49 protein-coding genes and 1 tRNA gene (2 of these 50 running past the window's edge) are annotated in these 57,671 nt (G+C 66.7%); 30 read left to right on the top strand and 20 right to left on the bottom strand.

The window, feature by feature from the left end; genetic code table 11:
• Positions 1–492: the final stretch of a formate-dependent phosphoribosylglycinamide formyltransferase gene (gene purT / locus HH110_RS13100; protein WP_176990069.1), read on the top strand. 699 nt of this gene lie to the left of the window's left edge; only the last 492 of its 1,191 coding nucleotides appear in the window; its start codon lies beyond the left edge, outside the window; it ends in the stop codon at positions 490–492.
• Positions 493–528: 36 nt separating this feature from the next.
• Here purT and HH110_RS13095 read toward each other — a convergent pair whose 3' ends face one another.
• From HH110_RS13095 to HH110_RS13085, 3 genes are all read right to left on the bottom strand, one after another.
• Positions 529–765, bottom strand: a complete 237-nt coding sequence (locus HH110_RS13095) for a hypothetical protein (protein WP_176990068.1) — start codon at positions 763–765, stop codon at positions 529–531.
• Between the two features lie 165 nt (positions 766–930).
• Positions 931–2,136, bottom strand: a complete 1,206-nt coding sequence (locus HH110_RS13090) for an endonuclease/exonuclease/phosphatase family protein (RefSeq protein WP_176990067.1) — start codon at positions 2,134–2,136, stop codon at positions 931–933.
• A 37-nt stretch (positions 2,137–2,173) separates the two neighbouring features.
• The gene (locus tag HH110_RS13085; RefSeq protein WP_176990066.1) at positions 2,174–2,929 is read right to left on the bottom strand and encodes an arginyltransferase; all 756 of its coding nucleotides are present in this window, start codon (positions 2,927–2,929) and stop codon (positions 2,174–2,176) included.
• A 154-nt stretch (positions 2,930–3,083) separates the two neighbouring features.
• Here HH110_RS13085 and HH110_RS13080 point away from each other — a divergent pair, with 154 nt between their 5' ends.
• A complete protein-coding gene (locus tag HH110_RS13080; RefSeq protein ID WP_176990065.1) occupies positions 3,084–3,689 on the top strand; it encodes an EF-hand domain-containing protein in 606 nt (201 codons plus the stop codon).
• A 56-nt stretch (positions 3,690–3,745) separates the two neighbouring features.
• Here HH110_RS13080 and HH110_RS13075 read toward each other — a convergent pair whose 3' ends face one another.
• The 4 genes from HH110_RS13075 to HH110_RS13060 all read right to left on the bottom strand — a co-directional run bounded on the left by HH110_RS13075 (position 3,746) and on the right by HH110_RS13060 (position 7,477).
• Complete coding sequence (locus tag HH110_RS13075) at positions 3,746–4,951, bottom strand: RNA polymerase sigma factor (RefSeq protein WP_176990064.1); 1,206 nt, start codon at positions 4,949–4,951, stop codon at positions 3,746–3,748.
• A gap of 130 nt (positions 4,952–5,081) precedes the next feature.
• Complete coding sequence (locus tag HH110_RS13070) at positions 5,082–5,591, bottom strand: DUF2007 domain-containing protein (protein ID WP_176990063.1); 510 nt, start codon at positions 5,589–5,591, stop codon at positions 5,082–5,084.
• A 1-nt stretch (position 5,592) separates the two neighbouring features.
• Positions 5,593–6,501 (bottom strand): acyl-CoA thioesterase II, encoded by a 909-nt coding sequence (gene tesB, locus HH110_RS13065; protein WP_176990062.1) that lies wholly within the window; start codon positions 6,499–6,501, stop codon positions 5,593–5,595.
• Positions 6,502–6,697: 196 nt separating this feature from the next.
• Complete coding sequence (locus HH110_RS13060) at positions 6,698–7,477, bottom strand: enoyl-CoA hydratase/isomerase family protein (protein ID WP_176990061.1); 780 nt, start codon at positions 7,475–7,477, stop codon at positions 6,698–6,700.
• A gap of 34 nt (positions 7,478–7,511) precedes the next feature.
• On the opposite strand from HH110_RS13060, the gene HH110_RS13055 reads away from it, so the two are divergent.
• Positions 7,512–7,958, top strand: coding sequence for a copper chaperone PCu(A)C (locus HH110_RS13055; protein WP_176990140.1), 447 nt, complete (start codon positions 7,512–7,514; stop codon positions 7,956–7,958).
• Positions 7,959–7,984: 26 nt separating this feature from the next.
• Here the strand turns inward: HH110_RS13055 and HH110_RS13050 are convergent, their stop codons facing one another.
• The 3 genes from HH110_RS13050 to uvrA form a co-directional block, all read right to left on the bottom strand.
• Positions 7,985–8,710 (bottom strand): enolase, encoded by a 726-nt coding sequence (locus HH110_RS13050; protein ID WP_176990060.1) that lies wholly within the window; start codon positions 8,708–8,710, stop codon positions 7,985–7,987.
• Positions 8,711–8,862: 152 nt separating this feature from the next.
• Positions 8,863–9,270 (bottom strand): thioesterase family protein, encoded by a 408-nt coding sequence (locus tag HH110_RS13045; RefSeq protein WP_176990059.1) that lies wholly within the window; start codon positions 9,268–9,270, stop codon positions 8,863–8,865.
• On the bottom strand, positions 9,270–12,284 hold the full coding sequence (uvrA, locus tag HH110_RS13040; protein ID WP_176990058.1) for an excinuclease ABC subunit UvrA: 3,015 nt from the start codon (positions 12,282–12,284) through the stop codon (positions 9,270–9,272). The genes HH110_RS13045 and uvrA overlap by 1 nt, the downstream gene beginning before the upstream one ends.
• A gap of 295 nt (positions 12,285–12,579) precedes the next feature.
• Between uvrA and rplU the strand changes: the two genes are divergently transcribed.
• The 3 genes from rplU (at position 12,580) to obgE (ending at position 14,422) form a co-directional block, all read left to right on the top strand.
• Positions 12,580–12,897, top strand: a complete 318-nt coding sequence (gene rplU, locus HH110_RS13035; protein WP_019184518.1) for a 50S ribosomal protein L21 — start codon at positions 12,580–12,582, stop codon at positions 12,895–12,897.
• 15 nt (positions 12,898–12,912) lie between these two features.
• On the top strand, positions 12,913–13,173 hold the full coding sequence (rpmA, locus tag HH110_RS13030) for a 50S ribosomal protein L27 (RefSeq protein ID WP_019184517.1): 261 nt from the start codon (positions 12,913–12,915) through the stop codon (positions 13,171–13,173).
• Positions 13,174–13,369: 196 nt separating this feature from the next.
• Positions 13,370–14,422 (top strand): GTPase ObgE, encoded by a 1,053-nt coding sequence (gene obgE / locus HH110_RS13025; RefSeq protein WP_176990057.1) that lies wholly within the window; start codon positions 13,370–13,372, stop codon positions 14,420–14,422.
• A gap of 184 nt (positions 14,423–14,606) precedes the next feature.
• On the opposite strand, the gene rpsT is transcribed toward obgE, so the two are convergent.
• Complete coding sequence (rpsT, locus tag HH110_RS13020; protein WP_019184515.1) at positions 14,607–14,876, bottom strand: 30S ribosomal protein S20; 270 nt, start codon at positions 14,874–14,876, stop codon at positions 14,607–14,609.
• 116 nt (positions 14,877–14,992) lie between these two features.
• On the opposite strand from rpsT, the gene murJ reads away from it, so the two are divergent.
• The 7 genes from murJ to HH110_RS12985 all read left to right on the top strand — a co-directional run bounded on the left by murJ (position 14,993) and on the right by HH110_RS12985 (position 27,603).
• A complete protein-coding gene (murJ, locus tag HH110_RS13015; RefSeq protein WP_176990139.1) occupies positions 14,993–16,597 on the top strand; it encodes a murein biosynthesis integral membrane protein MurJ in 1,605 nt (534 codons plus the stop codon).
• 75 nt (positions 16,598–16,672) lie between these two features.
• A complete protein-coding gene (locus HH110_RS13010) occupies positions 16,673–17,620 on the top strand; it encodes a bifunctional riboflavin kinase/FAD synthetase (protein ID WP_176990056.1) in 948 nt (315 codons plus the stop codon).
• Complete coding sequence (gene ileS, locus HH110_RS13005) at positions 17,617–20,448, top strand: isoleucine--tRNA ligase (protein WP_176990055.1); 2,832 nt, start codon at positions 17,617–17,619, stop codon at positions 20,446–20,448. The genes HH110_RS13010 and ileS overlap by 4 nt, the downstream gene beginning before the upstream one ends.
• On the top strand, positions 20,448–20,954 hold the full coding sequence (gene lspA / locus HH110_RS13000) for a signal peptidase II (protein WP_176990054.1): 507 nt from the start codon (positions 20,448–20,450) through the stop codon (positions 20,952–20,954). The genes ileS and lspA overlap by 1 nt, the downstream gene beginning before the upstream one ends.
• A 53-nt stretch (positions 20,955–21,007) precedes the next feature.
• Entirely contained in the window at positions 21,008–21,958 is a 951-nt protein-coding gene (gene ispH, locus HH110_RS12995) for a 4-hydroxy-3-methylbut-2-enyl diphosphate reductase (protein ID WP_176990053.1), read from the top strand.
• A gap of 219 nt (positions 21,959–22,177) precedes the next feature.
• Positions 22,178–24,058 (top strand): M61 family metallopeptidase, encoded by a 1,881-nt coding sequence (locus HH110_RS12990; RefSeq protein ID WP_176990052.1) that lies wholly within the window; start codon positions 22,178–22,180, stop codon positions 24,056–24,058.
• A gap of 428 nt (positions 24,059–24,486) precedes the next feature.
• Positions 24,487–27,603, top strand: a complete 3,117-nt coding sequence (locus HH110_RS12985; RefSeq protein WP_176990051.1) for a TonB-dependent receptor — start codon at positions 24,487–24,489, stop codon at positions 27,601–27,603.
• A gap of 57 nt (positions 27,604–27,660) precedes the next feature.
• On the opposite strand, the gene treA is transcribed toward HH110_RS12985, so the two are convergent.
• Entirely contained in the window at positions 27,661–29,289 is a 1,629-nt protein-coding gene (treA, locus tag HH110_RS12980) for an alpha,alpha-trehalase TreA (protein WP_176990050.1), read from the bottom strand.
• Positions 29,290–29,451: 162 nt separating this feature from the next.
• Between treA and HH110_RS12975 the strand changes: the two genes are divergently transcribed.
• Positions 29,452–29,527, top strand: a tRNA-Thr gene (locus HH110_RS12975).
• Positions 29,528–29,590: 63 nt separating this feature from the next.
• Here the strand turns inward: HH110_RS12975 and HH110_RS12970 are convergent.
• The 6 genes from HH110_RS12970 to HH110_RS12945 all read right to left on the bottom strand — a co-directional run bounded on the left by HH110_RS12970 (position 29,591) and on the right by HH110_RS12945 (position 37,029).
• Positions 29,591–32,668, bottom strand: a complete 3,078-nt coding sequence (locus HH110_RS12970; protein ID WP_176990049.1) for an efflux RND transporter permease subunit — start codon at positions 32,666–32,668, stop codon at positions 29,591–29,593.
• The gene (locus HH110_RS12965; RefSeq protein ID WP_176990048.1) at positions 32,665–33,765 is read right to left on the bottom strand and encodes an efflux RND transporter periplasmic adaptor subunit; all 1,101 of its coding nucleotides are present in this window, start codon (positions 33,763–33,765) and stop codon (positions 32,665–32,667) included. Before HH110_RS12965 ends, HH110_RS12970 begins: the two co-directional genes overlap by 4 nt.
• A 48-nt stretch (positions 33,766–33,813) precedes the next feature.
• The gene (locus HH110_RS12960; RefSeq protein ID WP_176990047.1) at positions 33,814–34,446 is read right to left on the bottom strand and encodes a TetR/AcrR family transcriptional regulator C-terminal domain-containing protein; all 633 of its coding nucleotides are present in this window, start codon (positions 34,444–34,446) and stop codon (positions 33,814–33,816) included.
• Positions 34,447–34,523: 77 nt separating this feature from the next.
• Positions 34,524–35,858 (bottom strand): diguanylate cyclase, encoded by a 1,335-nt coding sequence (locus HH110_RS12955; RefSeq protein ID WP_176990046.1) that lies wholly within the window; start codon positions 35,856–35,858, stop codon positions 34,524–34,526.
• A complete protein-coding gene (locus HH110_RS12950; RefSeq protein ID WP_176990045.1) occupies positions 35,855–36,661 on the bottom strand; it encodes an alpha/beta fold hydrolase in 807 nt (268 codons plus the stop codon). Before HH110_RS12950 ends, HH110_RS12955 begins: the two co-directional genes overlap by 4 nt.
• Positions 36,662–36,696: 35 nt before the next feature.
• Positions 36,697–37,029, bottom strand: a complete 333-nt coding sequence (locus HH110_RS12945) for a hypothetical protein (RefSeq protein WP_176990138.1) — start codon at positions 37,027–37,029, stop codon at positions 36,697–36,699.
• A 70-nt stretch (positions 37,030–37,099) separates the two neighbouring features.
• Between HH110_RS12945 and HH110_RS12940 the strand changes: the two genes are divergently transcribed.
• The 5 genes from HH110_RS12940 to cyoD all read left to right on the top strand — a co-directional run bounded on the left by HH110_RS12940 (position 37,100) and on the right by cyoD (position 42,499).
• Positions 37,100–38,104 carry a 2-hydroxyacid dehydrogenase gene (locus tag HH110_RS12940; RefSeq protein ID WP_176990044.1) on the top strand — a complete coding sequence of 335 codons (1,005 nt, stop codon included), beginning with the start codon at positions 37,100–37,102 and terminating at the stop codon, positions 38,102–38,104.
• A gap of 324 nt (positions 38,105–38,428) precedes the next feature.
• Entirely contained in the window at positions 38,429–39,505 is a 1,077-nt protein-coding gene (gene cyoA / locus HH110_RS12935) for a ubiquinol oxidase subunit II (RefSeq protein WP_176990043.1), read from the top strand.
• Between the two features lie 8 nt (positions 39,506–39,513).
• Positions 39,514–41,511 (top strand): cytochrome o ubiquinol oxidase subunit I, encoded by a 1,998-nt coding sequence (gene cyoB, locus HH110_RS12930; protein WP_176990137.1) that lies wholly within the window; start codon positions 39,514–39,516, stop codon positions 41,509–41,511.
• Positions 41,508–42,149, top strand: a complete 642-nt coding sequence (gene cyoC, locus HH110_RS12925) for a cytochrome o ubiquinol oxidase subunit III (protein WP_046272182.1) — start codon at positions 41,508–41,510, stop codon at positions 42,147–42,149. Before cyoB ends, cyoC begins: the two co-directional genes overlap by 4 nt.
• Entirely contained in the window at positions 42,149–42,499 is a 351-nt protein-coding gene (cyoD, locus tag HH110_RS12920; protein ID WP_121043457.1) for a cytochrome o ubiquinol oxidase subunit IV, read from the top strand. The genes cyoC and cyoD overlap by 1 nt, the downstream gene beginning before the upstream one ends.
• 84 nt (positions 42,500–42,583) lie before the next feature.
• On the opposite strand, the gene HH110_RS12915 is transcribed toward cyoD, so the two are convergent.
• On the bottom strand, positions 42,584–44,647 hold the full coding sequence (locus HH110_RS12915; RefSeq protein ID WP_176990042.1) for a bifunctional diguanylate cyclase/phosphodiesterase: 2,064 nt from the start codon (positions 44,645–44,647) through the stop codon (positions 42,584–42,586).
• A gap of 148 nt (positions 44,648–44,795) precedes the next feature.
• Here HH110_RS12915 and radA point away from each other — a divergent pair, with 148 nt between their 5' ends.
• The 3 genes from radA (at position 44,796) to HH110_RS12900 (ending at position 50,598) form a co-directional block, all read left to right on the top strand.
• Positions 44,796–46,175 (top strand): DNA repair protein RadA, encoded by a 1,380-nt coding sequence (gene radA, locus HH110_RS12910; RefSeq protein WP_088432155.1) that lies wholly within the window; start codon positions 44,796–44,798, stop codon positions 46,173–46,175.
• A gap of 221 nt (positions 46,176–46,396) precedes the next feature.
• Positions 46,397–48,256 carry an ATP-binding protein gene (locus HH110_RS12905; protein ID WP_176990041.1) on the top strand — a complete coding sequence of 620 codons (1,860 nt, stop codon included), beginning with the start codon at positions 46,397–46,399 and terminating at the stop codon, positions 48,254–48,256.
• 35 nt (positions 48,257–48,291) lie between these two features.
• Entirely contained in the window at positions 48,292–50,598 is a 2,307-nt protein-coding gene (locus HH110_RS12900; protein WP_176990040.1) for a hypothetical protein, read from the top strand.
• A 76-nt stretch (positions 50,599–50,674) separates the two neighbouring features.
• Here HH110_RS12900 and HH110_RS12895 read toward each other — a convergent pair whose 3' ends face one another.
• A complete protein-coding gene (locus HH110_RS12895) occupies positions 50,675–51,469 on the bottom strand; it encodes an inner membrane protein YpjD (RefSeq protein ID WP_176990039.1) in 795 nt (264 codons plus the stop codon).
• Between the two features lie 130 nt (positions 51,470–51,599).
• Here HH110_RS12895 and ffh point away from each other — a divergent pair, with 130 nt between their 5' ends.
• The 8 genes from ffh to rplS form a co-directional block, all read left to right on the top strand.
• The gene (gene ffh, locus HH110_RS12890; protein ID WP_176990038.1) at positions 51,600–52,979 is read left to right on the top strand and encodes a signal recognition particle protein; all 1,380 of its coding nucleotides are present in this window, start codon (positions 51,600–51,602) and stop codon (positions 52,977–52,979) included.
• A gap of 105 nt (positions 52,980–53,084) precedes the next feature.
• Positions 53,085–53,519 (top strand): hypothetical protein, encoded by a 435-nt coding sequence (locus tag HH110_RS12885; RefSeq protein ID WP_176990037.1) that lies wholly within the window; start codon positions 53,085–53,087, stop codon positions 53,517–53,519.
• Positions 53,520–53,595: 76 nt separating this feature from the next.
• Positions 53,596–54,672, top strand: coding sequence for a nitronate monooxygenase (locus HH110_RS12880; protein WP_176990036.1), 1,077 nt, complete (start codon positions 53,596–53,598; stop codon positions 54,670–54,672).
• Positions 54,669–55,457, top strand: a complete 789-nt coding sequence (locus HH110_RS12875) for an aminotransferase class IV (RefSeq protein WP_176990035.1) — start codon at positions 54,669–54,671, stop codon at positions 55,455–55,457. The genes HH110_RS12880 and HH110_RS12875 overlap by 4 nt, the downstream gene beginning before the upstream one ends.
• 127 nt (positions 55,458–55,584) lie before the next feature.
• A complete protein-coding gene (gene rpsP / locus HH110_RS12870) occupies positions 55,585–55,845 on the top strand; it encodes a 30S ribosomal protein S16 (protein ID WP_017356068.1) in 261 nt (86 codons plus the stop codon).
• Between the two features lie 43 nt (positions 55,846–55,888).
• A complete protein-coding gene (gene rimM / locus HH110_RS12865; RefSeq protein WP_176990034.1) occupies positions 55,889–56,401 on the top strand; it encodes a ribosome maturation factor RimM in 513 nt (170 codons plus the stop codon).
• A 5-nt stretch (positions 56,402–56,406) separates the two neighbouring features.
• Complete coding sequence (gene trmD / locus HH110_RS12860) at positions 56,407–57,165, top strand: tRNA (guanosine(37)-N1)-methyltransferase TrmD (RefSeq protein WP_176990033.1); 759 nt, start codon at positions 56,407–56,409, stop codon at positions 57,163–57,165.
• Between the two features lie 154 nt (positions 57,166–57,319).
• A protein-coding gene (rplS, locus tag HH110_RS12855) for a 50S ribosomal protein L19 (RefSeq protein WP_019184486.1) crosses the window boundary here: on the top strand, positions 57,320–57,671 show its 5' portion. The gene runs 56 nt beyond the window's last position; 352 of the gene's 408 nt are visible here — the first part of the coding sequence; it begins with the start codon at positions 57,320–57,322; the stop codon falls past the right edge of the window.

The raw sequence follows: 57,671 nt of genomic DNA, 5'->3' as shown, positions 1-57,671 counted from the left end.
AGCTGGCAGCCGCAGCCGATGTCGCCGCGTGCGCTGGCGCGGGCGGAAGAGATTTCGCAGGCGATCACCGACGAGCTCGGCGGCTGGGGCCTGTTCGGGGTTGAGTTGTTCGTGAAGGGCGACGAGGTGTGGTTCAGCGAGGTGTCGCCGCGTCCGCACGACACGGGCCTGGTGACGTTGGCATCGCAGGAGTTGAGTGAGTTCGCGCTGCATGCGCGGGCGATTCTGGGGTTGCCGATTCCGGTGATCCGCCAGAGCGGTCCGTCGGCGTCGTGCGCGATGCTGGCGCATGGCGAGGGCGTGCCGTTCTTCAGCAATGTGGCCGCGGCGCTGGTGCATCCGGATTCGGCGCTGCGGCTGTTCGGCAAGCCGAGCGTGCACGGGCATCGCCGTGTGGGCGTGACGTTGGCGCGTGGCGCGGATATCGACGAGGCGCGGAAGATTGCGCGTGAGGCGGCGGAGGCTATCGGGATCGAGTTGCGATCGTCGTGAGCGTGCGGCGCATCGCTGAGTAAGCGGAAGATCGCCTCAGCGTTGCGCCCAGGGCAGGACGGTGACGTGGATGAAGGCGATCGGCGCCAGCACCGAGCCATACAACCACCACGTCCCGAATTTTTCTCCGTACCCCTTGTACCAGGCCACGCACGCGGGAAGCAGGCCGATCATCGGAAACGCAATGACATGCAGGGCGATTCCAGGCCAGCCGATCATGAACACGGCGAGCAGCGCGGATACAGCGAGAATCATGACGAGGTTTCGATGCACCCGAGCGCTTCCTGCGGCAATGATGGTGTCCGCATTCTGTCATCAAGCGCGGCCTCCCTGCCAACGGGATGGCAATGCATCATGCCCTGCACACCTTGATGTAGAGCATTAAAAAAAACGGCGAGCCCTTGGCTCGCCGTTTTTCCGTTCAGAACGAAGCAGGCGTTACTTCACGTCCACCCACACCAGATGGTGGTCGCTGCCGTCGGCAATCTTCGCTTCCGGGCTGTCATTGGACGGCCAGAACACGCCGCTGCCGATGTAGCTGAAGCCCACCGAGGGCAGGACGTAGTCCAGGCGCATGGTGCCGGATTTGGGGCCGAAGTCGCCGGTGGCGTGGAAGGGGGCGCCTTTGCGGACGATGCCCTTCTCGGCATAGGCCAGGCTGGTCTGCTCGGCGCCGACGCTGCGCGGGGTGGGGTAGCGCAGGACGCGGGCGTTCTCGATCAGTTCGACGATGGCCTCATGGCGGCCGTCGCCGTCGACCGGGTCGTTGTTGAGGTCGCCGAGGATGACGAAGCGTGCGTCCTGCGGAAGGCCGCCGCAGTGGCCACGGTCATCGCACAGCCACGACGTGTCACGGTCCTTGAGGTAGTCCTGCCAGAGGCGCAGTTCGTCGTGGTTGCGGGCGGCGTTGCGCTTTTCCGGACCGTCGAAGACCGGCGGGGTCGGGTGCGAGACCAGGGCGTGCACGGTGCCGTTCGGGGTGTTCACCGGAACATCCCAATGCGATTTGGACGACAGCCGCAGCTGGGACCAGACGTGGTCGTTGTAGAAGGATTTCCCGGTACGCGGGTCGATCGGGCGCAGGGCGCCGGGCATCGCGCTCCACTTCAGCAACTGGAAGCTGCGGACCTTGGCGTCATCGATCGGGTAGCGCGACAGCACCAGCATGCCGTACTGGCCCGGGTGCAGGCCGTAGCCCCAGGCATCGTTGCCACGGGCGCGGCCTTCGCCGCCGATCTCGCCGTTGTTGTCCAGGTCCAGGCCGCTCTGCACGCCGGTGTTGACAGGGGCGAGGTAGCGGTAGGCGTAGTGCAGCGGCTCGCCGCCGCCCGGCTGGGCGGATTCCAGGTAGCGCTTCTGGAACAGGTCGGCGGCGCGATGGGCGTCGTCGTAATCGAACTCGTTGAGCAGCACCAGATCCGGGCGGACCTGCTGCAGGACGGCGGCGATCTTGCGCGCGTGTTCGCTGTCGCCTTCGAGCTCGGCGATCAGGCCGCCGGTCTCGTCGCTGTACAGGGAGGTGTTGTAGGTGGCGATCCGCAGCGGTGCGGAAGCGGGATCCGGCATGGCGGCGGTCTTGGCAGGGGTCTGTGCGCAGGCGCCGCAGAGCAGGGCCAGGGCAAGGATCAGGGGATGGGCTTTCATCCGCCTATTCTGCACCCGTCGCGGTGTCAGTGATGCGTCAGCGGCCGTCCGATTCGTCGTCGAACACGTGCCAGCGGCGACCGTCATAGGCCTCCAGCGGGCGGAACCGGCGCTTGTAGTCCATCTTGCGGTGGCCGCGGATCCAGTAGCCCAGGTAGAGGTGCGGCAGGTGCTCGCGCTGGGCCCAGGCGATCTGCTGCAGGATCGCGAAGGTGCCCAGGCCGCGATGGGCCTGGTCCGGATCGAAGAAGGTATAGACCGCCGAGAGCCCCTGCGGGGTCACGTCGGTCACGGCGACCCCGAGCAGCGGACCGCGATGGCCATCCTCGGCCGGCCCACGGATTTCGATGAAACGGCCCTGCGACCAGCGCCCGATCAGGAACTGGTCGAACTCGTGCGGGCCGTGCTCGTCCATGCCGCCCTGCGCGTGGCGGTGGGTGAGGTAGCGGTGGTACAGCGCGAACTGCTCTTCGGTCTGCTCGGCCGCGACGATCCGCACTTCCAGATCGGCATTGCGGGCCAGGCAGCGGCGCTGGCTGCGGTCCGGTGCGAAGCGGGCCACGGGGATGCGCACGGCCACGCAGGCGTGGCAGTCGGCGCAGTGCGGGCGGTAGACCAGATCGCCGGAGCGGCGGAAGCCCCAGCCGAGCGCCATCGGGTACAGCGTGCCCAGGCGCGGATCGTTGGGATCGAGCACCAGATCGCGCGCGGCCCGTTCCGGCCAGTAGCCACAGGGGTGGTCGCCGGTCTGGAACAGTCGCAGCTCGTCGTCGCGGTCGCCGTGTATTGCCATGCCCACAGCATAGCCCCGTGCCGTCGCAGCCGCCGCGACTGTCTGCCAAATGAACACGGCCGGCCGGGCTGTCAACGGTGCTGGCGCCCACGCGTTGTTACCGGTGTGGGTGCCACGCACCGCACACAGTTTCCCTCACGAACCGGAGTTACCCATGCGCAACCGCACATCCCTCCTGCTGCTGGCCCTGCTGCTGTCCACCGGTGCTGCCGGCCTGGCGGTCGCTGCCGACACCCCCGCCGCCGGCGACAAGCCCGCCCGCGCCAAGCTGGACACCAATGGCGATGGCTTCATCGACCGCACCGAAGCGGCGAAGGCGCCGCGACTGGCCGCGCAGTTCGACACCCTGGACGCCAACAAGGATGGCAAGCTCTCCCGTGAGGAACTGCCGCGCTGGCACGGCAAGCGCCACGGGCGTGGCCCGGGCGGTCATGGCGACTGGATGGCCAAGCTGGACACCAACAAGGATGGCCGCATCAGCCGTGAGGAAGCCAAGGCCGATCCTCGCCTTGCCGCGCGCTTCGATGCGATGGACGTCAACAAGGATGGCTACCTGGACAAGGCCGATCGCGAGCTGCGCATGAAGCAGCATCGCGATGCCTGGTTCGCCGCGGCCGACACCAACAAGGATGGCCAGCTGAGCAAGGCCGAGTTCGATGCGGCCAAGGGCCCGTTCGGTGGCCCGCGTGGCGATCACCGCGATGGCAAGCACCGCGATGGCAAGCCGCCGATGCCGCCGAAGGCACCGGCCGCGAAATAAGCGGTACGAAGGTGTTGCACGAGAAAGCGCCGGTCATCGACCGGCGCTTTTCTGTTTCAGAGCCGTCCGTTCTTGTACATCGCCCAGACGATGGTGCCGACCACGAACAGGTTCATCACCCACAGCGCCTTGCGGCCGTACAGCGACTCGTATTTCCAGTTCGGCCCGGTGCGTCCATGGCGCGCCGCATCCCGCGCGATCATCGGGGCCATGATCCGCTGCAGCGGAACGAGACACTGATAGTTGATCATGGACAGGCCGACCGCCAACGCCACCACGGGCCAGTACCAGGCCAGCGGCAGGAAGCTCAAGGCGAACACGGCCACGCAGGTCACCAACGCGGTGAAGGTGCTGTAGTGCACGAACCCGCGGATGGCGTTTCGCTCGCCCTCGTTCTCGGCGTACGAGAGCAGGTAACGACCCCCGAGATAGCTGCCCAGCACGCCCCCGACCACGCCGCCGGCGATGGCGCCCCACGCGAGATCCGGCGGCAGGACATGACTCTGGCTGGCCGCTGCACTCAACGAGCCCAGGGCCGCACCGCCGGAAACGCTGGCACCGCCCAGCCCGAGCTTGCTGGTGCCCAACCCGGTGCCGAGCAGGATCGCGGCACTGGCGGTGCCGGGCGCGGCGACCAGCACCATCGAGACCACCGTCGTGGCGAACGCGGCGCTCGGGGCGCTGCTGCGCGCGAACTCGCTGAACCGGCGCATCATCTCTTCGCGTACGGTGGCGCGAGCGCGTGACAGTCGCTTGCGCACGGCGGCGTCACTGAGGCCGAGCAGGTCGGCGACCTGCTGTGAGCTCTGGCCTTCGCGGTAATACAGCAGCAGCGTCTCTCGGCTGTCTTCGGGCAGCGCCGAGATGATCTCTTCCGCCGCCAGCTCCTCTTCCACCCGCTGCAGGTGCTCCGGGGCGCTCGGGCTGGGGTCGGCGGCCATGTTGATGGCGATCTCGGCGGCCTCGCCGGACAGCGGGCGGCCGCGGTTGGCGCGCAGCCAGTCACGGGCGAGGTTGCGGGTGATCTGGCGCAGCCACGGCAGGAAGCTGGCATGGCTGTGCAGCTGGTTGAGCTGCTGCCAGGCCTTGATGAAGGCTTCCTGCGCGATGTCCTCGCTCGCATGCACGTCGCGGGTGATCGCCAGCGCGATCGCGGTGACCGTGTTCTGGCAGGCCAGTACGATGCGCCCGTAGGACTGCTGGCAGCCGCCCGCGGCGGCGGGCAGTTCGCGTTCGAGCGTAGTGGTCAGCGGATGCGTCATGGCACGTTCCCCGGCGGTGATCCGAGTATGACGATGCCTCAACCGGAATGTGACCGGGCAGTGCCGGCCGCTGGCCGGCTCCTCGTACGGTTGGAATCCTGCAGAGCCGGCCAGCGGCCGGCACTACCCGTTATTCAGTTGGCTGGATCCGGACCCGCACTTCCTCTTCTTCCGGTGGGGTGGCCGCCGGTGCGGTGGGCGACGCGGCCGGCTGTACCGCCGGGGCCGGCGCTGGTACCACGGTCGTGGCGCCGCGGTGGCGCATGACCACCACCATCGCCACGGCAGCGATCACCAGCAACAGGCCGATGCGGATGCGCCAGGCCCAGTTGCGCGGTGCGTCGTTCTGGGCGACCTCATCGCGGAACGCGAACTGCGCGGTCGGGTGATCGCGGCGGGTGGTTTCCAGCAGGCGCGCATCACGCAGGATCTCGCGGGCGCGCGGCTGGTCGTCGGCATGCACCACCCACAGGGTCGGATGGGTGGTGGCCTTTTCCTTGTCCAGATAGCTGAACTGGCTGCCGCGCTTGCTGTGGTACGAGCGCCCGTTGGTGATGCGCACTTCGATGCCGGCGTCGCGCAGCAGCTGGGCCACGCCTTCGACGGTCTCCACGCGCTGGCTGTTGAAGATCTGTCTCATGTCAGTCCTTGGCCGGCACGGCGGCGGCCGCGGCACTGTCGTCGACCACGCGGATCAGCCCTTCCTGCGCCGTGCTGGCGACTAGGATGCCGTTGCGGGTGAAGAACTGGCCACGCGCCAGGCCGCGCGAATCCTGCGCGCTGGGGCTGTCCAGCGAATACAGCAGCCAGTCGTCGGCGCGGAACGGGCGGTGGAACCAGATCGCATGGTCCAGCGAGGCCATCTGCACGTGCGGCTGGTAGTAGCTGATGCCGTGCGGGAAGGTCGCGGTGCCGAGCAGATGGAAATCCGACGCGTAGGCGAGCAGGGCCTGATGCAGCTCGGGGGCATCGCCCACGGTCTCGTTCAGACGCAGCCACACCTGGTGGTACGGCGGGCGCTTGGGCGGATGGAGTTCGTCGCGCGGGTAGACATGACGGAACTCGAACGGGCCACCCCGCGAGAGCCAGCGCTGCACCTTGATCGGCAGGCGATCGAGCACCGCCTGCGGCAACGGCTGGTTCGGCTCGATGTCTTCCGGCTGCGGCACTTCCGGCATTTTGTGCTGGTGCTCGGCGCCGGTCTCGGCCTGCTGGAACGAGGCCGCGCAGAAGAAGATCACCTTGCCGTGCTGGATCGCGGTGACCCGGCGCACGGAGAAGCTGCCGCCATCGCGGGTACGGTCCACGTCATAGACGATGGGATGGTCGATGTTGCCGGCGCGCAGGAAGTAGGCGTGCAGCGAATGCACGTGACGGCCGTTCTCGACCGTCTTCTGGGCGGCGGACAGCGCCTGGCCCAGCACCTGGCCGCCAAAGACGTACTTGGTGCCGATATCGCGGCTCTGGCCGCGGAATAGATTGTCTTCCAGGCGTTCGAGCGAGAGCAGGTCGATCAGCTCGGAAACGACGGGTTCGTGCGTGGCGGACAAAGGCGGCAACCGGCAGGGGGCGAACCGGAATTATAGGGTAGTGCCGGCCAAGAGCTGGGAATGCCGGGGCGCGTCTGGAGGGAAAGCCCCCTGAGTCAGGGGGCTGCCGCGAAGCGGCGGGGGTGTGGGGGTCGGTAAGAGGGGCCCGCGGTTTGCGCAGCGAGCCGCGGGGCGGCAGCGCGCATGCGGGGACGCTTTACCCCTTGCCCAGCCGGGCGACCAGCCCGTGCAGCGCCTGCTGGGCGTCCGGGGCGTACCAGGTGTCCACGAAGCGGTCGAGCTGGATGAGGTCGGCGTGCAGCGCCTCATGCAGGTCGGCGCGGGCGATGGCGCGGGTCAGCAGCATCGGTTGGCGCGGCAGCTTCAGCAGGCTCTGCAGCCAGGCCACGGCGCGGGCGACGACCAGGTCCGCATCGACCACCTCATCGACCAGCCCGATCTGCAGTGCACGCTCGGCCGGCACCATCTCGCCGCCGACCAGCAGGGTGGTGGCCCGATGGTGGCCGACCACGCGGCGCATCAGGCGCTGGATGCCTTCCGGCGCGACCAGCCCGACCTGCACTTCGTTCAGGCCGATCACCGTGGGATGGGCGGCATCGGGGCTGCGCGCGATGATCCGGTAGTCGCAGCACAGCGCCAGCACGCAGCCGCCGGCCGGGGCGTGCCCGGTCATGGCCGCCACCACCGGCACGCGGCATTCGGCCAGGGTGCGCACGGCGCCGAAAAAGGCCTGCCAGCTGTCCAGCAGCCTGTGCTTGTCATCGCCATGGCCGAGCAGGTGCGGCACGTCCATGCCGGCACTGAAGATGCGCTCGCTCCCGGACAGCACGATGCCGTGCACGTCCTCGGACATGGCCTGGTTGATCGCCTGGATCAGGTGCCGGCACAGCTCGGTGTCCAACGCATTGACCGGCGGGCGCGCCAGCCGCAGTTCGCGGATGGGGCCATGGTTGATCACCTCGATGAGCGTCGTCATGCTGCAGTCTCGTTGCGGACAGGGAACGAAGCCGATGATAACCAAACCATTCGTGTGCGTATTGTTGGGACTGTGTGCGATCGCAGCATCGGCGCCGACAGCGGCCGCAGAACCTTCCTGTGTGTCACTGCGCGATGGCTGGCTGCGGTTGCCGCCGGCCGGGATGCCGATGGCCGCCGGTTACGGGCGGATCCGCAACGACTGCCGCGAGGCGGTCGTGGTGATCGCCGCCGGCAGCAAGGCGTTCGGCGATGTGTCCCTGCATGAAACCACGCTGGTCGACGGGGTCAGCAGGATGCGCGCGGTGGAGCGATTGCCGATCGCGGCCGGTGCGACCGTCGAGCTGAAGCCGGGGGGCTTGCACCTGATGCTCATGCAGCCGGAGGTGCCGCTCAGCGAGGGCAAGGTGCTGCCGCTGCGGCTGAGCCTGGAAGACGGGCGCAAGGTGGATGGACAGCTGCAGGTGCGCGGCGCGCGTTGAGGGGGTGCTGGCCGGCAGGCGCGCGCTCAGCTCCAGTCGTAGGAGAACAACACGGTGCGACTGTCCGGTTCGTACAGCATCACGATGGCATCGGCACCCGCGGCGCACCAGTTGTAACCGGCTACTTCGGCGACCGCGAAGAACGGTTTGCCATCGCGGGTGATGCGCACGTTCTCGGCATCGTCAGGTCGGTCGCGGTCATACATCGCCGGATCCAGTGCGATCTCGAATGCCGGCGGGATCTCGGCGGTTTCGGTCCAGTTGCCACCGGAAATCTGCCCGCCGAGCCTGTCCAGATACGCCTGTTCGCCCGGCTCGCCATCGCCATAACGCATGTAGCTGGCCAAGGAGCCGTGGGTCTGGAAATAGGCGTGTGCCTTGGCGTGACTGTCGCGCATCTCGGCGATGTGCTCGACCGCGTCGCTGTCCTGCTCCTGGTCACCGACGAAGTAGCCCGCGGTGCCGAGGAAGCGCATGCGGTTGTCGGTGGTCAGCTCGAATGCGATCCAGTTGGTGCCGGTGAACGCGTTGTGGTGCTCTTCGGTGTCTTCGCCGATGCAGCCTTCATACGGCTCTATCGGGCACAGCATCGTGGCCACGGAGCCGGCCAGTTCCGGATGCAGGATGCCCAGGTCGATGCCGATCAGCGGCAGCAGGTGTTGGGCCAGCCACGGTTGTTCCTGGGAAAAAACGTCGGCGGGGAACGGCGTCATTCCGGGAAGAAGTGTGCGGATGTCGGTCTGGTGGAACATGGCATTCCTTTGAACGAATGGCGGTAATGCCGGCCGCTGGCCGGCATCCATGCACATCCTTCCGGCGTCATGAGGTTGCCGGCCAGCGGCCGGCAATCATGCACATCCGTCCGGGAGTCTGAGGTTGCCGGCCAGCGGCCGGCACTACCTGCTCAGGTGGACGCGGTGCGGATCGCCTCGGGCAACGGTGCGCTCTTGCCGGTCTGGGTGTCCATCCACACCACCACCACGTTGCCGTCCGAATACAGCGTGCTGTCGTTCTTCTCGTCCACGATGCGGTGGCCGATGGTCACGCTGCTGTTGCCGAGACGCTCGACGAACAGTTCCACCACGATGTCGTTGGGCCACACGATCGGCAGGCGGTAGTTGACGTTGGTCGCCGCCACCACCGGTGCGATGCGGTCGGTCATCGAAACGCCCTCCACCCCCAGCATCCAGCGCACGCGCGCTTCTTCCAGGTAGGAGATGTACTTGGCGTTGTTGACGTGGCCCATGCTGTCCATGTCGCGCCAGCGGACGCTGATCGGTACGCGGGCGAGAATCTTGTGTTCGCTGCTCATTACTTCTTCTTCGCCTTCGTGGTCTTGGCAGGGCTGGTTTTGCTGGGGGTTGCCGCGCGCGTGGCGGCCACCGCCTTCTTGGCCACCTTGGCCACCTTGGCCGGCTTTTCCGGCTTGGCCTTGCGCGGCGGGCGGGCGTCGGGCTTGTTGGCCACGGCCGCCGGCTGTTCCGGGCGCGCGCTGGTGGAGGGCAGCATCTTGGCCAGGAACTGGCCGGTGTACGAGGTCGGGCAGGCCGCCACGTCTTCCGGCGTACCGGTGACCAGGATGGTGCCACCGCGGTGGCCGCCTTCCGGACCCAGATCGACGATCCAGTCGGCGGTCTTGATCACGTCCAGGTTGTGCTCGATCACCACCACCGTGTTGCCTTCGTCACGCAGCTTGTGCAGCACGCCGAGCAGCGCCTCGATGTCGTGGAAATGCAGGCCGGTGGTCGGCTCATCCAGGATGTACAGCGTGCGCCCGGTATCGCGGCGCGACAATTCCTTGGACAGCTTCACGCGCTGCGCTTCACCACCGGACAGCGTGGTCGCGCTCTGGCCCAGCTTGATGTAGCTCAGGCCCACGTCGACCAGCGTTTCCAGCTTGCGCGCGATGCTCGGCACCGGTTCGAACAGCTTCAGCGCATCTTCGACGGTCATCTGCAGCACGTCGTTGATGTTGTAGCCCTTGTACAGGATCTCCAGCGTTTCGCGGTTGTAGCGCTTGCCGTGGCAGACATCGCAGGGCACGTACACGTCCGGCAGGAAGTGCATTTCCACCTTGATCAGGCCATCGCCCTGGCACGCTTCGCAACGGCCACCGCGCACGTTGAAGCTGAAACGCCCCGGCGAATAGCCGCGTGCACGCGCTTCGGGCACTTGCGCGTACAGCTCGCGCAGCGGCGTGAACAGACCGGTGTAGGTGGCCGGGTTCGAGCGCGGGGTGCGGCCGATCGGCGACTGGTCGATGTCCACCACCTTGTCGAACAGATCCAGGCCGTCCACTTCCTTGTACGGGGCGATCGGGTGCGAGGAGCCGTTGATCTCGTTGGCGGCCAGCGAGAACAGGGTGTCGTTGATCAGGGTCGACTTGCCCGAGCCGGACACGCCGGTGATGCAGGTCAGCAGGCCCGACGGAATGTCCAGGTCCACGCCCTTGAGGTTGTTGCCACTGGCACCGCGCAGATGCAGCGTCATCTTCGGGTTCGGCTTGTGCCGGCGCGCTGGGATCTCGATGGCGCGCTTGCCCGACAGGTACTGGCCGGTCAGCGAACGCGGCGCATCCAGGATGTCCTGCAGCGTGCCCTGGCCGACGATCTCGCCGCCATGCACGCCCGCACCCGGGCCGATGTCCAGCACGTAGTCGGCCAGGCGGATCGCGTCTTCGTCATGCTCGACCACGATCACCGTGTTGCCGAGGTCGCGCAGGCGGGTCAGGGTGCCGAGCAGGCGCTCGTTGTCGCGCTGGTGCAGGCCGATCGACGGCTCGTCCAGCACGTACATCACGCCGACCAGGCCGGCACCGATCTGCGAGGCCAGCCGGATGCGCTGGGCCTCGCCACCGGACAGGGTGTCGGCCTTGCGCTCCAGGGTCAGGTAATCCAGGCCGACGTCGACCAGGAAGCCCAGCCGTTCGCCGATCTCCTTGACGATCTTGCCGGCGATTTCGCCACGCCAGCCGGGCAGGGTCATGCTGCTGAAGAACTTCAGCGCATCGTCGATCGGCATCACCACCAGTTCCGGCAGCGCACGGTCGGCCACGAACACGTTGCGCGCGGCCTTGTTCAGGCGCTGGCCGTTGCACTCGGGGCAGTTGCGCTCGCTGATGTACTTGGCCAGCTCTTCGCGCACCGCCGAGGATTCGGTCTCCTTGTAGCGGCGCTCGAGGTTGGGAATGATGCCCTCGAAGCGATGCTTGCGCTGGGTGCGGCCACCGGCTTCGGTGAAGTAGGTGAAGGTGATCGTCTCGTCGCCGCTGCCGTACAGCACGGCCTGGCGCACGTCCTCGGGCAGGCTCTGCCACGGGGCATCGGTGTCGAACTTGTAGTGCTTGGCCAGCGAGGCGATCAGCTGGAAGTAGTAGGCGTTGCGGCGGTCCCAGCCGCGCACGGCACCGGCCGAGAGCGACAGCTCCGGGTGCACTACCACGCGCGAGGGATCGAAGAACTCGGCCATGCCGAGGCCATCGCAGCCCGGGCAGGCGCCGACCGGCGAGTTGAACGAGAACAGGCGCGGTTCCAGCTCCGGCAGCGAGTAATCGCAGACCGGGCAGCTGTACTTGGAGGAGAACAGGTGCGCAGGCGCATCCTCCACATCCAGTGACTGCACCGAGACCATGCCGTCGCCCAGCTTCAGCGCGGTTTCAAAGCTCTCGGCCAGGCGCTGCTTGATGTCCTCGCGCGGGCGGAAGCGGTCGATCACCGCCTCGATGGTGTGCTTCTGGCGCAGCGCCAGCGGCGGCACCGCATCGATTTCATGCAACTGGCCGTCCACGCGCACGCGCACATAGCCCTGCGCGCGCAGCTGGTCGAAGACCTGGGCGTGTTCGCCCTTGCGCTCGCGGATCACCGGGGCCAGCAGCATGTAGCGCTGTTCGGCATCCAGGGTCAGCACGTGGTCGACCATCTGGCTGACCGTCTGCGCTTCCAGCGGGTAGCCGTGGTCCGGGCAGCGCGGGCTGCCGACGCGGGCGTACAGCAGGCGCAGGTAGTCGTAGATCTCGGTGATCGTGCCGACGGTCGAGCGCGGGTTGTGCGAGGTCGACTTCTGTTCGATCGAGATCGCCGGGGACAGGCCCTCGATGTGGTCCAGGTCCGGCTTTTCCATCACGCTGAGGAACTGGCGGGCATAGGCCGACAGCGACTCCACGTAACGACGCTGGCCTTCCGCGTAGATGGTGTCGAACGCCAACGAGGACTTGCCCGAGCCGGACAGGCCGGTGATGACAATGAGCTTGTCGCGGGGCAGGTCGAGATCGATGTTCTTGAGATTGTGCGTCCGCGCGCCGCGGATGCGGATGAAATCCATCGCCATGGGGGATCCGTTGTGGGGCTTCGGCTCAGGGAGCCGGCAAGCGGGTGGGGCAATCGGAAACGGCAATCGGTCAGCCTACCGAGCTTGGGATTTGGGGGCAATCGCGGACTTTGCCACCCCTGGGTCTCACGCCCTGAGACCCCGCCAGCCGGTTTCCTGAACCGTATTCAGCCAAATCCGGGTCCGAGCAGGGGGTGGGTTGACCCGAAGTGGTTGAAGTCATTAAAATTCCGCTTCTGTCCGCCCTCGATGGCGGCAGTCCATAGACCACAATAACTACAGAGGAAGTCTGGTCATGTACGCAGTACTGGTAACCGGCGGTAAGCAATACCGCGTGGCGCAGGGCGAAACGCTCCGCGTTGAAAAGCTCGAAGTCGAAGTCGGCAACGAGATCAAGTTCGACAACATCCTGATGCTGGGCGACAGCGATGGCATCAAGCTGGGCGACGCGCTGAGCGGCGCTTCGGTCACTGCCAAGGTCGTGTCCCAGGGTCGTGCCGACAAGGTCCGGATCATCAAGTTCCGTCGCCGTAAGCACCACATGAAGCGCCAGGGTCACCGTCAGTACTACACCGAAATCGAGATCACCGGCATTGCCGGTGGCAGCAAGTAATAAGGAGAAGCAGTCATGGCACATAAGAAGGGCGTAGGCTCATCGCGCAACGGTCGCGACTCCAACCCGAAATACCTCGGCGTCAAGATCTTCGGTGGCCAGGCCATCGACGCCGGCAACATCATCGTGCGTCAGCGCGGCACCCAGTTCCATCCGGGTACCGGCGTTGGCCTCGGCCGTGACCACACCCTGTTCGCGCTCGTCGACGGCAAGGTGGAGTTCTCGGTCAAGGGCCCGAAGAAGCGTCGTACCGTCAGCGTCGTCGCCGAAGCCTGATCTTCAGCGGTACGCAGGCGCCCACGCCACGGCGTGGGGTCGCTGACGAAAGCCCCGCTTCGGCGGGGTTTTTCGTTGGTATCCACTACATCGGGCGGGACATTTCCCGCCGCCGGCCCTGGATCGTACCGGGGCCGTTAGACTCTGCGGTGGGGTGCACCTCGCGCCCGCCGCCTCCAGATTGGCATCCAGAATCATGAAACTTGTAGACGAAGCAGAAATCCAGGTGATCGCCGGCAACGGCGGCAACGGCTGCATCGGTTTCCGTCGCGAGAAGTTCATTCCGCTGGGCGGGCCGGACGGTGGCGACGGCGGTAATGGCGGCAGCGTGTGGATCCGCGCCGACGAGAACCTCAACACCCTGGTCGATTTCCGCCATGACCGCATCTTCAAGGCGCAGCGCGGCGAGAACGGCATGGGCCGCCAGGCCTATGGCAAGGGCGGCGAAGACCTGGTCATCACCGTGCCGATCGGCACCGTGATCATGAACGTCAGCACCGACGAGGTGATCGGCGATCTGACCGCGCATGGCGACCGCCTGCTGGTGGCCAAGGGCGGCCGCGGCGGCCTGGGCAACATGCATTTCAAGAGCTCCACCAACCGCTCGCCGCGCCAGGCGCTGCCGGGCGAAGAGGGTGAAGAGCGCCTGATCAAGCTCGAGCTGAAGCTGCTGGCCGACGTGGGCCTGCTGGGCTTCCCGAATGCCGGCAAGAGCACCCTGATCCGTGCCGTGTCCGCGGCGACCCCGAAGGTGGCCGATTACCCGTTCACCACGCTGTACCCCAATCTGGGCGTCGTGCGCGTGGAGAACTACCGCAGCTTCGTGATCGCCGACATTCCCGGCCTGATCGAGGGGGCGGCCGACGGCGCCGGGCTGGGCGCGCAGTTCCTGCGCCACCTGCAGCGCACCCGCCTGCTGCTGCACCTCGTGGATATCTCCCCGATGGAAGGCGGCGTGGAAGGTGTGTCGCCGATCGAGCAGGTCCGGGCGATCGAGCGCGAGCTGGAAAAGCACGACCCGGAGCTGCTGGACAAGCCGCGCTGGCTGGTGCTGAACAAGGCCGACCTGATGTTCGAGGACGAGGCCAAGGCCGCTGCCGAGAAGATCGTCGCCGAGCTGGGCTGGACCGAGCCGTGGTACCTGGTCTCGGCCCTCGGCCGTGAAGGCACCTGGCCGATCATGAACAACATCATGGCCTTCTTCGATCGCCAGAAGGAAGACGAGGCGCAAGCGCGCGATGCGTACTGAGCGCAGCCACGCGCCCCTGAGAAACCCGGCTCCGGCCGGGTTTTTCTGTGGTGTCGCCGTAACCGCCGACCGGGCGGGTCGCCGCAGATCGCAGGCAACAAAAAACCCGGCCAAGGCCGGGTTCTTCTCTGCGGCTGGATCGAAGCCACGCAGGGCGTGGCTCTACGACACCCGCAGCGCCGTATCAGGCGGCCTTGATGGCCTTGATGCGCGCGGTCAGGCGGCTCTTATGGCGAGCAGCCTTGTTCTTGTGGATCAGACCACGCGAGCTGAAACGGTCGAGGATCGGCTGGGCAACAGCGAAGGCTGCCTCGGCGCCGGCGGCGTCATTGGCATCCAGAGCCTTGATCACCTTCTTGACAGCGGTGCGCAGCATCGAACGCTGAGCCGTATTGCGCGCGTTGCGCACGACGGTCTGCTTGGCGCGCTTCTTGGCGGACTTGATATTGGCCACAGTGGTGGTTTCCTGAAAAATCGGTGTAATGGGAACAGCAAGCTGGAAAGTATGATGGCTCGAAAAATGTACGTCAAGTCAATTGTCAAGAGGGAACACGGGTGAGTTCACCAAGGATGTTGCGGGGCCTGCTGTCTTTCAGCAGCATGACCATGATTTCGCGGGTGTTGGGGCTGGTTCGCGACCTGGTCATCACCACCACGTTCGGCACCAATGCGGTGACCGACGCCTTCTGGGTCGCCTTCCGGGTGCCCAATTTCCTGCGCCGGCTGTTCGCCGAAGGCTCGTTCGCCACGGCGTTCGTCCCGGTGTTCACGGAAGTGAAGGAAACCCGCTCGCATGCCGAACTGCGCGAGCTGATGTCGCGGGTGGCCGGCACGCTGGGCGGGGTGCTGCTGCTGGTCACGGCGTTGGCGCTGATCTTCGCGCCGCAGCTGGCGACCCTGTTCTCCAGCGGGGTGGATACCGACCCGGCCAAGCATGGCCTGCTGGTGGACCTGTTCCGGTTGACCTTCCCGTTCCTGCTGTTCGTCTCGCTGACCGCGCTGGCCGGCGGGGCGCTCAACAGTTTCCAGAAGTTCGCGATGCCGGCGCTGACCCCGGTGATCCTCAACCTGTGCATGATCGCCGGCGCGCTGTGGCTGGCCCCGCGGCTGGGCGGCACCCCGGAGAAGCAGATCCTGGCCCTGGGCTGGGCGGTGCTGGCGGCCGGGCTGCTGCAGCTGCTGTTCCAGCTGCCTTCGCTGAAGGGCATCAACCTGCTGACCCTGCCGCGCTGGGGCTGGCGGCATCCCGGGGTGCGCAAGGTGCTGACCCTGATGGTGCCGACCCTGTTCGGTTCCTCGATCGCGCAGATCAACCTGCTGCTGGATACGGTGATCGCCGCCAAGTTGACCGATGGCTCGCAGTCCTGGCTGTCGCTGGCCGACCGCTTCCTGGAGCTCCCGCTGGGCGTGTTCGGGGTGGCGCTGGGTACCGTGATCCTGCCGGCGTTGGCCCGCCACCACGTGAGCACCGACAAGGCCGGCTTCTCCAGCGCGCTGGACTGGGGCCTGCGCACGACGCTGCTGATCGCGATCCCGGCCATGCTGGGCCTGCTGCTGCTGGCCGAGCCGCTGATCGCCACGGTGTTCCAGTACGGGCGCTTCACCGCGTTCGATACCCGCATGACCGCGCTGTCGGTCTACGGGCTGAGCTTCGCCCTGCCGGCGTTCGCGCTGCTCAAGGTGGTGCTGCCGGCCTTCTACGCCCGCCAGGACACGCGCACCCCGGTCCGCGCCGGCGTGGCCGCGCTGGTGGCCAACATGGTGTTCAACTTCATCCTGCTGGCCGTGCTGTACCACGTGATGGTGCCGGAGGCGCTCAAGGCGCAGGGCGTGTGGGTCGCGCTGGGCAAGCAGCCGGGCCTGCATCTGGCGCTGGGCATCGCCAGCGCACTGTCCAGTTACCTGAACCTGGGCCTGCTCTGGTACTGGCTGGGCAAGACCGACGTCTATCAGCCCAAGCCCGGGTGGGGTGGCTACGTGACCAAGCTGGGGCTGGCGTGTCTGGCGATGGTCGCGGTGCTGCTGGCCCTGCTGTACGGGATGCCGGCGTTCACCGGCATGGACAAATGGCACCGGATCGGGAACCTCGCGCTGCTGGTCGGCGGCGGTGGTCTGACCTATCTGGTGGCGCTGGTCGCCATGGGCTTCCGCCCGCGCCACCTGCGGGAGCATTGATAGGTGGGCAGCCCGGCTATACTTCATGGCTATCTCTTGCAAAGCATCGGCCCTGGTGGGCCGCATTCCACGTAGATGAGCAGGCTGTTTAGAAACGTCGAAGGCGGGCAGTTGTTCCCGCACGGAAGCGTGGTCTGCATCGGCGCATTCGACGGCCTGCACCTGGGTCATCGTGCGTTGGTGCGCCACGCCGTTTCGCGCGCGCGCGCGCTGGGCGTGGCCGCCGTGGCGGTGGCCTTCGAGCCGCTGCCGCGCGAGTACTTCGCGCAGGGCGAGCCGCCGCCGCGATTGACCCTGGCGCGCGACAAGGTCGCGATGCTGCGCGAACTCGGCGTGGATGCGATCGGCCTGCTGCGCTTCGATGCGCGCATGGCCGCGATGCAGGCCGAGGCGTTCGTCGAGCAGCTGCTGGTGCACCGGCTGAGTGCGCGCGAGGTGTGGATCGGGCCGGAGTTCTGCTTCGGCAACCGCCGCAAGGGCGATCTGGCCCTGCTGCAGGCGATGGGCCGCGAGCGGGGTTTCAGTGCGGGGGAGATCGAGCCGGTCGACCTGCACGGCGAGCGCATCTCCAGCACCCGCATCCGCCAACTGCTGCGTGCCGGTGATTTCAGCCATGCCGGGGATCTGCTGGGCAGGCCGTATACGATTGGGGGCAGGGTAGTGCGCGGCCGCCAGTTGGGCCGTACGCTGGGGTTCCCGACCGCCAACCTGCGCTTCCCGAAGACGCCGGCGCTGTCGGGGATCTACGCGACCTGGGTCCATGGCGTGTTCGACCAGCCGTGGCCCTCGGTCTCCAGCTTCGGCACGCGCCCCACCGTGGACGGCGTGGAGCCGCTGCTGGAAGCGCACCTGTTTGATTTCCAGGGTGACCTGTACGGTCGCCACATCGATGTCGAGTTCGTCGCCAAGCTGCGTGACGAAGAAAAGTTCCAAGATCTGGCTGCGTTGACCGACCAGATGCACCGTGACGCCGAACAGGCCCGTCACATCCTTTCCGAACACAGATTGCGAGCCACTGCGTGAGCCAGGACTACAAAGCCACCCTTCATCTGCCGGCAACCGAATTCCCGATGCGCGGCGACCTGCCCAAGCGCGAGCCGGGCATTCTGTCGCGCTGGGAGGACGAGGGCCTTTACGCCCGCCTGCGCGACAACGCGCAGGGACGCCCGCTGTTCGTGCTGCACGACGGCCCGCCCTACGCCAATGGCCAGATCCACCTGGGCCACGCGGTCAACAAGATCCTCAAGGACATCATCGTCAAGTCGCGCTACCTGGCCGGCTTCGATGCGCCCTACGTGCCTGGCTGGGATTGCCATGGCCTGCCGATCGAGATCGCGGTCGAGAAGAAGTGGGGCAAGGTCGGCGTCAAGCTCGATGCGGTCGCGTTCCGCCAGAAGTGCCGCGAGTTCGCCGAAGAGCAGATCGAACTGCAGCGCCGCGACTTCAAGCGGCTGGGCGTGATCGGCGATTGGGACAACCCGTACAAGACGCTGAGCTTCGATTTCGAAGCCAACGAGATCCGCGCGCTGTCCAAGGTCTTCGCCAACGGTCACATCGTGCGCGGCGCCAAGCCGGTGCACTGGTGCTTCGACTGTGGCTCGGCACTGGCCGAGGCCGAGATCGAATACCAGGACAAGACCTCGCCGGCGATCGACGTGGCCTACGTCTCGCGCGACGCGCAGCAGCTGGCCGAACGCTTCGGCGTGGCGCTGCCGGCCGATGTCGAGGTGGCGGTGCCGATCTGGACCACCACCCCGTGGACGCTGCCGGCCTCGCTTGCGGTGTCGCTCGGTGCGGAGATCGAGTACGTGCTGGCCGAAGGCCCGGCCCACCACGGCAAGCGCCGTTGGCTGGTGCTGGCCGCCGCGCTGGCCGAACGTTCGCTGCAGCGCTACGGCGTGGAGGGCCTGGTCGTGCACGGCCGTGCCACCGGCGCCGCGCTGGAAAACCTGCTGCTGGCCCATCCGTTCTATCCGCAGCGCGACATCCCGCTGCTCAACGGCGACCACGTCTCCGATGAAGACGGTACCGGTGCGGTGCATACCGCCCCGGGCCATGGCCAGGAAGACTTCGTGGTCAGCCAGCAGTATGGGCTGATGGACAAGTACAACGCCGGCCAGATCAACCCGGTCGACGGCCGTGGCGTGTACCTGTCCTCGACCCCGCCGGCGGGCGACGTCGAGCTGGCAGGCGTGCACCTGTGGAAGGCGCAGCCGCTGATCATCGATGTGCTGCGCGCCTCCGGTGCGCTGCTGGCCCATGTCGAGATCGTGCACAGCTACCCGCACTGCTGGCGCCACAAGACCCCGGTCGTGTTCCGTGCCACCCCGCAGTGGTTCATCTCGATGGACAAGGCCAACCTGCGCAGCGATGCGATGGCCGCGATCGACACCGTCGGCTGGTTCCCGAGCTGGGGCAAGGCGCGCATCGGCTCGATGGTCGATGGCCGCCCGGACTGGTGCATCAGCCGCCAGCGCACCTGGGGCGTGCCGATCGCGCTGTTCACCCACCGCGAAACCGGTGAGCCGCACCCGCGCACCGTCGAGCTGATGCAGCAGGTCGCCGACCGCGTGCAGGCCGAAGGCATCGACGTCTGGTATTCGCTGGACAGCGCCGAGCTGCTGGGCGAAGAAGCGTCGCAGTACGAGAAGGTCACCGACATCCTCGATGTCTGGTTCGACTCGGGCGTGACCCACGAAGGCGTGCTGCTGGCGCGTGGCTTCGGCAAGCCGGCCGATCTGTACCTGGAAGGCTCGGACCAGCACCGCGGCTGGTTCCAGTCCTCGCTGCTGACCGGCGTGGCGATCGACAGGCAGGCGCCGTACAAGCAGTGCCTCACCCACGGTTTCACCGTGGATGAGAAGGGCCGCAAGATGTCCAAGTCGATGGGCAACGGCATCGAGCCGCAGGACATCATGAAGACCCTGGGCGCGGACATCCTGCGCCTGTGGATCGCCTCGGCCGACTACAGCAATGAAATGTCGCTGTCGCAGGAGATCCTCAAGCGCAACGCGGATGCCTACCGGCGCCTGCGCAACACCGCGCGCTTCCTGCTCGGCAATCTGGACGGCTTCGACCCGGCCCAGCACCTGGTGGCCCCGGCCGACATGGTCGCGCTGGACCGCTGGATCGTGCATCGCGCGTTCGAGGTGCAGGAGAAGATCAAGGCCGCGTACACCGGCTACAACATGGCCGAGATCGTGCAGCTGCTGCTGAACTTCTGCAGCGTCGACCTGGGCTCGGTGTACCTGGACGTCACCAAGGACCGCCTGTACACCATGCCGGTGGACTCGCGCGGCCGCCGCTCGGCGCAGACCGCGATGTATCACATCGCCGAAGCGTTCACGCGCTGGATCGCGCCGATCCTGAGCTTCACCGCCGATGAGCTGTGGGGCTACCTGCCGGGCGAGCGCAAGGAGAATGTGCTGTTCGCCACCTGGTACGAAGGACTGGCTCCACTGCCGGCCGACGCGCCGCTCAACGCAGCCGATTTCGACCAGCTGCTGGCCCTGCGCGAGCAGGTCGCCAAGGTGCTCGAGCCGATGCGCGCCAATGGTGCGATCGGTGCGGCGCTGGAAGCGGAGATCACCGTCGCCGCCGATGCCGAGACCGCCGCGCGCTGGCAGCCGCTGGCCGAGGAGCTGCGCTTCCTGCTGATCAGCGGTGACGTGCAGGTGCGCCCGGCGACCACCGATGAGGTGTTCGTCAGCGCCCAGCCGACCACGAAGCAGAAGTGCGTGCGCTGCTGGCATTACCGCGCCGATGTGGGCTCGGTCGCCGCGCATCCGGAGCTGTGCGGCCGCTGCGTGACCAACATCGACGGTGCCGGCGAAGACCGGCGGTGGTTCTGATGGCCGCCGCCCGTCCGCGTCCGAACGCGCTGATCTGGCTGCTGCTGTCGGCGGCGATCATCATCGCCGACCAGTGGAGCAAGGCCTGGGTGCTGTCCAGCCTGCCCGAGTACGAGCCGGTGGTGGTCATCGACGGCTTCTGGAACTGGTACCGCACCTACAACACCGGCGCCGCGTTCAGTTTCCTGAGCGATGCCGGTGGCTGGCAGCTGTGGTTCTTCACCGCGCTGGCGCTGGGCATCAGCGGCCTGATGGCCTACTGGATGTGGGGCACCGCGCGCGGTGCCTGGCGCAGCGCCGTGCCGTACGCCCTGGTGATCGGCGGGGCGATCGGCAACGTGATCGACCGGCTGATGCACGGCCATGTGGTCGACTTCATCCAGTGGTATATCGGTGACCATGCCTGGCCGTCGTTCAACATCGCCGATTCGGCGATCGTGGTCGGCGCGGTGGGTATCGCCCTGTTCGGCCTGTTCGACGGCAAGCCTGCCAAAAAAGCGGGATAATTCCCTTCTGTATCCGTAACGACCCGGCTCACGCCGGCCGGAGTATCTGACCGATGGATGTGTTGCTCGCCAATCCGCGTGGTTTCTGTGCCGGTGTCGATCGTGCGATCGAGATCGTCAAGCGCGCGATCGAGACCCTGGGTGCGCCGATCTATGTGCGCCACGAGGTCGTGCACAACCGGTTCGTGGTCGATGACCTCAAGGCCCGCGGCGCGATCTTCGTCGAAGAGCTGGACGAAGTGCCGGACGACAACACGGTGATCTTCAGCGCCCACGGCGTCTCCCAGGCCGTGCGCCAGGAAGCCGACCGCCGTGGCCTGAAGGTGTTCGACGCCACCTGCCCGCTGGTCACCAAAGTGCACCTGGAAGTGGCCCGCCACTGCCGCGCCGGCCGCGACGTGGTGCTGATCGGCCACGCCGGCCACCCGGAAGTGGAAGGCACGATGGGCCAGTGGAGCCGCGAGCGCGGCACCGGCCAGATCTACCTGGTCGAAGATGTGGACGACGTCGCCACGCTGGTCATCGACCAGCCGGAGAACTTCGCCTACACCACCCAGACCACGCTCTCGGTGGATGACACCCGCGGCATCATCGAAGCGCTGCGTACCCGCTTCCCGGCGATGCAGGGCCCGAAGAACGATGACATCTGCTACGCCACGCAGAACCGCCAGGATGCCGTGCGCGACCTGGCCAAGCGCTGCGACCTGGTGCTGGTGGTCGGCTCGCCGAACAGCTCCAACTCCAACCGCCTGAGTGAGCTGGCACGCCGTGATGGCGTGGAGTCCTACCTGATCGACGGTGCCGACGAGATCGACCCGGCATGGGTGGCGGGCAAAAAGCACATCGGCCTGACCGCCGGCGCCTCCGCGCCGCAGGTGCTGGTGGACGGGGTGATCGCGCGCCTGAAAGAACTTGGCGCCACCGGCGTCGGCGAGCTGGATGGCGAGCCGGAATCGATGGTGTTCGCGCTGCCGAAGGAACTGCGGCTGCGCCTGGTCGACTGACCCGGCAACGTTACGCCACGCATGCCGTGGCGCTGCCCCGGTAGTGCCGGCCGCTGGCCGGCAGCTCATCTCGGTGGGTCCTGATCGCGTCCGGCAGACAGAACGTCACCGCACTCCGCTGTGCCAATCATGGCCGCAACGCGACGCATGACCTTTGGCCATGGGGCAGGGCGGTAACGCAGGGCTAGGATCGAGGCTTCCCCCGCTGGAGCCTGCCTGATGAAGATGCGTGCCGTTGCCCTGTCCGTGTTGCTGGCCGTGTCCGCCGCCGGCGTGCAGGCGCAGACACCGCCGCCGCAGGACGTGGCTTTCCCCGGCCTGCTGCGCATCGACGTGGACGCGCGCGATATCGGGCGACGCATCTTCAAGGTCAAGGCCACGGTGCCGGCCAAGCCCGGCCCGCTGACCCTGCTGTACCCCCAGTGGCTGCCCGGCGCGCATTCGCCGAGCGGGCCGATCGACAAGCTCGCCGGCCTGGTCGTCACCGCCAACGGCACGCCGCTGCAGTGGAAGCGGGATCCGTACGACGTCTACGCCTTCACCGTGGAGGTGCCGCAGGGCGCCAGTGAAGTCGTGGCCGAGTTCAAGTTCCTGTCCTCCCAGGGCGCGCAGGGCCGCGTGGTGATGACGCCGGACATGCTCAACCTGCAGTGGAACGCCAACTCGCTGTACCCGGCCGGGGTCATCACCCGCAACATCCAAGCGCAGGCTACCGTCACCCTGCCGCCGGGCTGGTCGTATGCCACCGCGCTGGACACGGAGCGCCGCGACGGCGACACCGTGGTGTTCAAGCCGATCAGCTACGACCATCTGGTCGACTCGCCGCTGTTCGCCGGCCGCCACTTCCAGCGCTTCGATCTGGACCCCGGCGCAAAGGTGCCGGTGCACCTGAATGTCTTCGCTGATGACGCCACGTCGCTGGCGGCCAAGCCCGAGCAGATCCAGGCGCATCGCGCGCTGGTGCAGCAGATGTACAAGCTCTACGGCGCGCGCCACTTCGACCGCTACGAGTTCCTGCTCGCGCTGACCGACAGGCTCGGCGGCATCGGCCTGGAGCACCAGCGCTCCAGCGAGAACAGTGGCGACACCGGGTACTTCACCGAGTGGGACAAGACCTGGCTCGGCCGCGACCTGCTGCCGCACGAGTTCAACCACTCCTGGAACGGCAAGTACCGCCGTGGCGCGGATCTGGCCACCGCCAACTTCAACGTTCCCATGGGCGACAGCCTGCTGTGGCTGTATGAAGGGCAGACCCAGTTCTGGGGCCAGGTGCTGGCCGCCCGCTCCGGACTGTGGAGCCCGCAGCAGACCCGCGATGTACTGGCCAATGTCGCCGGTACCTACGACCGCGGCCGCCCCGGCCTGGCCTGGCGCAACCTGCAGGACACCACCAACGACCCGACCATCGCCCAGCGCCGCGCACTGGCGTTCCGCAACTACCAGATGAGCGAGGACTACTATTCCGGCGGCCAGATGGTATGGCTGGAGGTGGACGGCAAGCTGCGCGCGCTGACCGGCAACAAGCGCGGCCTGGACGACTTCGCCAAGGCGTTCTTCGGCATGAACGACGGCGACTGGAACGTCCATCCGTATACCTTCGAGGACGTGGTCGGCACCCTCAACGGCGTGGCGCCGTTCGACTGGGCCAGCTTCCTGCGCGAACGCCTGGATGGGCACGGCCCGCTGACCGGCGGTCTGGAAGCAGCCGGCTGGAAACTGGTCTACACCGATACCCCGAACGAAGCGTTCAAGGCGCAGGAGGCCCGGGCCAAGAACAGCAATCTGCTGTACTCCATCGGCCTGTCCGTCAGCGAGTCCGGCTACATCGGCGACGTGCTGTGGGACAGCCCGGCGTTCAATGCCGGGCTGATCCCCGGCATGAGCGTGGTCGCACTCAATGGCCGCGTGTTCAAGGCGGAGCAGTTGAAGGAGGCGATCACCACGGCCAGGACCGACAAGGCACCGCTGACGCTGCTGGTGAAAAACGTCGATCGCATCGACACGGTGACGCTGGATTACCACGACGGGCTGAAGTACCCGGCGCTGGAGCGCATCGCCGGCAAGCCGGACCGCCTGGCGGAGCTGTGGAAGGCGCGCTGACCACCGGCGTCAGGCTGCGTGCATCCGCAGCATTTTCCGCTTCATGCCCGTGCGTAAGGTGCTCATGGCGGAAGATTCAGACGTAGATCTTTCCCCCGGGGCACGGATGTTTCAACGCCGAGGATGACGTTTTCAGCACAAGTAAAAAACGAAACCCCGGCCCGGTCGGGGTTTTCGTTGTGGGGAACATGCTGACAAACAGCGGCTAACGCCGTGGAATGAACCCCGTTTGTTCGCTGTGCGCCAAACGTATGGCGTCCCAGCGACCTTCCGGGCCTAGCAGGTCCTGAGTGAGACACGTTTGTTCATCGTGTTGTCATTTGTTACTGAATTGTGTATTGATTCGTTATCGGCGCGTTAAAGAACCATTCAGACAAAGCCTTGTGAAGCCGACCCAGGGCTCTGTGGACGAATCACGGAAGGTAACCATGGCGAACACTACGTTTCTCAGTCGTACCCCGTTGAGCATTGCCCTGACCTCGGCACTGTTCCTGGCGACCGCCGCACCGGCCATGGCGCAGGACGCCGGATCGTCGGATGCCTCCACCCCTGATCCCGCGCAGGCGGATCCGGAAAAGGCGCTCACCCAGCTGGATCGGATCACCGTGACCGGCTCGCGCATCTACCGCGCCGGGTTCGACACGCTGGAACCGGCGGCCGTGGTATCCCGGCAGAGCATTGAAGCCTATGGCTATACCAACCTGATCGACGCCCTGACCAAGGTGCCCGGCGTCACCGCCGGTGTCAGCTCGCGCGGCGACCAGGCCGGCTTCGGCGCCGGCGTCAACTTCGCCAGCAAGTTCGGTCTGGGCAGCAACCGCCTGTTGACCCTGGTCAACGGTCGCCGCTTCGTGACCTCGGCTCCCCCGACCGTGTTCGGCGCGGGCGGTGGCTCGGGTATCCAGGTCGACATGAACTCCATTCCGACCGTGATGGTCGAGCGCGTGGAAAGCCTGAGCGTGGGCGGTGCACCGACCTACGGCTCGGACGCCATTTCCGGCGTGAACAACATCATCCTGCGTGATCGCTTCGAGGGCGCCGAAGTCGAGATCGGCTACGGCAGCACGACCAAGAGCGACAATGACCGCTACTCGTGGTCGGCGATCTTCGGCAGCAGCTTCGCCGATGGCCGCGGCCACTTCACCATCGCCGCGGAGCTGGACAACAGCGATGGCGTGGATTCGCTGTCGCGCGATTTCTATCGCAATGGCTACAGCCTGCAGACCAACCCGACCGCTGCGAACATCGCGCGCTTCCAGCCGGGTCGTACCCCGGGGTCCGATGGCCGCATCGATGGCAGCATCCCGTTCAATACGGGTCCGGCCGATGGCATCCCGGACCAGGTGTTCATCCGCAATCGCCGCATTTCGAACATGACGTTCGGTGGCCTGATCCTGCCGTCCGACGTGGGTGTCCGGCGCTCGTACCAGCGCAATGCGGCGGGTGAGCTGACCGGTTTCGGCGCAGACAACAAGCTGTGGCACTTCAACAGCGCGGGTAACCTGGTGGAGTTCGACCAGGGCATCTCCTATCCCAGTGGCAATGCCTCCGGTGGCGACGGCCTGGACCTCAACGAGACGCTCCCGCTGATCGCCGACCTCGAGCGTCGCTCCGTGTACTCGACGGGCAGCTTCGATTTCACCGACAACGTGCGCGGCTTCTTCGAGCTGTCCCGTTACGAGGCGACCGCACGCGAAACGCTCGACCAGAACGTCTACAACGCGGCCTCCTTCGGCGTCGCCAATCCGGACGGTACGGGCGCACAGAGCGGCACCCTGCTGTTCAGTGCCAGCAATCCGTTCCTAAGCGCTGAATCGCGCCGGATCCTCGCCGCGAACGGCATCACGTCCTTCCAGCTGTCACGCTCCTCGCGCGACCTGAGCATGAACAACGCCAGCACGGAAACCCGCCTCACCCGCGTGGTCGCCGGCCTGGATGGCTTCTTCGACATCGGCAGCCGTGCCTTCAACTGGGAAACGAGCATCACGCACGGTCGCGGTGACTTCGACTATCTCGGTACCGGTCTGATCCAGCAGAACTTCATCAACGCGCTGAACGTCACCACCGACGCCAACGGCAACATCGTCTGTAATTCGGCGGCGCCCGGCACCATCGCCGATCCGAACTGCCGTCCGCTGAACCTGTTCGGCGAGAACCAGGCATCGCCTGAAGCGCTTGCTTACGTCTCCACGCCGACCGTGGCCAAGGCCGAAACCCGCCAGACCGTGTTCAACGCCTCCGTGTCCGGTGGCCTGTTCGATCTGCCCGGTGGCGAGTTCGGCGTTGCAGCCGGCTTCGAACACCGCCGCGAGGAAGGTTCGTTCACTCCCAGCGAGTACCAGCGCCTGGGCCAGGGCCGTTCGGTGCCGATCCAGGCCGCCAAGGGCGATTACCACACCAACGAAGTGTTCGCCGAGTTCCTGGCACCATTGTTCAACCCGGACTGGGGCCTGCCGGGCCTGCATCGCCTGGACGTGACGGCGAAGTTCCGTCGCGTGGACAACTCGGTGGCCGGTGGCTTCAATGCCTTCACCTACGGCCTGCAGTACGAGCCGTTCGAGGGTATCCAGCTGCGCGGCAACAAGACCCAGTCGCTGCGCGCACCGTCCATCGCAGAGCTGTACACCACGCTGCAGCCGGCGTTCTACAACATCCCGGAAGTCTGCTCGGTGGCCAACATCAACGGCGGCAGCAATCCGGCCGTGCGCAAGGCCAACTGCAACGCATTCTTCGCGGCATACCCGGGCGCGGATCCGGCCACCTTCCAGGCGGCACCGACCAACACGCTGGGCTCGACCAACGGCTACACCGGCCTGAAGAACGAGAAGGCCAAGTCGTGGACCGCAGGCATCGTGTTCGCACCGGAGTGGGCCGGTGGCCTGCGCGTGGCGGCGGACTGGTATGACATCGAGATCACCGATGTGATCACCGCATTGACCGCGAACGACATCATCACCGGCTGCTTCGACAATCCGGAATTCAACGCGGCCGATGTGCCCAACGCCAACCGCTTCTGCAGCCTGGTTACCCGTACCCCGGGCACCGGTGTCGCCACCGACATCAAGACTCAGTACGGCAACGGCCCGGTGCTGATGTTCCGCGGCTGGACGGCTGAAGTCGACTACCGCTGGAACATGGGCCGCTTCGGCTCGCTGGACCTGGGCTTCTACGGCTACATGCCGAAGAACCGTGGCCAGGCCCCGAGCGCCGATGTTCCCTTCGTCGAGCAGGTCGGTACGTTCAACGAACCCGAGCGCGTGTTCCGCTGGACCGCCCAGCACAACATCGGCAAGTGGAGCGCCGGCTTCTCGTCCAACTACACCAGCAGCGCGAAGTTCAGCCTGGTCGCCACGCCGGAAAGCCGCCAGTACCTCGTGCGTGACAGCTGGACCACCTGGGACGCCAACGTCAGCTACCGCCTGACCGACAACGCCCGCCTGAACCTGTCGGTGATCAACCTCACCGACGACATCGGTCCGTTCCCGTACGTGCTGGATGCGCTGGGCCGCCGCTACATGGCCTCGCTGCGCTACAAGTTCCAGTAATCGGTCACCTGCATGAAAGAGAGAGCCCGGCTTGCCGGGCTCTCTTCTTTTGGGGCGTCAGTCCGCTGCTTCCACATCCTGCGCGCTGTCGCATGCGCGTTCTGGCGCACACAGCCGATCCAGCAGCGCCAACGTGACGCCGTTGCTCCAGCCGAACCCATCCTGCAGCGGGTATTCGCCGCCACCGCCGCCCGTGGCCGAGCCGTCGACCACATACTTCTCCACCAGCTTGCCCTCGCGCTCATAGACGACCTGCACGGTGTGCAGGAAGCGCACGCCGATCCGGCGGGCGAGGGTGTCTTGCCCATGCCGCTGCAGCCCGTCCACCGCGACCCACTGCAGCGGCGCCCAGCCGTTGGGGGCATCCCATTGCTGGCCGGTTGCCACGGTGGTGGTCAGCAAACCGCCGTCGCGCAGCAACTGTGTCTCCACTGCCTGGGCGGTACGGCGCGCCTGCGCGCGATCCGCCACGTCCAGCCACAACGGGAACAGCGCCGCCGCGGTCAGGGCAGGGCGGGTCTGCCCTCGCTCCAGATCGCGGTCGACGTACCAGCCTTGGCCGTCATCCCAGAGAAGCGCATTGATGGCGTGCCGGCGTGCCTTCGCCTGACGGGTGAAGGCGCGTGCGGCCGTGCGGTCACCGGCCGCCTTGCTGGCGCGGGCCAGCGTGGTTTCCAGATGGAACAGCAGGCTGTTCAGATCGACCGGTACGATCGCGGTGGTGCGGATGCTCGCCAACGCGGACGGCTCGGCCAACCAGCGCGAGCTGAAATCCCAGCCCGACTCCGCGCCGGCGCGCAGGTCGCGATACACCTGCGAGGGCGCGCGCTGTGGCGCCTGCGCGGCGGTGGCCAGATCGTCCATCCAGGACTCGGTGCGCGGCACGGCGCGGTCGTCCCAGTAGCGGTTGAGCAGCTGGCCATCCGCGAGCCGGACCACCCGCTCGCGCGCCTCGCCCGGTGCCAGCGTTTCCGTACCGCGCATCCAGAACGCATGCTCGATGCGCAGCTGTGGGAGATAGCGGCGGTAGGCCGCATCGCCCTCATGCGTGGCGAGCAGATCCACCATCAGACTGAAGAAGGGCGGCTGCGAGCGGCTCAGGTAGTAGCTGCGGTTGCCGTTGGGAGCGTGGCCGTAGCTGTCGAGCTGGAACGCGAAGTTGTCGATCATGTCGCGCACCTGCTGCCAACGGCCACTGGAGGCCAGCCCGAGCAGGGTGAAGTAGCTGTCCCAGTAGTACACCTCGCGGAAGCGGCCGCCGGGCACCACGTAGGGCTTGGGCAGCGGCAGCAGCGAGCCGTTCGGATCCACGGTACCGGTGGTGCGGGTCAACACCGGCCACAGACCCTCGATATGGGCACGCAGCGTTTCCCCGGCAGGCGGTGCATACGGCGGGGCGTCGCCGGGCACGGTGAAGTGCTGGGAGACGAAACCGGCGAGGTCGAACCCGGGCTGCGTCCTGGCGCGCTGCCACTCGGTCAGGACCGTCGCCGGCGCCTGGCGGGGCACTGCATCCGCGAAGGTCTTCTGATCCTTGAACAGGTGCGCGCCCTGGACCTGCTGGAACAGGGGCTGCCACTGCTGGTCCGGGGTCTGCGGCGTCGGTGTCGTGTCGCGTGCCAGCGCAGTGGCACTCAGCAGCAGGGACGACAGCAGCAGGCCGGCCAAGCGGGGACAGGGGCGCATGGGATGCCTCCGGAGGTGGGGGATTCACTGTAGAGGCCGGTGCGTCAAGGGCCGGTACTTCTGGGCGGGTCGCACGTGGTCATTGGGGCGCGGCCTGTTTGCCGATGCGCCCGCTTCCCTGATTGACCAAAGTGGCCCAGACCCCCTAGAATTCACGACCTCGCCGGAATAGCTCAGTTGGTAGAGCGGCGCATTCGTAATGCGTAGGTCGTAGGTTCGATTCCTATTTCCGGCACCAGATACAGCAGAAAGCCCCGGCCTTGGCCGGGGCTTTTTGTTTGGGGCGGCGTGGCGGGTCAGCTCACTCCGCACCGCCGACAGCCGGATGCGAAGACCGCCGCCGGAACTTCCGCGACAGCCAATCCCCCGCGTCATCCACCACGGTGAAAGCGGCCGGAATCACGATCAGGCTGAGCAGCGTCGAGGTGATCAGGCCACCGATCACGGCGATCGCCATCGGTGCACGGAAGCTGGAGTCACCCGCAAAGCCAAGCGCGATCGGCATCATGCCCGCGCCCATCGCCAGGGTGGTCATGATGATCGGCTGCGCACGCTTGCGGCAGGCATCGATCAGCGCATCGTGCTGGCTCATGCCGTGTTCGTCTTCGGCCATCACCGCGTAATCCACCAGCAGGATGGAGTTCTTGGTGGCGATGCCGATCAGCATCAGCAGGCCGATCAGCGCCGGCAGCGAGAGCATGTTCTGGGTGATCAGCAACGCGCCGAACGCACCGCCGGCGCACAGCGGCACCGCGGCAAGGATGGTGATCGGCATCAGGGCGTGGTTGAAGAGCAGCAACAGCACCATGTAGATGCAGATCAACCCCGCCGCCATCGCCAGCATGAAGCCGATGAACAGTTCGACGAACACTTCTGCATCGCCGGTGTTGAGGAAGGTCACGCCCGGCGGCAGCTGCTTGACGCTCGGCAGGGCCTGTACCTCGGTCATCACATCGCCCAGCGGGCGACCGTTGAGTTCGGCGGTGAGGGTCACGTTGCGCTGGCGCTGGTAGCGCGAAATCTGCGACGGCCCGCTGCCCTGCTGGATGTCGGCGACGGCCGCCAACGGTACCGGGCCATTGCGGCCGGGCACGCGCAGCTGGCTGATCAGGCCCGGATTGGCCAGCGTGGCTTCGGCAAAGCCGACCCGGATCGGTACCTGCCGATCGGGCAGGTTGAGCTTGGCCAGGCGCTGTTCGTAATCGCCCGCCGTGGCGATGCGGGCGGCCTCGGCGATATCGGCGGTCGCCACGCCCAGGTCCGCGGCGCGGGCGGGGTTCGGCATGATCTGCAGTTCCGGGCGCAGCAGCGAGGCAGTGGAGGTCACGCTGCCCAGGCCCTGGATGCCACGCAGGTCGCGCTCCAGCGCGGTGGAGGCATCCTGCAGGCGCTGCGGGTCGTCACCGGAGAGCACCAGTTGCAGCAGGTTGCCCGGCTCGGAGCTGACGTAGCTGACGCGCACGCCGGGCAGGTCGGCCAGGCGCTGGCGCGCCTCGCGCTCGAGCACGCGCTGGTCGCGCTCACGCGTGTCGGTGGTGCCCCAGTCGAGCACGAGGGTGGCCTTGCGCGGCTCACCGACGCCGGTTGCGCTGGGATCGCCCAGGTCGAGCACGGCGCCGACCGCGGTGTAGACCTGCTTGAGTTCGGGCATGTCCTTGAGCAGCGCACGCGCGTGCTCCGCGACGGCCACGGTTTCCTGCAGGCGTGTGCCCGGCGGCAGTTCGAGGTTGAGGTTGCTGCGGCCCAGATCGGACTGCGGGATGAAGGTGGCCGGGATGAACGGCACCAGCGCCAGCGACGCGACGAACAACCCGGTGGCCAGCCAGAGCGTGCGGCCGCGATGGCGCAGCGCGGCGTCCACCCAGCCCAGGTACCAGGTCATCAGCTTCGATTCCGGCTTCTCCTCGCCATGCGGCTTGAGCAGGTAGGCGGCCATCATCGGCGTGAGCAGGCGCGCCACCAGCAGCGAGAACAGCACGGCGGTCGCGGCAGTCCAGCCGAACTCGCGGAAGAACTTGCCGGCGATGCCGGGCATGAAGGCCACCGGCACGAATACGGCGGCCAAGGTGAGCGAGGTGGCGATCACCGCATTGCCGATCTCGCCGGCCGCCTCGCGCGCGGCTTCCAGCGGTGGCTTGCCCATGCGCAGGTGGCGCACGATGTTCTCGATCTCCACGATCGCATCGTCCACCAGGATGCCCACCACCACGGACAGCGCAAGCAGCGTGATGATGTTGAGGGTGAAGCCGAAGAAGTACATCACCGCGAACGTCGGGATGATCGACAGCGGCAGCGCCAGCGCGGACACCCACGTCGCCCGCCAGTCGCGCAGGAACAGCCACACCACCAGCAACGCCAGCAGCGCGCCTTCCCAGAGCATGGTCATCGAGGAATCGTAGGAGCGGTGCGTCTCATCGATCGCCGTGGTGACCAGGCGGAAGTCGATGCCCGGATGCTCGGCCTTGATCTTGTCCAGCGCGTCATGCACGCCGGCTTCGACCTTGACCTCGCTGGAGCCGCGGGTGCGCGACATCGAGAAGGCCACCACGCCCTTGCCGTCCAGCAGGGCCGCTTCGGTCGGGTCGGCGGCGCCGTCGGTGACCGTGGCCAGCGTGGACAGCCGCACCGCGCGCCCGTCCGGCAGGGCAATGGAGTAGTCGCGCAGCGCCTGTGCGTCACCGACGGTGCCCAGCGTGCGGATGGTCTGCTGCGCGCCCTCGACCTCGGTCTTGCCGCCGGCGCGCTCCACCTGGATGCGGGCCAGCTGCTGCGATACATCGCCGGCGGTGATGCCCATCGCGATCAGCGCGTTGGGATCCAGATCCACCCGCACCTGGCGCTGCACGCCGCCCACGCGGGTGACGCGCGCGACACCGGGCACGCCGTACATCGCACGCGAGATGTCGCGGTCGACGAACCAGCTGGCCTCATCGGTGGTCATGTGCGGGGCGACCAGCGCATAGGTCATCAGCGAGCCGCCGATATCGACCTTGGAGATCACCGGCTCCTGGATGTCCTGCGGCAGGTCGGTGCGGATGCGCGTAACGGCATCACGGGTGTCATCCAGTGCGGTGGCCAGGTCGGCCTCCAGCTGGAATTCGATGGTGGTGGTGCTGACGCCTTCGCTGACCGAGGACATCACGCGCTTGACGTTGTTGACCGTCGCCACCGAGTCCTCGACCTTGCGGGTCACTTCGGCTTCCAGCTGGCTCGGCGAGGCGCCGGGCTGGGTGACGGTCACCGTGGTCATCGGGAAGGCGATGTCCGGGAAGCGCGCCACCGGCAGCTGATGGAAGCCCCACAGACCGGCCACGCACAGCACGAAGAAGATCAGCAGCGCAGGCAACGGGCGTTTGATCGCCCAGGCAGAAATGTTCATCGTGCGGCGGCCTTGGTCGCGGCCACTACGCGCACGCGGTCGCCCTCACCGAGGAAGCCGGAACCATCCACCACGACCTGGTCACCGGCCTTCAGACCTTCAAGGATCGCGGTGCGGCCCTGCACGGCCTGGCCGGTGCTGACCCGGTGGCGGGTGGCCTGCTGCTTGTCGTTCACGGTGAACACGTAGTTGTGGCCATCGCGCTGCACGATCGCCGCGGTCGGGATGGTCAGCACCGGGCCGTCGCCGGTGACGATGCGGCCATCCACGTAGATGCCCTGCTTGAGCGGGCCGGGCGTGGGCAGATCGGCGTAGATCGTGCCGGTGCGGGTCTGCCCATCGACACCCGGGGTGACCGCGCGGATGCGGCCGCTGACCACCTGGCCGGCATACGGCAGCTCCACGGTGTTGCCTACCGCCACATCGGCCAGCTGGTTCTCCGGCAACTCCGCGCGCCACTCCAGGCGACCATCGCGGATCAGGCGCAGCAGCTCGGTTCCGGCGGAGACCACCTGGCCCGGCTGCACCAGGCGCTTGGAGATCAGGCCGTCGGCCGGTGCGCGCAGATCGGCGAAATCGCGGCGCAGCTTGGCGGCGTCGCGCGCGGCACGTGCGGTGGAGGTCTGCGCTTCGGCATTGATGCGCGAGGCGCGCAGTTCATCCAGGCTGCTTTCGCTGATCAGCTGCTGGGCGGCCAGCTTGGCGCTGCGCTCGTAGTTCATCCGCGCCAGTTCCTGCGAGGCCTGCGCCTGCCGCAGCGAGGCGTCGGCCTGCGCCAGCTCGCTGTCCAGGGTGCGATGGTCCACCTGCAGCAGCACCTGGCCCTGCTTGACCCATTGGCCCACGTCCACCAGCAGCGCGGTCACCCGCTGGCCGCTGATCTCCACGCCCAGCTGCATTTCCTCGTAGGCGGTCACCGGCCCGGAGACCAGCACCGTGCGCGCCATGGTCTGCTGCTGTGCAGGCGCCAGCGAGACCGGCAGCGCCGAACTGGCGGCCGTGGCGTCGGCCGAGGCCTTGTCGTCCTTGCCGCCACACGCGGACAGCAGCGCGGCGACCAGGATCAGGGAAATACTGCGGAAGGAGGGTGCACGCATTGAGGGGCTTTCCGGGTCGGAACAGCGGGAGAAAAAGGAGTGGGGGAATCAGGATTCGCGGGACAGGCGCAGGGCGATGCCATCCAGCATCAGGCCGAGCCCCTGCTCGAAGCGGGCGTCGAAATCGACCTCGCTCCACACATCACGGGCCTGCCAGCAATGGGGGAAGCGCGCTTCGGCCAGGGCCATGAACGCCTCGCCCAGCGCCTCCATGCTGCCGTCGCCGGGCCAGGACTGCTCCTCGATGACGAAGCCCATCGTGTAATACACCAGGTCCATCGAGGTGGTCGCGGCGAAGCGTGCCGAGGCGCCCGCGCCGATCAGCGCGGCGATGCTCGCCTCACCCACCCGCAGCACGTTTTCGGTGGCCAGGAAGGTGCCGGCATAGACCCGTGCACCATCGCGGCGTGCCTTGAATGCCAGGCGGAACTCGCGCCCGATCTGCAGCAGGGTCTGCCGCCATGGCTGGCCGACGGGAATGTCACGGGCGACGTCGCAGATCATGGCGTCGGCCATGGCATCGATCAGCGCCTGCTTGCTCTTGAAGTGCCAGTACAGCGACGGCGCGCGGATGCCCAGCGAGCAGGCCACTTTGCGCAGCGTGATGCCCTCCAGGCCGGCCTCGTCGAGGATCCGGAAGGCCGCCTCGACGATGTTTTCCCGCGCGATGGGTTGACGCACTGCTGGCCCTGCCTAACGATGTTAGGCGGCGAATCTAACAGTGTTAGGCTGGCCCGGACAAGTGCCGCCCGCTCGCCTCAGGGGGCGATCAGGTCGGGCTGGAGGGCCGCCATCCGGACCCGGTTCCGCCCGCTGGTCTTGGCGTCATACAGCGCCTCGTCCGCGCGGGAGATCAGCGCCTCCAGCAGTTTCTGGTCGCCGCCCGGAAGCGCCTCGCCGATCGCGCCGCCGACGCTGACGGAGACGGCGATACGTTCGCCGCCCACCAGGATGGGTTCGGCGGCGACCGCGCTGCGCAGTCGCTCGGCGGCTGCGGGAATCTCATCCAGGGTGGAGGCGGCCAGCAGGGCGATGAATTCCTCGCCCCCGAAGCGGGCGAACAGATCGCGTTCCCGCAGCGCATCCCGGCAACGCCTGGCGACCACTTTGAGGACTTCATCGCCGACCGGATGGCCGTAGGTGTCGTTGATCTTCTTGAAGTGATCCACGTCCACCATCAGCACCGCGACCGCACGGCCATTCGCTTCACGGGCGGCGATGATCTGCGCAGAGGATTCCTCGAAATGACGGCGATTGGGCACGCCGGTCAAGGGATCGGAGGAGGCGAGGCGGCGCAGTTCGGCGGCCATCAGCAGATCGGCGGTGACGTCGGTGAACAGCCAGATGCGCCCATGGGCGCCGTTGCCGCGTACCGGATGGGTATCCACTTCGAAGGTCCGTTCTCCCAGCGTCCAGTTCTGCTTCGCGGCGAACTGATCGTTGTTCATCTGGGCGCTGTAGGCCAGCTCCAGCTCGGCATGGTTGTCGCAGCGTTGGCGCAGGGCGCGCATCGGGCCGGCGAGGTCCGCCGCGCGGTGATTGCCTGCCGCGCACCCCAGCAGCTCCGCAGCGTGCTCGTTGACGGCAGCGCCCACGCCATCGCCATCGATCAGGACGATGCCCGCCGGCACGCTTTCAAACAGATCGAGGAATTGATTGCGGACGATCGCGCCGCGTGCGGCCTCCCGCCGTGCGGACAGCAGGCGGGCCACGCTCGTCGCCAGCAGCGGCACCTGCGCCGTCAGCGCTGCAGGGGCAGGCGCGCTTCGCCACAGCAGCAGCAGGCCACTCAGCGGCGCTCCGTGCGACGAGGCCGGCACGTAGAGCAGGTGGGTGGGGAGGCCTTCCAGTGCATGGATGATCGCCGTCGGCAGCCGGAACCCCGTTGCGTCGACGGCTTCACCGCTCCAGGTGTGTTCGAGAAGACCGCTGCGCGACAGGTTGAAGCTCGACGAGGGCAGCGCCGGGGCCGCGACCGCCCACGTCGCCCTGCCGTTGGCGTCCACTTCCACTGCCATCACCAGGTCGGCGTGGGAGGCGAGGCGGGCGAACTGACACAGCGCGGCCAGGGCGTCACTGTCGGACGTCGTCACAACGCGGTGCCTGCCAGTCGCTGTTCGAGGATGCGCATGACGTCATCGGGCGCGGTCATGTGCGGAAGATGACCCGAGGCATCGATCACATCCAGAGTGGCGCCATCGATCGCGTTGGCGAGCCAGTGGCCGACCGCGACCGGTACCGCCACGTCGTGTGCGGTCTGGATGAGGTGGACCGGCCTTGAGACCCGCGCGGCCAGGCTGCGCAGATCGGAGGTGAAAATCGTGCGCGAGGTATTGAGTGCGATATCCGGGCGCATCTGGAACAGGGTATTGGAGAAATCGGCGACGACCGCGCTGTCTTCCACGCCGACGACCATCGGGGCGAAGCCGGCGATCCAGGCCTGGTAGTTGGCGCGCATGCTGTCGAACAACTGGTCCAGGTCCTGCGGCCTGAAGCCGCCGGTGTACCCGTCATCGTCGAGATAGCGCGGCGATGCACCGATGATGACCAGGCGCTCGAACAGGTCCGGCCGCGCCACGGCAGCGGCCGCGCCGATCATGCCACTCATGGAGTGGCCGATGTAGGTGCACTCACGCACGTCCAGTTCGTCGAGGATCTCGATCAGATCGTCGGCATACCCGAACAGCGAGCCGTGTCGTTCGAAATCGTATGTCTGCGCACCTTGCGGACCGCAGCCGGCAAGATCGAAGGAGATCACATCAAAGCGTGCTTCAAACCAAGGGCGCAGTGCGTTCCATGCCGTCTGATCGGTACCAAAACCGTGTGACAGGATCGCGACTGTCTTGCCTTCGCCACTCCGGCGCCCGTTGAACCGCTCAAAACTCTCCACGCACATCCACCCATGGCGTCCGGCAAGTGCCGAATACTAGGTCACGCGCGCGTGCGGGTCCAACGCGCGCCATTGCCGAAGACCAGTTGCCGCAGATAGCCGCCGATGAAACCTGCGAGCGCACCAAGCAGTAAACGGGCGGCGACGCGGGCGATACGGCTGGCATGCAGCCGCACCCACGGCAACAGCGCCATCGCCTGCGCACCGATCAGCAGGAGCAGGACATCCAGCCCCAGCGCATCCACCACGGGCAGCAGTGGCACCAGCAGTGGGTTGCAGGCCATCAGGGTCACGATCGCGGCAGTAAGCACGAACAGGGCGCGCCGGCCCATCGGCGTGGCGGTCCAGCGGAGCAGGCGGGCAGTCAGGGACACGGCGGTCTCCAGGCAGTTGGCCGGAGTGTACTGCGGTATCGTCATGCTCGAACTCCCGGGAATCCGCCTCATGAAGATCGCAGTATTCAGCGCCCGCCCGTATGACCAGCGCTTTCTCGAGGAAGCCAATCAACGCCGCGGGGCAGGGCAGTCCTTCGAGTTTCTGTATTTCGACGCCGCGCTGGAGGTACATACCGCGGCACTGGCGCAGGACTGCGAAGCGGTCTGCGTATTCGTGAATGATCGGCTGGATGCGCCGGTGCTGCAGGCGCTGCATGCACTGGGCGTGCGCGCGGTGCTGCTGCGTTGTGCAGGCTTCAATAACGTCGACCTGGCCGCCGCCGGCCAGCTGGGCCTGTTCGTAGCGCGCGTGCCCGCCTATTCGCCCGAGGCCGTAGCCGAACATGCGCTGGCGCTGGTGATGACGCTCAACCGGCACACCCACCGCGCCTTCAACCGGGTGCGCGAGGGCAACTTCATGCTCGATGGCCTGCTGGGCCGCACCCTGCACGGCAAAACCGTGGGCATCGTGGGGACCGGCAAGATCGGGCTGGCCACCGCCCGCATCTTCAAGGGCATGGGCTGCACCGTACTGGGTCACGATCCGTATCCGTCGCCCGCGTTCGCCGCCATCGGCGCGTCGGTCGCGCTGGAGGAACTGCTCGCCCGCGCGGACGTGGTCTCGCTGCACTGTCCGCTGACGCCACAGACACAGCACCTGATCGATGATGCTTCGCTTGCCCGGATGAAACCCGGGGCGATGCTGGTCAATACCTCGCGGGGTGGGCTGGTGGATACCCATGCGGTGATCCGCGCGCTGAAGTCCCGCCGCCTGGGGCACCTGGCCATCGACGTCTACGAGCAGGAGAGCGGGCTGTTCTTCCAGGACTGGTCCGGCGAGATCATCGACGATGATGCGTTCCAGCGCCTGATGACCTTCCCCAATGTGCTGGTGACCGGGCACCAGGGCTTCTTCACGGTGGAGGCGCTGCAGGAGATCTCGGAGATCACGCTGGGCAACCTGGCCGACTTCGTCAGTGGGGCGGACTGCGCGAACCGGGTGCTGGCCCCCTGAGCGCCGCCGCCGATGACGCCGACCACCGGGGCGTGTACCGTGGCGACGCGGAGCCCCGGACCTGACCCGTTCATGTCTATACAAGGGCCGGAATGTTGCCGAATCGGGTCATTGCCCGGTACTGCGACAACGTGTCGCAGCCTAAAACAGGCCTTTCCTGCGCTGGATCATTGTCAATGCCTTTCTTAAATGATGCGTGACGGCCTAAAATTAGAAGGCTGACATGATCGTCCTTCGTGCCTGTCCCCTTGGACCGGCACCACCGGCTTTGGCTGGGACGGAGGCGGGCTTGAACTGGCATTCCCTACGCAATTGGATCGACCGATGATTCCGTTGAAACCCCTTGGACGCTTCCTGCGTCCGGGCCTGCTGTTTGCGTTGTCCGTGTTCCTGACGGGCTGCAACTCGGCCATCCTCAACCCCAAGGGCCAGATCGGCCACGACGAGAAGACCCTGCTGATCACGGCCACCGTGCTCATGCTGCTGGTTGTCGTGCCGGTCATCATCATGACCCTCACCTTCGCGTGGAAGTACCGTGCGACCAACACCAAGGCCCGTTACGAGCCGAAGTGGTCGCATTCCACGGCCATCGAAGTGGTGGTCTGGTCGATCCCGTGCATGATCGTGCTGGTGCTGGCCGTGCTGACCTGGCGTTCCTCGCACGCGCTGGATCCGTACCGTCCGCTGGACTCGGACAAGAAGCCGGTGGTGATCGAAGCCATCTCGCTGGACTGGAAGTGGCTCTTCATCTACCCGGAAGAGAACATCGCCACCGTCAACGAGATCACCTTCCCGGTCGATACCCCGCTGAACTTCAAGATCACGTCCGATTCGGTGATGAATGCATTCTTCATCCCGCACCTGGGCAGCATGATCTACTCGATGACGGCCATGGAGACCAAACTCCACCTGATCGCCAACGAGACCGGTGAGTTCCCGGGCATGTCCTCGCACTACAGCGGCGCGGGCTTCAGCAAGATGCATTTCTCCGCGCACTCGGTGACCGAGGCGGAGTACCAGCAGTGGCTGACCAAGGTGCGTGCCGAAAGCGCGACCCTGGACAAGACCGCCTTCGCTGCGCTGGTCGCCGAGAAGAACCACGACTGGCACCCGGTGACCTATTACGGCACCACCGAGGCCGGCCTGTTCGACTGGGTCATCGCCAAGCACATGGGCGACAACCAGCACTACGGCATGAAGCACGACCACAAGGCCATGAAGCATGACGGCGCCGAGGGCGAAAGCCATGAAGGCCACGACATGCAGGCCATGAGCGGAGCCCACGACGACGCTGCGAAGCTGCCGGTCCATGCCGACCAGCCCGCTGCCGCGGACGCCGCACACACTGCAGACGAGCACGCCGCAGCCGGCCACGCCGGTCACGACGGCTCGGGAGAATGACCATGAATCTGTTGGGTAAACTGACCTTTGCCGACATCCCGCACGATCCGATCATCATCACCACGCTGATCGGCGCGGGGATCGGTGGCCTGCTCGTGCTGGCCCTGATCACCAAGTTCAAGCTGTGGGGCTATCTCTGGAAAGAGTGGTTCACCTCGGTGGATCACAAGAAGATCGGCGTGATGTACCTCATCGTCGCCTTCGTCATGCTGCTGCGCGGCTTCGCCGACGCGATCATGATGCGCATCCAGCAGGCGATGGCCGCCGGCGGCAACGAGGGCGTGCTGCCCCCGCATCACTACGACCAGATCTTCACCGCCCACGGCGTGATCATGATCTTCTTCGTGGCGATGCCGCTGATCACCGGCCTGATGAACGTCGTCGTGCCGCTGCAGATCGGCGCACGCGACGTCGCCTTCCCGTTCGTCAACTCGCTCAGCTTCTGGCTGTTCGTGGCGGGCGCGGGCCTGGTGATGATCTCGCTGGGTGTCGGTGAGTTCGCGCAGACCGGCTGGCTGGCCTTCCCGCCGTTGTCAGGCAAGGAATACAGTCCAGGGGTAGGTGTCGATTACTACATCTGGGGCCTGCAGGTAGCAGGCCTGGGTACCACGCTGAGCGGCATCAACTTCTTCATCACCATTCTGAAGATGCGCACGCCCGGCATGAAGCTGATGCAGATGCCGATCTTCACCTGGACCGCGCTGGTCACCAACGTGCTGATCATCGCCGCCTTCCCGGTGCTGACGATCACCCTGGTGCTGCTGACCCTGGACCGTTACCTCGGCACGCACTTCTTCACCAATGACGGTGGCGGCAACGCCATGCTGTACATCAACCTGATCTGGATCTGGGGTCACCCGGAAGTCTATATCCTGGTCCTGCCGGCCTTCGGCGTGTTCTCCGAGGTCATCGCCACGTTCTCGCGCAAGGCGCTGTTCGGTTACAAGGGCATGGTCTACGCGACGGCCTGCATCGGCGTGCTGTCGTTCCTGGTGTGGCTGCACCACTTCTTCACCATGGGCTCGGGTGCCAACGTCAATGCCTTCTTCGGCATCACGACGATGATCATCTCGATCCCGACCGGCGTGAAGATCTTCAACTGGCTGTTCACCATGTTCCGCGGTCGCGTGCAGTTCACGACCCCGGTGCTGTGGACGATCGGCTTCATGGTCACCTTCACCATCGGCGGCATGACCGGCGTGATGCTGGCGATCCCGGCCATCGATTTCGTGCTGCACAACAGCCTGTTCCTGATCGCCCACTTCCACAACGTCATCATCGGCGGCGTGGTGTTCGGCATGTTCGCCGGCATCACCTACTGGTGGCCGAAGATGTTCGGTTTCCGCCTCAATGAAACCTGGGGCAAGCGTGCGTTCTGGTGCTGGTTCATCGGCTTCTATGTCGCGTTCATGCCGCTCTACATCCTGGGCTTCATGGGCATGACCCGCCGCATGCAGAGCTACCCGAACCTGGAATACCAGCCGCTGCTGATCATCGCCATGTGCGGTGCCTTCATCATCGGCGCCGGCATCCTGTGCCAGATCATCCAGATCGCCGTGTCGATCCGCGACCGCAAGAAGACCGCCGACCTGACCGGCGATCCGTGGGATGCCCGTACGCTGGAGTGGGAAACCTCTTCGCCGCCGTCGTTCTACAACTTCGGCTCGCTGCCGCGCGTCAACGAACTGGACGAGTTCTGGGAGCGCAAGCAGCGTGGTGAGGCGTGGGAACGCCCGGCCAAGTACACCGACATCCACATGCCGCGCAACACCGGCACCGGTGTGGTGATCGGCGCCTTCAGCCTGGTGTTCGGCTTCGCGATGATCTGGCACATCTGGTGGCTGGCGATCGTGGGCCTGGTCGGCATGATCGGCACCTTCATCTGGCGCACCTTCGACAAGGACGTGGATTACTACGTGCCGGCCGCGGAAGTGGAGCGGATCGAGAATGAGCACCGTCGCCACCTGGTGGCGCAGGGCCTGGTGAAATCGGAGCTGAAGGCATGAGCACCACTATCCCCAACACCATGAACCATGGGCACGCCGCGCACGCGGCGGCCCACGGCCATGACGACCACGAGCACCACGACACCGGCGGCAATACCGTCTTCGGTTTCTGGGTGTACCTGATGAGCGATTGCCTCATCTTCGCCACGCTGTTTGCGACCTACATCGTGCTGTCCGGCGGCACCGACGGTGGCCCCGGCCCGAAGGACCTGTTCGAACTGTCCTTCGTCGCCTGGGAAACCACGCTGCTGCTGGTCTCCTCGCTGACCTTCGGCCTGGGCATGATCGCCATGCACAAGCAGAAGGTGGGCCAGATGTACGCATGGCTCGCCCTGACCTGGCTGCTGGGCTTCGGCTTCATGTGCATGGAAGTGTGGGAGTTCAACCACCTGATCCATCAGGGCTACGGTCCGGACCACAGTGCGTTCCTGTCGGCGTTCTTCGCGCTGGTCGGTACCCACGGTCTGCACGTGAGCGCGGGTCTGCTGTGGCTGCTGATCATGTTCATCCAGATCAAGCAGAACGGCCTGACCCAGACCAACAAGACCCGCATGGCGTGCCTGAGCCTGTTCTGGCACTTCCTGGATCTGATCTGGATCGGCGTGTTCTCCGTCGTCTATCTGAATGGAGCGCTGTAATGGCCGCACATGACAATCACGCACACGATCATGGCCACAGCGCTGCCGGCGAAAGCCATGGCAGCGTCAAGTCCTACCTGATCGGCTTCGTCCTGGCCGCCGTGCTGACCATCATCCCGTTCTGGGCGGTCATGCATGGCGACCTGCCGCGCTTCACCACCGGCGTCATCATCGTCGTTGCCGCGGTGCTGCAGATCCTGGTGCACCTGGTGTTCTTCCTGCACCTGGACCGCTCCTCGGAACAGCGCTGGAACGTCAGCGCGGCGGCCTTCACCGTCGTGGTGATCGGCATCATCGTCGCCGGTTCGCTGTGGGTCATGCACAACATGAACGTGCACATGATGCACTGACGTCTTTCCGACGTTGCCACACGCAGAAAGGCCGCCCTCGGGCGGCCTTTTTGTTGGGCGATGTGATGGCGATGGTGCCGCGCGTTACGCCGCCTTCGCCAGCCGCATGAACTCCGCGGCATCCACCGGCCGCCCGAGGTGATACCCCTGCAGCTGATCGCAGCCCATGTCGCTCAGGTACTGGCGCTGACCGGCGGTCTCCACGCCCTCGGCGACGATCTGCAGCTGCAGCGAGCGGCCCAGCGCGATGATCGAGGAGACGATCGCGGCGTCTTCGGCGTTGTCTTCCAGATCGTGTACGAAGGCGCGGTCGATCTTCAGCTCGGTGGCCGGCATGCGCTTGAGGTAGAGCAGGCTGGAGTAGCCGGTGCCGAAATCATCGATGGAGATGTTCACGCCCATCGCGGTCAGTCCGTGCAGGATCAGCAGGCTCGCTTCCACGTCGCGCATCGCGGTGGTCTCGGTGACCTCCAGGGTCAGCCGCTTCGGGTCCAGCCCATGCTTGTCCAGCGTGCGCTGCACAGTCTCGAGCAGCGTGCTGGAGCCGAACTGCAGCGGCGACAGATTCACCGCCATGGTCCAGTCCGGGTGCCCGGCATCGTGCCAGTGACGCAGCTGCGCACAGGCCTGGTCGAGCACCCAGTCGCCGATGGACAGGATCAGTCCGCTGCGCTCGGCGATCGGAATGAACGCATCCGGCGAGAGGAGGCCCAGCTCGGGGTGCTGCCAGCGCACCAGTGCTTCGGCGCCGATCAGCGAATTCCCGTTGGCCTGGAACTTGGGCTGGTAGTGCAGCACCAGCTCGCTGCGGCTGACCGCCTTGCGCAGCTCCTGCAGCAGTTTCAGTTGACGATTGGCGCTCACGTTGAGCGACTGGGTGAAGAAGGTATAGCCGTTCCGGCCCGAATCCTTGGTGTGGTACATCGCCGCATCGGCGTGCGCCATCAGGTCCCGCTCGGTGCTGGCATCGGCGGGGTACAGCGCGATGCCGAGGCTGGCGCTGACCTGCAGTTCCAGTGCGTCGATCTCGAAGGGCTCGGCCACGCTGGCGATGATGCGTTCGGCAACCACGGCCGCGTCTTCGGGATCCTCCACCTGGAACACGATGACGAACTCGTCCCCGCCCAGGCGTGCGAAGGTGTCCTGCGCGCGCAGCAGCGCGGTGATCCGCTCACTGACCTGGATCAGCAATTGGTCACCGAGCTGATGGCCGTAGGCATCGTTGATCGCCTTGAATCCATCGAGATCGCAGAACATCACCGCGAAGCTGAATTGCCGACGCTGTGCCTTTTCGATGGCCTGTTCGATCCGGTCCTGCAGCAGCATGCGGTTGGGCAGCTGGGTCAGCGGGTCGTGCAGGGCGGCCTGCATCAGCTTTTCGTTGGCCTGGGCCAGCGAATCGGCGAGCAGGCCGGTGCGGGTACGCATCTGGCGATCGAACACCGAGGCGATCAATGCGATCCCCAGCGTGGCCAGCGTGGTGACGATCACCAGCACCGCCAGCCACTTGGTATCGATCCCCTGGCCGTAGGCCGCGCCGCACAGCGCGCCTTCGGGGAAGGTGGCCGCCGCCATGCCGGTGTAGTGCATGCCGACGATCGCCAGGCCCATCACCAGCGAGGCCACGCCGCGCAGCAGGAACGGACGGCGCTGTTCCAGGCGCAGCCGGAACGCGATCCACAGCGCCGCACCGGCCGCGCCGATGGCGATCAGGATCGAGGCGGTGAACCACAGCGGGTCGTAGTCGATGCCCGGCTGCATCTCCAGCGCGGCCATGCCCAGGTAATGCATCGCCGCGATCCCCAGCCCCAGCAGCACCGCGCCGGCACACAAGCGCGACCAGGGCAGCTCCGCGCGCGAGACCAGCCACAGGGCATAGGCCGAGGCGCCGACTGACACCGCCAGCGAGTAGAGGGTGATCGCCAGGTCATAGCCGACCGGGATCGGCAGATCGAAGGCGAGCATGCCGATGAAGTGCATCGACCAGATGCCCAGGCCCATCGCGCCTGCGCCACCGGCCAGCCACCACCGGGCGACCCGGCCACGGGTGCTGGCCAGGCGACCGGCCATGTCCAGGGCCGTATACGAGGCGAGGATGGCGACCAGCAGCGAGAAGACGACAAGACTCTGGCTGTAGGTGCCGGTCATGGAGAAACCTGGAGAGATTGAAGGAGGGGCAGTGGCCCGCCGCAGTATCGGCATCGGGGCCGGAATCTTGAGCGCGTACGCCCTGCGTCTCGGTTGCTGCGACGCGGCTCGGCTATCCTGCCCCATCGATTCTGAAGCGGAAGTGGACATGGCCAAGCGACTCACCGCTTACGTCTGCAGTGAATGCGGCGCCGAATACAGCAAGTGGCAGGGCCAGTGCACCGAGTGCGGGGTCTGGAACACGCTCAGCGAGATCACGCTGGAAAGCGCCACGCCCGCCAAGTCTTCGCCGGCGTCGCGCCGTTCCGGCTGGGCCGGCAAGGTCGACGCGCCGAAGATCATGGCGCTCAAGGACGTGCAGCAGACCGAGCACCTGCGGGTGAGCACCGGCATCGGCGAGTTCGATCGCGTGCTCGGCGGCGGCCTGGTCGAAGGCGCGGTGGTGCTGGTCGGCGGCGATCCGGGCATCGGCAAGTCCACCCTGCTGCTGCAGGCGGTGGCGAAGATGGCCGCGTCGCTGCCGGTGCTGTACATCACCGGCGAGGAGTCGCTCTCGCAGGTCGCCGGCCGCGCGGTGCGGCTGGATCTTCCGCTGGACAACGTCAACGCCCTGGCCGAAACCCAGGTCGAGGCGATCCTGCAGCATGCCAGCGTGGCCAAGCCGCGGCTGATCGTGGCCGATTCGGTGCAGACCCTGTGGACCGAATCGCTGACCGCGGCCCCCGGTTCGGTCAGCCAGGTGCGCGAGAGCGCGGCACGGCTGGTGCGCTTCGCCAAGGAGACCGGCACGGCCGTGTTCCTGGTCGGCCACGTGACCAAGGAGGGCGGCATCGCCGGCCCGCGCGTGCTCGAGCACATGGTCGATGCGGTGCTCTATTTCGAAGGTGAGAGCGGCAGCCGCTTCCGCCTGCTGCGCGCGTTCAAGAACCGCTTCGGCGCGGTCAACGAGCTCGGTGTGTTCGCGATGGGCGAGAAGGGGCTGAAGGAAGTCTCCAATCCCTCCGCGATCTTCCTGTCCGGTGGCAGCACCCAGCAGCCCGGCAGCTGCGTGATGGTCACCCGCGAGGGCACCCGTCCGCTGCTGGTGGAAGTGCAGGCGCTGGTGGACGCCTCGCCGCTGTCCAACCCGCGCCGGGTCGCGGTGGGCCTGGAACAGAATCGGCTGGCGATGCTGCTGGCGGTGCTGCACCGCCACGGCGGGGTGCTGGTCGGCGACCAGGACGTGTTCGTCAACGTAGTGGGTGGCATCCGCGTGCAGGAGACCGCGGCCGATCTGCCGGTGCTGCTGGCGGTGTTGTCTTCGCTGCAGGACCGGCCGCTGGCCGAGAAGACGATCGCGTTCGGCGAGGTCGGCCTGTCCGGCGAGATCCGCCCGGTGCCCAACGGTGAGGACCGCCTGCGCGAAGCGGCCACGCATGGCTTCAAGCGCGCGATCGTGCCCAAGGCGAATGCGCCGAAGACCGGCAGCGTGAAGGGCATGGAGGTGATCGCGGTGGAGCGGCTGTCGGAGGCGATCGACGCGCTGTGAATGGCAGGCCGCACAGCTGCAGTTCATCCGCCACCCAGTGAAGCAAGGGCACTCGGGGCTTTTACTGCCAAGGCTGCGGGCCTTCCCGGCGCGCAGGTGAGGGCCTAGATGTCGGCGCCAGGACGCAGGCGCAATCACACAGGGCTGTGCTAGTTTTCCCGGCGCTTCCTCGCCCCGGCTCATTTCGACGCCGGGGCACGCACCCCGGAGAAAACGATTACATGGAAGAGACGACCCTCGAAGCCGCCGGCGCCACTGAAATCCGTCGTGCCGGTGTCGATCTCAATGGGTTGATGACGGTTCTGGGCAAGCATCTGTATTCCACCCCGGTGGTCGCCCTGCGCGAACTGGTCCAGAACGCGCACGATTCCCTGGTCCGCCGCCGCCTTGAGCAACCCGACTGGGTCGAGCCGGGGCGTATCGAAGTGCATGGCGATGCGGGCAACGGCATCGTGCGCATCATCGATACCGGCGCGGGCCTGACCCAGCGCGAGATCCACGACTACCTGGCTACCGTGGGCGTGGGCTATACCCGCGGCCTGCGCCAGACCGGTGAGGACGATGAAGGCCTGATCGGGATGTTCGGCCTGGGCTTCCTGTCCGCCTTCGTGCTGGCACGACGGGTGACGCTGCGCACCACGTCCTACCAGACCCCGACGCTTGGGCATTGCTATGTGTCCAGCAACGCCGAGCAGTACACCGTGTCGCCGATGCCGGCGCGTGCGATCGGCACCGAAGTGCTGCTGGAGCTGCACGCGGACTTCCAGCACCTGGCCCAGGAAGCGCATCTGCGCGACATCCTCGGCCGCTACTGTGCGCTGCTGCGCGAACCGATCTACATCGGCCACGATGCGCAGCCGATCAACCCCGAGCCGCCACCGTGGCGCCCTCGCGATGGCGTGGTGCTGCACCCGCTGCAGGCGCAGCGCCGCGCGGTGGAATTCGCCGCGCGCTTCGAGCGCAACTTCGAACCCATCTGCGCCGTGCCCGTGCGCGCCGCGCCCGGCAGCGATGGCGTGGGCCTGCTGTGGGTGCAGGACGGTGCCACCTATGGCACCAGCGACAACCGCAACCTGTCCGTGTTCGTGCGCGGCATGCTGCTTGACGACGACGCGCGCGACCTGCTGCCGCCGTGGGCCGGGTTCATCGGCGGGGTGATCGAGTCCAACCGCCTCACCCCCACTGCCAGCCGCGAAGACCTGCAGCGCGACGAGGCCTACCGCTCGGTCCAGCATGCGCTGGGCGAAGCCCTGATCGAAGGCCTGGCCGAGGTGGCGCGCCAGCAGCCGGAGGCATGGCGCCGGGTCCTGGCCCGCCACAACGAAGCGCTGCTCGGCGCGGCACTGTGCGATGAGCGCCTGTTCCAGCTTCTGATGGAGCACGTGCGCCTGCCGACCTCGCAGGGCGACATGAAAGCCAGCGAGCTGCCCTCACGCGGCGCGCTGCATGTGATCCTGGACAGCGGCGGCGGCTTCGAGGAAATGCTTTTCCGGGCGATGGGCGTTCCTGTCGCGCATGGTCATCGCTACGCCGTGGTGCCGTTCCTGCGGCGCTGGGCGCAGGCCAAGGGCATGCGCCTGGTCGAGCTGGGCACCGAGCAGGGCAACCGCGCGCTGTTCAAGGCCGGGAGCCTGCCCGAGGCCGACATCGCATGGCTTCAGCAGCACCTGGGCGATGGCGAGCAGCTGCTGCCTGCGCATTTCAGCCCGATCGAGCTGCCGGTGGTGGTGGTGCCCGACCGCGAAGCCGAACTCAAGCGCCGCCTCGAAGACGATGACAACGACAAGCGCGTCTCGATGGCGGCATTGCGGCTGGCGCGCCAGTTCACCGCGCGCATCGCCGCGCGCGAGGTGTCGCGCCTGTACATCAACCTGGACAACCCCGCGGTACAGGCATTGCTGGCGGCGATGCGCAGCGGCAACCCGCAGGCCGAGGCCGCTGCGCGTCTGCTGCGTTCGCTGAAGATCATCGTCAGTGCGCAGGGGCGTGCGCAGGATGCCGGCACCGGCAGCGGCGATCTCAACCGCGCATTTGCCGACATCGCCGTGGCCCTGCAGCAGATGCTGCAGGCGCCGCGCTGACTCTCCATTTCGACACACTAGGACGCTGAGACCGCATGGATATCTGGAATTGGGTGGAAAAGCTGCAGGACGACCTGGGCGAAGCCGGGCAGCCGCAGAGTGCGCAGCTGCTGACGCGGCTCACCGACGACGTCTGCGAATTGCGCATGGACCGTGTCGATGCGCTGTTGCCCGAGGCGCGTGCGCTGGGCAAGACCCTGGGCAATCCTTGGCTTGACGTATTTGTCGGCCACTGGGAAATGCGCAACCGGGTCGGCAACCGGGTTGAAGGCGAATCGGCACTGGCCGATGCGGTGGCGCTGTTCGAACGCGCGCATCGCGCCGATACGGCCGAATGCCCGCAGTCGGTCTGCGTTACCCAGGACCTGGCCGCCTGCTACGGCAACATCGACGGTCCGGGCTGGGTGCCCGAGCGTGTGGAGGTGTGCGAAGAGACGCTGTCGCGGGTGGATCCGAGCTGGGCATGCTTCCAGTGCCTGAGCTGCGAGAAGGCCGACGCGCTGCTCGACGATGGCCGCGCCGACGAGGCGCTGACGTACCTGGACGTGCAGGCCGGCACCGTCCTGGCGCACGGTGGCACGGTGTACGACAGCTTCCCGGAAACGCGCATCAAGATCCTGCTCGCCAGTGGCCGCGCCGCCGAGGCGTTGGCACTGATCGAGCAGCGCGAAGGGGAGGTCGCTGCCGAAGGGAATTACGAACCCGCCAACTGCACCGTGCCCCGCAGGCTGTCCAAGGCCTGGGCGCTGGCACAGCTGGGCCGCGATGAAGAGGCGCTGGCCTCGCTGGTGCCGTTCGGCCAGTTGTCGCCGAACTACCGGCGCATGTGGGCGCACGTGGTCGCGCTGCTGGTGCGGGCGTCGCCGGAACGCAACAGCTGGGATCTGGGCAGCCGTCTCAACGCCACCCTGGCGCACTTTTCCGACGTCGGCGCGCACCGCTTCGTGATCGAGATCGCCGGGCTGTGCGTGGAGATGGCGCTGCAGCGCGGGGCAGGGTGGGTAGCACGTCGGCATCTGGCACTTGCCCGCCGCCATCTCGGCCAGTTGCGCCAGGACCGCGGCGCGGCCCAGCAGGTGGCGGACATGGCCGCGCGCATCGATGCCGCGCCGGCCGCGGCCGCACTCCCTGTGCCCGCCGCGGAACTGCTCGACTGGCTGGCCGCGCAGGGCGAGGCAAGCCAGTCGCGCGATCCCGAGCGCGAAGCGGAGTGGCTGCTGCAGGGCGTGGCAGAGCGGCCCGATGACGCCGCGCTGGTGGACACCGCCGCCTCGGCACTGAGCGCCTGTGGCGCTGACGACGATGCCATCGCGCTGCTCTGGGCATTCGTGGAGCGCCATCCGGAAGAAGACGCCCAGCCCGCGTATTCGCTGATGCGACTGTTGACCCAGCGCGGTGATGAAGCCGGGCTGCTACGCCTGGTCCGCCACTACGAGGTGACAGTGCCGGTATTCGCCCTCTGGTGCCAGGCGCAGCTGGCCCGGCGTCTGTCCGACTGGGCGGCACTGGAACAGGCGGTCACTGCGCTGCTGGCGCTGTCGCCAGGGTCGCACGGCGCACGTGGCATGCTTGCCTCCTCGTACCTGGTTTCCAAGCGTTTCGAGGAGGCCGCGCAGCACTACCGCCACCTCACCGAGGTACTGGAGGAGCCGCGCAGTGCGCATTGGGACCACATGACCGCAGCCAGCGCCGCGCGCGACTGGCCGGCGGTGCGCCACTCGGCCGCTGCCATCGGCATGGAACTGGAGAGCACGGACGGGCCGGTGGAGGAGAATTTCGGCTGGGTCATCATCCGCTGCATGGATGGCGGCGAGCCGATCGAGTACTACGCCCGCCGTACCGGACCGGTGACCGCGCGCATCATCGAGAATGCCCCGGCCAACCGCACCCAACGGGTGGACGACTGGGTGGTCTTCGACGCCGAACTGGTACACGCGGCGCCGGAAGACGAGGCCGAGCGCGAGCACTTCATGCCGACCTATGCCGAGGTGCATACGCTGGAAAGTGGTGGCTACGCGGCAAGCTGGCTGATCGATGGCGTGGACCCGGGCGAGGCGGCGTGGAACGCTTTCACCGAGGCGGTCGAGGCGCGTGGCTGGAAGCTGTGGAAGCACAGTCGCGATGATTATCAGCTGACCGATCCGGACACCGAGGGCGGCCATCTGCCCGGCGTCCTGTTCACCCTTGCGCAGCCGCATGACCAGCCACCGCTGGCACTGCACCGCTTCCTGGTGGAGGCCACCGCCGCGTGGACGCACCCGATGTGCTGGTTGCGCCTGGCAGAAGCCTGCAACCAGGACGCGCAGCGCCACCTGGAGGCCATCGAACGCTACGGTCTGTAAGCCCCGGCGGGCCGCATGCCGACCAACGATCGGCATGCGGTCCACGGGTGGGTGCCGACCGTTGGTCGGCACGCCTCTATCGGGTGCGCCCGAACACCAGCTCGATCACGAACTGGCTGCCGAAGAACGCCAGCAGCAGCAGCGCCATCGCGGTCAGGGTCCAGTGCACGGCCTTCGCGCCGCGCCAGCCATAGCGGCGGCGGCCGATCAGCAGGGTGCCGAACACGACCCAGGACAGGATGCTCAGCACCGTCTTGTGCACCAGCTTCTGGGCCAGCAGGTCATCGACGAACAGCACGCCGGTGACCAGCGTCAGCGTCAACAGTGCGAAGCCGACGGCGATCACCCGGAACAGCAGCGCTTCCAGGTCGGCCAGCGGGGGCAGGGCGCGCAGCCACGGGCGGAAATCGCGGCGGCGCAGGGCGCGCTCCTGCAGCCACAGCATGATCGCCAGCAAGGCGGCCACGCTCAGGGTGGCGTACGCAAGCAGGGCCATCCACGCATGCGTGGCCAGCTGCCAGCCCAGCGGCCGGCTCGGTGCATGGCCGTAGGCGTGATAGATCCACAGCACGGCCGCGGCCATCGGGAACACCAGGACCCCCAGCGCGGCCATGCGCCCGCGCGCGGCTACCAGCGAGGTCAGCCACGCCATGCCCAGGCCGACCAGCGACAGGGCGGCGAAGAAGTGCATGTCCGGCCCGCCGCTGGTGCGCATCGCCACCAGCACGTGATAGCCGCCGTGCAGCAGCATCGCCGGCAGCGCCGGCCACAGCCAGGCCGGTGAGGTCACCGCATCATCGCGGACGACCGCGCGCACCAGCAGGCCGGTGGCGGTCAGGTACAGCAGGGTCGCGATGAGAACGATTGTCATCGTGTCAGTTTCGCATACCCCCGGGGTGCTGGCGATGCCCGGCGGGCCGCAGGCAGGGCCGGTCCGGGAGTCCGGGCGGAACCGTTATACTGGCGGTCTCATTGTCTTTTGTTCTGAACAGGTCGCTTCCATGTTCGAGTCCCTGACCCAGCGCCTCTCCGGCACCATCGAGCGGCTGCGCGGCCGCGGTCGCCTGACCGAGGAAAACATCCGCGAGGCCACCCGCGAAGTCCGCATCGCGCTGCTCGAAGCCGACGTCGCGCTGCCCGTGGTGCAGGCGCTGGTCGAACGCATCAAGGTGCGCGCGGTCGGCCAGGAAGTGCTCAAGTCGCTGACCCCGGGCCAGGCGCTGATCAAGGTCGTGCGCGACGAGCTGACCGCGGTCATGGGCTCGGCCGCGTCGGACCTGAACCTCAACGTGCCGGCGCCGGCGATCATCCTGATGGCCGGCCTGCAGGGTGCGGGCAAGACCACCACGGTGGGCAAGCTGGCCAAGCACCTGAAGGAAAAGCGCAAGAAGAAGGTGATGGTGGTCTCGGCCGACGTCTACCGACCGGCCGCGATCGAGCAGCTCAAGACCCTGGCCGACCAGGTCGGCGTGCTGTTCTTCCCGTCCACCGCCGACCAGAAGCCGGAAGCCATCGTCCGCGCCGCGATCGATGACGCCCGCAAGTCGTTCGTCGACGTACTGATCGTCGATACCGCCGGTCGCCTGGCCATCGACGAAGCGATGATGGCCGAGATCAAGGCGCTGCACGCCGCGGTCAACCCGGCCGAAACGCTGTTCGTGGTCGACGCCATGACCGGCCAGGATGCCGCCAACACCGCCAAGGCCTTCGGCGACGCGCTGCCGCTGACCGGCGTGGTGCTGACCAAGACCGACGGTGACGCCCGCGGCGGTGCCGGGCTGAGCGTGCGCTACATCACCGGCAAGCCGATCAAGTTCGTCGGCGTGAGCGAAAAGCCCGACGGCCTGGACGTGTTCCACCCGGACCGTATCGCCAGCCGCATCCTGGACATGGGCGACGTGCTGTCGCTGGTGGAGCAGGTCGAGCAGCAGGTCGACAAGGACAAGGCGCAGAAGCTGGCCGAGAAGGTCGCCAAGGGCAAGAAGTTCGATCTGAACGACATGCGCGACCAGCTCGAGCAGATGCAGAACATGGGCGGCATCGGCGGCCTGATGGACAAGCTGCCGGGCCTGGGCCAGATCCCCGAGCACCTCAAGCAGCAGGTCAGCCAGGGCAAGGAAGTGCCGCGCATGATCGCGATCATCAACTCGATGACCAAGAAAGAGCGCCGCAACCCGGGCCTGCTCAACGGCTCGCGCCGCGCCCGCATCGCCCGTGGTTCCGGCCTGACCCCGGCCGACGTCAACAAGCTCATGAAGCAGTTCCAGCAGATGGAAAAGATGATGAGCAAGATGGCCGGCGGCGGCATGAAGGGCATGATGCGCAGCATGAAGGGGATGATGGGCGCCATGGGCGGCCGCGGCGGCATGCCGTTCCGCTGAGAAGGGCAATAGAGGTTGCAAGCGTCATCGGGTGCTGGATTTGCCTCTTGTAGCGGGTCCGGCCGGCTGATTCACTGGTTCGCTTGAACTATCAAGGGAATGTTCGTGAAAAAGTCGATCGTGGTGATGGCGCTCGTCCTGTCCCTGGCCGCCTGCAAAGACGATGCTTCTGTATCGCAGAAGGCCGGCAGTGCGATCAGCGGGACCGCCGCCGATTTCGTCGCCGGGCTGGGCGAAGGTGTGGACAAGCGGATGACCGTGACCCTGCAGGCTGACCCGGCGCTGGCCGCGCGTGGCTTGACGGTGACCCAGGGCAAGAGCCGTGGCATGGGCTCCAAGAATGCCGCTGTCTATGTGGTTGCCGACAAGCCGTTCAAGGGCAAACTGGTGGCGCGCGCGCTGGATGGAGAGGGCACCGAAATCGGCCGGTCGGTGGTCGAGGAGGAGTTCGCCGCCGATGACGCACGCTATGTGACCTTCACCTTCAACGAGGAAATGGACAGCCAGCTGGTGCGCACCTACGCACTGTCAGCGCGCTGAGTCCTGCGGGCGTGCATTCCGGGCAGGGACGGTGCGGCGTATGCTGGCACCGTCTCCTTCCACAGGTGCGCCGCGCGTGAATGGTTCCCCGGTTCTCGAACGCGCCGACAGCTTCTGTCGGCGTTTTGCATTGCAGGCCCCGATCCTGCTGGCGCCGATGGCCGGCGCCTGCCCGGTGCCGCTGTCGGCCGCGCTGGCCAACGCCGGCAGCATGGGCGCGATGGGCGCGGTGTTGTCGCAGCCGCAGGACATCGTGGCGTGGATGACCGATTTCCGCGCGCAGTCCACCGGCCCGGCGCAGGTCAATGTCTGGATTCCGGATCCGCTGCCGTCGCGCGATGCCGATGCTGAAGCCGCGACACGCCGCTTCCTGGCGCAGTGGGGCCCGGAGGTGCCGGCCAGTGCCGCCGATGCGGGGCCGGCCGATTTCGATGCGCAGTTCGATGCCCTGATCCAGGCGCGCCCAGCGGTGGCGTCGACCATCATGGGGGTGTTCACGGCGGCACAGGTCCAGCGCCTGAAAGACGTGGGCATCGCCTGGATCGCCTGCGCCACGACCTTGTCTGAAGCGCTGGCCGCGCAATCCGCCGGCGCCGATGCCGTGGTCGCACAGGGCTTCGAAGCCGGCGGCCACCGTGGCGCGTTCAATCCGGAGGCGGCCGAGCGCCAACTGGTCGGGCTGTTCGCGCTGCTGCCGCGGGTGGCCGACCGCCTGGAGATCCCGGTCATCGCTGCCGGGGGCATCGCCGACGGTCGTGGCATCGCGGCGGCACTGACGCTGGGCGCGAGCGCGGTGCAGGTCGGCACGGCCTTCCTGCGTACCCCGGAGTGCCGCTTGAATCCGGCGTGGTCGCAGGCGCTGGCCGAGGCCGAGCCGGAAGATACCTGGCCGACGCGCGCCTTCAGTGGCCGCCTCGGGCGTGGCCTGGCGACGGCGTATGTGCGCGCCGCTGCTTCTCCTGACGCACCACAGCCGCGGCCCTATCCGGTGCAGCGTGGGCTGACCGCGCCGATGCGCGCGCAGGCGGGCCGCGACAACAACGTCGATGCAATGCAGGCCTGGGCCGGGCAGTCCGCGTGGATGGCCCCGGCACGCCCGGCGGCCGAGGTGCTGCAGCAGATGTGGTCCGATGCGAGGGCGCTGCTCGGATGACGCTCTACTGCAATGGCCGCGCCGCCAGCGCCGATGATCTTGCCGGTGCACTCACCAACTATGGCCATTTCACTTCGCTGCAGGTGCGCAAAGGCGCGGTGCAGGGCCTGGATCTGCATCTGCAGCGCCTGCAGGCGGGCACGCGTGAACTGTTCGGCACCGCACTGGACCCGCTGCAGGCGCTCGCCTGGATGCACGACGCGCTGCAGGCCGAAGGTGCGGTCGATGCCTCGCTGCGGGTGACCGTGTTTTCGCGCCAGTTCGATTTCCGGCGGCCGCTGCAGCCCGTCGCCGTGGATGTGCTGGTGGCCGTTGCGCCGCCGGTCGATCTGCCGGCGATAGCGCGGCGACTGCGGACGGTCCGTTATCAGCGCGAGCTGCCGCACGTGAAGCATGTCGGTACGTTCGCGCTGTTCCAGCATCGCCGGGAGGCCTTGCTGGCCGGGGTGGATGACGCGCTGTTTGTCGGCGACGACGGCCTTGTCAGCGAAGGCACCACCTGGAACATCGCGTTCGCCTCGGGCAGCACGCTGGTCTGGCCGCAGGCGCCCGCCCTGCGCGGCACCCATGAGCGTCTGCTGCAGGCGGGGTGGGGCGGTGACCAGCAGGTGCGGCCTGTCGCACTGGCGGACCTGCCCGGATTCGATGCCGCCATCGCCTGCAACGCAGCCGGCGTCTGGCCGATCTCGGCGATCAATGGGATCGTGCTGGCGAACTCGGAAGCGCTGTGCGCCAAGGCCAGGCAGGTGCTGGGGGCAGTGGCCTGGCAGCCGCTGGTGGCCTGAGCCGCCGGATCTGCAGGCCCTGTTCAGCTTTCCCGGTCTTCACAGGCTTGGAATGACCGGAGGCCGCCGCTATAATCGCCGGCTTACCGCGCCATCCTGGCGACTGGGCAATTGAGGAAACAACACCATGGTCAAGATTCGACTGACCCGCGGCGGCGCCAAGAAGCGTCCGTTCTACCACATCATCGTGACCGACTCGCGCAGCGCCCGTGATGGCCGCAACATCGAGCGCGTCGGTTATTACAACCCGGTTGCCCAGGGTGCCGAGTCCCGCATCGTGCTGGACCTGCCGCTGGTCGACAAGTGGGTCGCCAACGGCGCCCAGATGACCGACAAGGTTCGCAACCTGTATAAGGAAGCGACCAAGGCCCAGGCCTCCGCGGCCTGATCCTGACGGGCCGCGCCTGCCGCGGCCCATTCGGTCCATACAGATGAAAGATACCGAGCGCCGGATCCTGCTGGGCAGGATTGTCGGCGCTTTTGGTGTGCGAGGCGAGATCAAGCTCGAGTCCTGGACCGAGCCGCGTACCGCCATTTTCCACTACCAGCCCTGGATCCTGCGGACCCCCGCCGGCCAGGAGAGCACGCTCACCGGTGCGCGCGGACGTCAGTCCGGCAAGCATCTCGTGGCCGTGTTTCCCGACATCACCGACCGCGATGTGGTCGAGGCGATGTACGGGACCGAAGTCTATGTCGCACGCAGTGCACTGCCGCCCCCGAAGCCCGACGAGTATTACTGGGTCGATCTGGAAGGTCTGCAGGTGCGCACCGTCGATGGCGTTGAGCTGGGGCGGGCTTCGCACCTGTTCTCGACCGGCTCCAACGACGTGCTCGTGGTGCAGGGTGATCGTGAGCGGATGATTCCGTTCGTGCAGCCCGAGTTCGTCGTCTCGGTGGATTTCGAGGCCAACCTGATCGTGGTCGACTGGGATCCGGAGTTCTAGGCCGGATGCGTATCGACGTCGTCACGTTGTTCCCCGAGTTCATGGCGCAGTCGGCCGCGCTGGGCGTGGTCGGCCGTGCCGCTGAGCGCGGCCTGCTTGAACTGCACGGCTGGAATCCGCGTGACTATGCCGAAGGCAACTACCGCCGGGTGGACGACCGTCCATTCGGGGGTGGCCCGGGCATGGTCATGCTGATCGAACCGCTGCGGGCCTGCCTGGCGGCCGCGAAAGCGGCCGATCCGGCGCCCGCGCCGGTGATCTACCTCAGTCCGCAGGGCAAGCCGCTGACCCAGGCCAAGGTCCGCGAGCTGGCGGCGCTGCCGCGGATGATCCTGCTCTGTGGCCGTTATGAAGGCATCGATGAGCGCTTCCTCGAGGCCGAGGTCACCGAGGAAATCTCGCTCGGCGATTACGTCCTGTCCGGCGGTGAGCTGGGCGCGGCGGTGATCGTCGATGCAGTGACCCGGCTGCAGGAGGGGGCCCTCGGCGATGCCGAATCGGCCGCCCAGGACAGTTTCGAAGGCCCGCAGGGTCTGCTGGACTGCCCGCATTACAGCCATCCGGCCCAGCATGAATGGGGTACCGTCCCCGATGTGCTGCGCTCGGGCAACCATGCCGCCATCGCCCGCTGGCGCCGGCAGCAGTCGCTGCTGCGCACGGCGCTGCGGCGGCCGGACCTGCTCGACGAAGGGCAGTTGTCCAAGGCCGACCGCCTCCTGCTGGAGCAGGCGCGGCAGGCCGTGGCCAAGGATCCGACCCCCTAGCGCGGGGGCGGAATCTTGTTTACAATCCGGGATTGCCATCGGCCTTTTGGGCCCGTTGGTAGGATCCCTACAAAAAAACGTGCAGCACAGTCCGGTGACTGCATGAGCCCACGTTGTCGAACGACACGACCACCCGAACACTATCGGTGCACCCATGAGCAAGCTGAACAAATCCATCCTCTCGGACTTCGAATCCGCCCAGATCACCCGCGAGCTGCCGAAGTTCAGCCAGGGTGACACCGTCGTCGTCAACGTGAAGGTGAAGGAAGGCAACCGTGAGCGCGTCCAGGCTTACGAAGGCGTCGTCATCGGCACCAAGAACGCCGGCCTGAACTCCGCGTTCACCGTCCGCAAGATCTCGCACGGCTACGGCGTCGAGCGCGTTTTCCAGACCCACAGCGCCATCATCGACTCGGTCGAAGTGAAGCGTCGTGGTAAGGTCCGCGCCGGCAAGCTGTACTACCTGCGTGGCCTGGAAGGCAAGGCTGCCCGCATCAAGGAAGATC

Origin of the sequence: Stenotrophomonas sp. SAM-B (genome assembly GCF_013387485.1) — a bacterium.
In the GTDB taxonomy this organism is placed as follows: Bacteria; Pseudomonadota; Gammaproteobacteria; order Xanthomonadales; family Xanthomonadaceae; genus Stenotrophomonas; species Stenotrophomonas maltophilia_AA.
The sequence above is the reverse complement of the archived record's forward strand: the minus strand, read 5'-3'. Positions and strand labels throughout refer to the sequence as shown.

Bases quoted from the DNA above. Each gene is read 5' to 3' on its own strand.
- cyoC (WP_046272182.1), top strand. From the start codon at position 41,508: ATGAGCACCACTATCCCCAACACCATGAACCATGGGCACGCCGCGCAC.
- lspA (WP_176990054.1), top strand. From the start codon at position 20,448: ATGGCCGCCGCCCGTCCGCGTCCGAACGCGCTGATCTGGCTGCTGCTG.
- HH110_RS13060 (WP_176990061.1), bottom strand. From the start codon at position 7,477: ATGACGACGCTCATCGAGGTGATCAACCATGGCCCCATCCGCGAACTG.
- HH110_RS12970 (WP_176990049.1), bottom strand. From the start codon at position 32,668: ATGAACATTTCTGCCTGGGCGATCAAACGCCCGTTGCCTGCGCTGCTG.
- uvrA (WP_176990058.1), bottom strand. From the start codon at position 12,284: ATGGCGATGGATTTCATCCGCATCCGCGGCGCGCGGACGCACAATCTC.
- cyoD (WP_121043457.1), top strand. From the start codon at position 42,149: ATGGCCGCACATGACAATCACGCACACGATCATGGCCACAGCGCTGCC.
- HH110_RS12985 (WP_176990051.1), top strand. From the start codon at position 24,487: ATGGCGAACACTACGTTTCTCAGTCGTACCCCGTTGAGCATTGCCCTG.
- HH110_RS12990 (WP_176990052.1), top strand. From the start codon at position 22,178: ATGAAGATGCGTGCCGTTGCCCTGTCCGTGTTGCTGGCCGTGTCCGCC.
- HH110_RS12900 (WP_176990040.1), top strand. From the start codon at position 48,292: ATGGATATCTGGAATTGGGTGGAAAAGCTGCAGGACGACCTGGGCGAA.
- rpsP (WP_017356068.1), top strand. From the start codon at position 55,585: ATGGTCAAGATTCGACTGACCCGCGGCGGCGCCAAGAAGCGTCCGTTC.
- ispH (WP_176990053.1), top strand. From the start codon at position 21,008: ATGGATGTGTTGCTCGCCAATCCGCGTGGTTTCTGTGCCGGTGTCGAT.
- HH110_RS13010 (WP_176990056.1), top strand. From the start codon at position 16,673: ATGAGCAGGCTGTTTAGAAACGTCGAAGGCGGGCAGTTGTTCCCGCAC.
- radA (WP_088432155.1), top strand. From the start codon at position 44,796: ATGGCCAAGCGACTCACCGCTTACGTCTGCAGTGAATGCGGCGCCGAA.
- HH110_RS13080 (WP_176990065.1), top strand. From the start codon at position 3,084: ATGCGCAACCGCACATCCCTCCTGCTGCTGGCCCTGCTGCTGTCCACC.
- ffh (WP_176990038.1), top strand. From the start codon at position 51,600: ATGTTCGAGTCCCTGACCCAGCGCCTCTCCGGCACCATCGAGCGGCTG.
- HH110_RS12940 (WP_176990044.1), top strand. From the start codon at position 37,100: ATGAAGATCGCAGTATTCAGCGCCCGCCCGTATGACCAGCGCTTTCTC.
- rpmA (WP_019184517.1), top strand. From the start codon at position 12,913: ATGGCACATAAGAAGGGCGTAGGCTCATCGCGCAACGGTCGCGACTCC.
- HH110_RS13075 (WP_176990064.1), bottom strand. From the start codon at position 4,951: ATGACGCATCCGCTGACCACTACGCTCGAACGCGAACTGCCCGCCGCC.
- trmD (WP_176990033.1), top strand. From the start codon at position 56,407: ATGCGTATCGACGTCGTCACGTTGTTCCCCGAGTTCATGGCGCAGTCG.
- rplU (WP_019184518.1), top strand. From the start codon at position 12,580: ATGTACGCAGTACTGGTAACCGGCGGTAAGCAATACCGCGTGGCGCAG.
- HH110_RS12915 (WP_176990042.1), bottom strand. From the start codon at position 44,647: ATGACCGGCACCTACAGCCAGAGTCTTGTCGTCTTCTCGCTGCTGGTC.
- HH110_RS13085 (WP_176990066.1), bottom strand. From the start codon at position 2,929: ATGGCAATACACGGCGACCGCGACGACGAGCTGCGACTGTTCCAGACC.
- HH110_RS12950 (WP_176990045.1), bottom strand. From the start codon at position 36,661: ATGTGCGTGGAGAGTTTTGAGCGGTTCAACGGGCGCCGGAGTGGCGAA.
- HH110_RS13045 (WP_176990059.1), bottom strand. From the start codon at position 9,270: ATGAGCAGCGAACACAAGATTCTCGCCCGCGTACCGATCAGCGTCCGC.
- HH110_RS12905 (WP_176990041.1), top strand. From the start codon at position 46,397: ATGGAAGAGACGACCCTCGAAGCCGCCGGCGCCACTGAAATCCGTCGT.
- HH110_RS12875 (WP_176990035.1), top strand. From the start codon at position 54,669: ATGACGCTCTACTGCAATGGCCGCGCCGCCAGCGCCGATGATCTTGCC.
- treA (WP_176990050.1), bottom strand. From the start codon at position 29,289: ATGCGCCCCTGTCCCCGCTTGGCCGGCCTGCTGCTGTCGTCCCTGCTG.
- murJ (WP_176990139.1), top strand. From the start codon at position 14,993: ATGTTGCGGGGCCTGCTGTCTTTCAGCAGCATGACCATGATTTCGCGG.
- HH110_RS12965 (WP_176990048.1), bottom strand. From the start codon at position 33,765: ATGCGTGCACCCTCCTTCCGCAGTATTTCCCTGATCCTGGTCGCCGCG.
- HH110_RS13050 (WP_176990060.1), bottom strand. From the start codon at position 8,710: ATGTTCCACCAGACCGACATCCGCACACTTCTTCCCGGAATGACGCCG.
- obgE (WP_176990057.1), top strand. From the start codon at position 13,370: ATGAAACTTGTAGACGAAGCAGAAATCCAGGTGATCGCCGGCAACGGC.
- HH110_RS13070 (WP_176990063.1), bottom strand. From the start codon at position 5,591: ATGAGACAGATCTTCAACAGCCAGCGCGTGGAGACCGTCGAAGGCGTG.
- rimM (WP_176990034.1), top strand. From the start codon at position 55,889: ATGAAAGATACCGAGCGCCGGATCCTGCTGGGCAGGATTGTCGGCGCT.
- cyoA (WP_176990043.1), top strand. From the start codon at position 38,429: ATGATTCCGTTGAAACCCCTTGGACGCTTCCTGCGTCCGGGCCTGCTG.
- HH110_RS12895 (WP_176990039.1), bottom strand. From the start codon at position 51,469: ATGACAATCGTTCTCATCGCGACCCTGCTGTACCTGACCGCCACCGGC.
- HH110_RS13055 (WP_176990140.1), top strand. From the start codon at position 7,512: ATGATAACCAAACCATTCGTGTGCGTATTGTTGGGACTGTGTGCGATC.
- HH110_RS13090 (WP_176990067.1), bottom strand. From the start codon at position 2,136: ATGAAAGCCCATCCCCTGATCCTTGCCCTGGCCCTGCTCTGCGGCGCC.